At 40.1% G+C, this 57,671-nt stretch carries 49 protein-coding genes and 2 pseudogenes (2 of these 51 running past the window's edge); 31 read left to right on the top strand and 20 right to left on the bottom strand.

The genetic code is table 11. The features are described 5' to 3' along the window. The 4 genes in view from QUB80_RS18340 to QUB80_RS18325 are tightly spaced (at most 60 nt apart) and all read left to right on the top strand, a layout consistent with a single transcriptional unit that may run on beyond the window. On the top strand, positions 1 to 737 hold the 3' end of the coding sequence (locus tag QUB80_RS18340) for a TonB-dependent siderophore receptor (RefSeq protein ID WP_289790945.1). Its footprint begins 1,897 nt before the window's first position; 737 of the gene's 2,634 nt are visible here — the last part of the coding sequence; the start codon falls outside the window, past its left edge; its stop codon occupies positions 735 to 737. A 15-nt stretch (positions 738 to 752) separates the two neighbouring features. Continuing rightward, complete coding sequence (locus QUB80_RS18335; protein ID WP_289790944.1) at positions 753 to 1,796, top strand: ABC transporter substrate-binding protein; 1,044 nt, start codon at positions 753 to 755, stop codon at positions 1,794 to 1,796. A gap of 60 nt (positions 1,797 to 1,856) precedes the next feature. Next, positions 1,857 to 2,798 (top strand): iron-siderophore ABC transporter substrate-binding protein, encoded by a 942-nt coding sequence (locus QUB80_RS18330; protein ID WP_289790943.1) that lies wholly within the window; start codon positions 1,857 to 1,859, stop codon positions 2,796 to 2,798. Beyond that, the gene (locus QUB80_RS18325; RefSeq protein WP_289790942.1) at positions 2,791 to 3,171 is read left to right on the top strand and encodes a DUF1636 family protein; all 381 of its coding nucleotides are present in this window, start codon (positions 2,791 to 2,793) and stop codon (positions 3,169 to 3,171) included. Before QUB80_RS18330 ends, QUB80_RS18325 begins: the two co-directional genes overlap by 8 nt. Before the next feature lie 25 nt (positions 3,172 to 3,196). Here the strand turns inward: QUB80_RS18325 and QUB80_RS18320 are convergent, their stop codons facing one another. Both QUB80_RS18320 and QUB80_RS18315 read right to left on the bottom strand, forming a co-directional pair. After that, positions 3,197 to 4,411 (bottom strand): DUF790 family protein, encoded by a 1,215-nt coding sequence (locus QUB80_RS18320; protein WP_289790941.1) that lies wholly within the window; start codon positions 4,409 to 4,411, stop codon positions 3,197 to 3,199. A gap of 60 nt (positions 4,412 to 4,471) precedes the next feature. Further along, the gene (locus QUB80_RS18315; protein ID WP_289790940.1) at positions 4,472 to 6,013 is read right to left on the bottom strand and encodes a DEAD/DEAH box helicase family protein; all 1,542 of its coding nucleotides are present in this window, start codon (positions 6,011 to 6,013) and stop codon (positions 4,472 to 4,474) included. A gap of 882 nt (positions 6,014 to 6,895) precedes the next feature. Here QUB80_RS18315 and QUB80_RS18310 point away from each other — a divergent pair. Beyond that, positions 6,896 to 8,965 (top strand): ATP-binding response regulator, encoded by a 2,070-nt coding sequence (locus QUB80_RS18310; RefSeq protein WP_289790939.1) that lies wholly within the window; start codon positions 6,896 to 6,898, stop codon positions 8,963 to 8,965. Between the two features lie 153 nt (positions 8,966 to 9,118). Beyond that, positions 9,119 to 10,966, top strand: a complete 1,848-nt coding sequence (locus QUB80_RS18305) for a tetratricopeptide repeat protein (protein WP_289790938.1) — start codon at positions 9,119 to 9,121, stop codon at positions 10,964 to 10,966. Positions 10,967 to 11,160: 194 nt separating this feature from the next. Here the strand turns inward: QUB80_RS18305 and QUB80_RS18300 are convergent, their stop codons facing one another. Both QUB80_RS18300 and msrB read right to left on the bottom strand, forming a co-directional pair. Then, complete coding sequence (locus QUB80_RS18300; protein ID WP_289790937.1) at positions 11,161 to 11,829, bottom strand: hypothetical protein; 669 nt, start codon at positions 11,827 to 11,829, stop codon at positions 11,161 to 11,163. 537 nt (positions 11,830 to 12,366) lie between these two features. Further along, complete coding sequence (msrB, locus tag QUB80_RS18295; RefSeq protein WP_289790936.1) at positions 12,367 to 12,867, bottom strand: peptide-methionine (R)-S-oxide reductase MsrB; 501 nt, start codon at positions 12,865 to 12,867, stop codon at positions 12,367 to 12,369. Positions 12,868 to 13,531: 664 nt separating this feature from the next. Between msrB and QUB80_RS18290 the strand changes: the two genes are divergently transcribed. The 4 genes from QUB80_RS18290 to QUB80_RS18275 all read left to right on the top strand — a co-directional run bounded on the left by QUB80_RS18290 (position 13,532) and on the right by QUB80_RS18275 (position 16,883). Then, positions 13,532 to 14,278 (top strand): ATP-binding cassette domain-containing protein, encoded by a 747-nt coding sequence (locus QUB80_RS18290; RefSeq protein WP_289790935.1) that lies wholly within the window; start codon positions 13,532 to 13,534, stop codon positions 14,276 to 14,278. After that, positions 14,275 to 14,913 (top strand): ABC transporter permease, encoded by a 639-nt coding sequence (locus QUB80_RS18285; RefSeq protein ID WP_289790934.1) that lies wholly within the window; start codon positions 14,275 to 14,277, stop codon positions 14,911 to 14,913. Before QUB80_RS18290 ends, QUB80_RS18285 begins: the two co-directional genes overlap by 4 nt. A 212-nt stretch (positions 14,914 to 15,125) precedes the next feature. Then, positions 15,126 to 16,025, top strand: a complete 900-nt coding sequence (locus QUB80_RS18280; protein ID WP_289790933.1) for a glycine betaine ABC transporter substrate-binding protein — start codon at positions 15,126 to 15,128, stop codon at positions 16,023 to 16,025. Positions 16,026 to 16,145: 120 nt separating this feature from the next. Next, positions 16,146 to 16,883: a phytochelatin synthase family protein gene (locus QUB80_RS18275; protein WP_289790932.1), complete on the top strand. Its 738-nt coding sequence runs from the start codon at positions 16,146 to 16,148 to the stop codon at positions 16,881 to 16,883. 36 nt (positions 16,884 to 16,919) lie between these two features. Here QUB80_RS18275 and QUB80_RS18270 read toward each other — a convergent pair whose 3' ends face one another. From QUB80_RS18270 to QUB80_RS18240, 7 genes are all read right to left on the bottom strand, one after another. After that, a complete protein-coding gene (locus QUB80_RS18270) occupies positions 16,920 to 18,317 on the bottom strand; it encodes a pyridoxal phosphate-dependent decarboxylase family protein (RefSeq protein WP_289790931.1) in 1,398 nt (465 codons plus the stop codon). A 60-nt stretch (positions 18,318 to 18,377) separates the two neighbouring features. Next, on the bottom strand, positions 18,378 to 18,839 hold the full coding sequence (locus QUB80_RS18265; protein WP_289790930.1) for an SET domain-containing protein-lysine N-methyltransferase: 462 nt from the start codon (positions 18,837 to 18,839) through the stop codon (positions 18,378 to 18,380). Positions 18,840 to 18,928: 89 nt separating this feature from the next. Beyond that, a complete protein-coding gene (locus QUB80_RS18260; protein ID WP_289790929.1) occupies positions 18,929 to 19,888 on the bottom strand; it encodes a fatty acid desaturase in 960 nt (319 codons plus the stop codon). Positions 19,889 to 20,793: 905 nt separating this feature from the next. Further along, entirely contained in the window at positions 20,794 to 21,435 is a 642-nt protein-coding gene (locus QUB80_RS18255; protein WP_289790928.1) for a Uma2 family endonuclease, read from the bottom strand. A 287-nt stretch (positions 21,436 to 21,722) separates the two neighbouring features. Beyond that, positions 21,723 to 24,377 (bottom strand): family 10 glycosylhydrolase, encoded by a 2,655-nt coding sequence (locus tag QUB80_RS18250; protein WP_289790927.1) that lies wholly within the window; start codon positions 24,375 to 24,377, stop codon positions 21,723 to 21,725. Positions 24,378 to 24,513: 136 nt separating this feature from the next. Next, positions 24,514 to 25,848: a TIGR03279 family radical SAM protein gene (locus QUB80_RS18245; RefSeq protein WP_289790926.1), complete on the bottom strand. Its 1,335-nt coding sequence runs from the start codon at positions 25,846 to 25,848 to the stop codon at positions 24,514 to 24,516. Positions 25,849 to 25,959: 111 nt separating this feature from the next. Then, positions 25,960 to 26,910, bottom strand: coding sequence for an undecaprenyl-diphosphate phosphatase (locus QUB80_RS18240; protein WP_289790925.1), 951 nt, complete (start codon positions 26,908 to 26,910; stop codon positions 25,960 to 25,962). A gap of 424 nt (positions 26,911 to 27,334) precedes the next feature. Here QUB80_RS18240 and QUB80_RS18235 point away from each other — a divergent pair, with 424 nt between their 5' ends. Next, the gene (locus QUB80_RS18235; protein ID WP_289790924.1) at positions 27,335 to 28,105 is read left to right on the top strand and encodes a DUF3120 domain-containing protein; all 771 of its coding nucleotides are present in this window, start codon (positions 27,335 to 27,337) and stop codon (positions 28,103 to 28,105) included. Between the two features lie 21 nt (positions 28,106 to 28,126). On the opposite strand, the gene QUB80_RS18230 is transcribed toward QUB80_RS18235, so the two are convergent. Continuing rightward, positions 28,127 to 28,828 carry a DUF4336 domain-containing protein gene (locus QUB80_RS18230; protein ID WP_289790923.1) on the bottom strand — a complete coding sequence of 234 codons (702 nt, stop codon included), beginning with the start codon at positions 28,826 to 28,828 and terminating at the stop codon, positions 28,127 to 28,129. Positions 28,829 to 29,104: 276 nt separating this feature from the next. Here QUB80_RS18230 and QUB80_RS18225 point away from each other — a divergent pair, with 276 nt between their 5' ends. Continuing rightward, complete coding sequence (locus QUB80_RS18225) at positions 29,105 to 30,004, top strand: phosphotransferase family protein (RefSeq protein WP_289790922.1); 900 nt, start codon at positions 29,105 to 29,107, stop codon at positions 30,002 to 30,004. On the opposite strand, the gene fahA is transcribed toward QUB80_RS18225, so the two are convergent. The 3 genes from fahA to QUB80_RS18210 form a co-directional block, all read right to left on the bottom strand. Continuing rightward, positions 29,993 to 31,309: a fumarylacetoacetase gene (fahA, locus tag QUB80_RS18220; RefSeq protein ID WP_289790921.1), complete on the bottom strand. Its 1,317-nt coding sequence runs from the start codon at positions 31,307 to 31,309 to the stop codon at positions 29,993 to 29,995. The two genes, QUB80_RS18225 and fahA, sit on opposite strands and share 12 nt — an antisense overlap. 30 nt (positions 31,310 to 31,339) lie before the next feature. Continuing rightward, positions 31,340 to 32,215: a hypothetical protein gene (locus QUB80_RS18215; RefSeq protein WP_289790920.1), complete on the bottom strand. Its 876-nt coding sequence runs from the start codon at positions 32,213 to 32,215 to the stop codon at positions 31,340 to 31,342. A gap of 180 nt (positions 32,216 to 32,395) precedes the next feature. Beyond that, complete coding sequence (locus QUB80_RS18210) at positions 32,396 to 32,617, bottom strand: hypothetical protein (RefSeq protein ID WP_289790919.1); 222 nt, start codon at positions 32,615 to 32,617, stop codon at positions 32,396 to 32,398. 214 nt (positions 32,618 to 32,831) lie between these two features. On the opposite strand from QUB80_RS18210, the gene QUB80_RS18205 reads away from it, so the two are divergent. From QUB80_RS18205 to QUB80_RS18195, 3 genes are all read left to right on the top strand, one after another. Then, the gene (locus QUB80_RS18205; RefSeq protein WP_289790918.1) at positions 32,832 to 33,785 is read left to right on the top strand and encodes an SGNH/GDSL hydrolase family protein; all 954 of its coding nucleotides are present in this window, start codon (positions 32,832 to 32,834) and stop codon (positions 33,783 to 33,785) included. 549 nt (positions 33,786 to 34,334) lie between these two features. Then, positions 34,335 to 34,661, top strand: coding sequence for a hypothetical protein (locus QUB80_RS18200; protein ID WP_289790917.1), 327 nt, complete (start codon positions 34,335 to 34,337; stop codon positions 34,659 to 34,661). Between the two features lie 465 nt (positions 34,662 to 35,126). Then, positions 35,127 to 35,549, top strand: coding sequence for a hypothetical protein (locus QUB80_RS18195; RefSeq protein ID WP_289790916.1), 423 nt, complete (start codon positions 35,127 to 35,129; stop codon positions 35,547 to 35,549). Between the two features lie 215 nt (positions 35,550 to 35,764). Here the strand turns inward: QUB80_RS18195 and QUB80_RS18190 are convergent, their stop codons facing one another. Next, positions 35,765 to 37,087: a TonB family protein gene (locus QUB80_RS18190; RefSeq protein WP_289790915.1), complete on the bottom strand. Its 1,323-nt coding sequence runs from the start codon at positions 37,085 to 37,087 to the stop codon at positions 35,765 to 35,767. 465 nt (positions 37,088 to 37,552) lie between these two features. On the opposite strand from QUB80_RS18190, the gene QUB80_RS18185 reads away from it, so the two are divergent. Continuing rightward, the gene (locus QUB80_RS18185) at positions 37,553 to 38,176 is read left to right on the top strand and encodes a Uma2 family endonuclease (protein WP_289790914.1); all 624 of its coding nucleotides are present in this window, start codon (positions 37,553 to 37,555) and stop codon (positions 38,174 to 38,176) included. A 37-nt stretch (positions 38,177 to 38,213) separates the two neighbouring features. Here QUB80_RS18185 and QUB80_RS18180 read toward each other — a convergent pair whose 3' ends face one another. Then, positions 38,214 to 39,536: a proton extrusion protein PcxA gene (locus tag QUB80_RS18180; RefSeq protein ID WP_289790913.1), complete on the bottom strand. Its 1,323-nt coding sequence runs from the start codon at positions 39,534 to 39,536 to the stop codon at positions 38,214 to 38,216. A gap of 86 nt (positions 39,537 to 39,622) precedes the next feature. Here QUB80_RS18180 and QUB80_RS18175 point away from each other — a divergent pair, with 86 nt between their 5' ends. Together QUB80_RS18175 and QUB80_RS18170 are read left to right on the top strand one after the other, a co-directional pair. Then, complete coding sequence (locus QUB80_RS18175) at positions 39,623 to 41,923, top strand: PD-(D/E)XK nuclease family protein (RefSeq protein ID WP_289790912.1); 2,301 nt, start codon at positions 39,623 to 39,625, stop codon at positions 41,921 to 41,923. 14 nt (positions 41,924 to 41,937) lie between these two features. Further along, on the top strand, positions 41,938 to 42,153 hold the full coding sequence (locus tag QUB80_RS18170) for a hypothetical protein (protein ID WP_289790911.1): 216 nt from the start codon (positions 41,938 to 41,940) through the stop codon (positions 42,151 to 42,153). On the opposite strand, the gene QUB80_RS18165 is transcribed toward QUB80_RS18170, so the two are convergent. Beyond that, positions 42,145 to 42,996, bottom strand: coding sequence for a hypothetical protein (locus QUB80_RS18165; RefSeq protein ID WP_289790910.1), 852 nt, complete (start codon positions 42,994 to 42,996; stop codon positions 42,145 to 42,147). The genes QUB80_RS18170 and QUB80_RS18165 overlap by 9 nt on opposite strands. Positions 42,997 to 43,726: 730 nt before the next feature. Here QUB80_RS18165 and QUB80_RS18160 point away from each other — a divergent pair. The 4 genes from QUB80_RS18160 to QUB80_RS18145 all read left to right on the top strand — a co-directional run bounded on the left by QUB80_RS18160 (position 43,727) and on the right by QUB80_RS18145 (position 49,392). Next, positions 43,727 to 44,596, top strand: coding sequence for a zinc metalloprotease HtpX (locus QUB80_RS18160; RefSeq protein ID WP_289790909.1), 870 nt, complete (start codon positions 43,727 to 43,729; stop codon positions 44,594 to 44,596). Positions 44,597 to 44,702: 106 nt separating this feature from the next. Further along, positions 44,703 to 45,122: a hypothetical protein gene (locus QUB80_RS18155; protein WP_289790908.1), complete on the top strand. Its 420-nt coding sequence runs from the start codon at positions 44,703 to 44,705 to the stop codon at positions 45,120 to 45,122. A gap of 208 nt (positions 45,123 to 45,330) precedes the next feature. Further along, positions 45,331 to 47,115 (top strand): aspartate--tRNA ligase, encoded by a 1,785-nt coding sequence (gene aspS / locus QUB80_RS18150; RefSeq protein WP_289790907.1) that lies wholly within the window; start codon positions 45,331 to 45,333, stop codon positions 47,113 to 47,115. A gap of 570 nt (positions 47,116 to 47,685) precedes the next feature. Then, entirely contained in the window at positions 47,686 to 49,392 is a 1,707-nt protein-coding gene (locus QUB80_RS18145; protein WP_289790906.1) for a serine/threonine protein kinase, read from the top strand. A 49-nt stretch (positions 49,393 to 49,441) separates the two neighbouring features. Here the strand turns inward: QUB80_RS18145 and QUB80_RS18140 are convergent, their stop codons facing one another. Further along, positions 49,442 to 49,615 carry a hypothetical protein gene (locus tag QUB80_RS18140; RefSeq protein WP_289790905.1) on the bottom strand — a complete coding sequence of 58 codons (174 nt, stop codon included), beginning with the start codon at positions 49,613 to 49,615 and terminating at the stop codon, positions 49,442 to 49,444. Between the two features lie 63 nt (positions 49,616 to 49,678). On the opposite strand from QUB80_RS18140, the gene QUB80_RS18135 reads away from it, so the two are divergent. The 9 genes and pseudogenes from QUB80_RS18135 to QUB80_RS18095 form a co-directional block, all read left to right on the top strand. Beyond that, positions 49,679 to 51,472 carry a bifunctional serine/threonine-protein kinase/formylglycine-generating enzyme family protein gene (locus QUB80_RS18135; protein ID WP_289790904.1) on the top strand — a complete coding sequence of 598 codons (1,794 nt, stop codon included), beginning with the start codon at positions 49,679 to 49,681 and terminating at the stop codon, positions 51,470 to 51,472. A 170-nt stretch (positions 51,473 to 51,642) separates the two neighbouring features. Next, complete coding sequence (locus tag QUB80_RS18130; RefSeq protein WP_289790903.1) at positions 51,643 to 53,184, top strand: M48 family metallopeptidase; 1,542 nt, start codon at positions 51,643 to 51,645, stop codon at positions 53,182 to 53,184. Positions 53,185 to 53,253: 69 nt separating this feature from the next. Then, positions 53,254 to 54,063, top strand: coding sequence for a COP23 domain-containing protein (locus QUB80_RS18125; RefSeq protein WP_289790902.1), 810 nt, complete (start codon positions 53,254 to 53,256; stop codon positions 54,061 to 54,063). Between the two features lie 239 nt (positions 54,064 to 54,302). Further along, positions 54,303 to 54,884 (top strand): YdeI/OmpD-associated family protein, encoded by a 582-nt coding sequence (locus tag QUB80_RS18120; protein WP_289790901.1) that lies wholly within the window; start codon positions 54,303 to 54,305, stop codon positions 54,882 to 54,884. Between the two features lie 15 nt (positions 54,885 to 54,899). Beyond that, entirely contained in the window at positions 54,900 to 55,274 is a 375-nt protein-coding gene (locus QUB80_RS18115; RefSeq protein ID WP_289790900.1) for a hypothetical protein, read from the top strand. A 273-nt stretch (positions 55,275 to 55,547) separates the two neighbouring features. Next, positions 55,548 to 56,410: pseudogene (locus QUB80_RS18110) on the top strand (Rpn family recombination-promoting nuclease/putative transposase). Between the two features lie 231 nt (positions 56,411 to 56,641). Beyond that, positions 56,642 to 56,941 carry a hypothetical protein gene (locus tag QUB80_RS18105; protein WP_289790899.1) on the top strand — a complete coding sequence of 100 codons (300 nt, stop codon included), beginning with the start codon at positions 56,642 to 56,644 and terminating at the stop codon, positions 56,939 to 56,941. Beyond that, entirely contained in the window at positions 56,938 to 57,366 is a 429-nt protein-coding gene (locus QUB80_RS18100) for a type II toxin-antitoxin system VapC family toxin (RefSeq protein WP_289790898.1), read from the top strand. Before QUB80_RS18105 ends, QUB80_RS18100 begins: the two co-directional genes overlap by 4 nt. A gap of 32 nt (positions 57,367 to 57,398) precedes the next feature. Then, positions 57,399 to 57,527, top strand: a pseudogene (locus tag QUB80_RS18095) (DUF4351 domain-containing protein); the annotation flags it as partial. Between the two features lie 46 nt (positions 57,528 to 57,573). Here QUB80_RS18095 and QUB80_RS18090 read toward each other — a convergent pair. Then, positions 57,574 to 57,671: the 3' end of an iron-siderophore ABC transporter substrate-binding protein gene (locus QUB80_RS18090; RefSeq protein WP_289790897.1), read on the bottom strand. 805 nt of this gene lie beyond the right edge of the window; only the last 98 of its 903 coding nucleotides appear in the window; its start codon lies off the right edge, out of view; its stop codon occupies positions 57,574 to 57,576.

The raw sequence follows: 57,671 nt of genomic DNA, 5'->3' as shown, positions 1-57,671 counted from the left end.
CCGACACAAAAACAAGTCAATCAGGTAACGCCTTTAGTCCCCGTTTGGGAATTGTATATCAGCCAATCGCGCCTATTTCTCTCTATGCCAACTACAGTCGCTCGTTCCAGCCAGCGATTGGTAGAGCCTTTGATGGCAGCGTCTTTGAGCCAACAAGGGGTACCCAATATGAAGTTGGGGTGAAAGCAGATTTGAATGACAGGCTTTCGACTACACTGGCTTTCTACGATATTACCCAATCTAACGTCCTAACCGACGATCCAGATAATATAGGCTTTTCTGTGCAAACTGGAGAACAGCGCAGTCAAGGAATTGAACTTAGTTTTGTAGGTGAAATTTTACCGGGATGGAATATCTTTGCCAGTTATGCCTACAACGATGCCCGTGTCACTAAAGATAATTCGATTCCAGAAGGCAACCGCGTGCAACGAACTACTCCTCATGCTGCCAGCTTATGGACAACCTATGAAATTCAACGAGGAAACTTGCAAGGTTTGGGGTTTGGTTTGGGACTTTTTTATGTAGGCGATCGCGCCGGAGATGCAGCCAATACATTTGAGGTACCAAGCTATTTAACAACAGATGCTACTATCTTCTACAAGCGAAATGGTTTCCGTGCTGCTCTCAATATCAAAAACCTCTTCGATGTGGACTATTTTGAAAATGCTTTCAGTCGATTGCGAGTTTCTCCTGGTGCGCCATTTACAGTGCAAGGAACTGTTTCTTGGACGTTTTGAAAAGTCAGTGTTTTCATGAAGAGGTTTCTACACCGTTTTATCTACCTGCTATGTCTGGGAATTGTGGCATTTATGCTTGTTTGTGCCTGTAGCCAAAGTAGCGAGCAAGATGTCACATCTCCAGCATCTTCAGCAGAAAACTGTCGAATCGTACAGCATACAATGGGGGAAACCTGCGTTCCACTCAATCCTCAACGAATTGTAGCTTTAGATATCCTCACTCTTGGCGACACCGTTGCTTTAGGTATCAAGCCGATCGCAGCAGGAATATGGTCTCCTATAGAAGGTACCATAGACGCCACTCCTCATTTAGCAGACAAAATCAAAGGAATTGCTTTACATAGGTTTACTAACCAGCCTGATTTAGAGAAAATTCTGCTACTTAAACCCGACTTAATTATCAGTGCTTCAGATCCCTCATTTCGAGGAATTTACAAGCAGTTGTCACAAATTGCTCCTACTGTATTGATTCCTTGGGCGGAAATTTCACGGGATTGGAAACAACATCTAAAAGAAACAGCCAAGGTTTTTGACAAAACAGAGGTAGCTACTCAACTGTTAAATGGCTATTACCAAAGGGTTGAAGAACTAAAGCAAGTATTAGAAACTTTGCAAAAAAATTCACAAAACAATCATATTCAGCCATTTTATGCATCATTTGCTTTTGTTAGTAATGGATTATATCTTGCCCAGCGAAACTCTTTTGCTGGCACAATTTTGAATGATCTCGGATTGCTTTCTCCTAAATTGTTGAACAATCTAGCCTTGCCAATTTCGGATGAAAGTTTGCCCATAATTGATAGCGATGTCCTTTTTGTTGGCTCTTACCAACAAAGCGATCGCTCTACTCTAGAGCGCCTTCAGCGTAAACCCCTATGGTCTAAAATTAAGGCTGTTCAGCAGAATCAAGTATATTTTGTCGATTTCCAAACTTGGTACGGCTTTGATTTTCTAGCGGCTCATGCTGTACTGGATGACATTGAGAAGTACTTAGTTAACACACCTAAAACTAATAGAAGGAAATCAGTGAGTATTGCAAAGATTGCGATAGTGAGGTAAGGGGGTAAACTTGTGAAAATACCTTTACATCGCTTTATTTCCCTATTTTTATTGGGAATTTTGATATTTACACTTGTTTTGGCTTGTAGCAATAGTTTTACTCAAAAGGTTACAAACTCAAACTCTAAAGTGCAAAGCACAGAGTGCCGAGTAGTACAGCATGCAAGAGGAGAAAGTTGTATTCCCCTCAATCCCAAACGAATTGTCACCTTGGATTTTAATAGCTTTGCAACTGTTCTTGCTTTAGGTATCAAACCGATCGCAACGTGGGTAACAACTGAAATAGAAGATGACTTTCGTTACTTTCAAAGTAAAGTAGATGGAATAGAAATTTTACGTAGTTCAAGTGGTCAAATTAATTTAGAAAAACTTGTATTACTTCATCCTGACTTAATTATTGTTATTTCCCATCCATTCTTTGAAGGAGTTTATAAATATGCTTCACAAATTGCGCCGACAGTAGTTCTGCCTTGGATAGAGCATAGAGGAAATTGGAAACAACACATCCAAGATGCGGCAAAAGTTCTTGAAAGAACCGAGATGGCTACTCAAATTATGAATGATTATAATCGCCGTGTTCAAGAGGTAAAGCAGTTACTGGTTAATAAAAAAAGGTCTCTTCGCATATCATTTGCTTATGTTGCTTCTGGACAATTAGTTATCACTCGTAAAAAATCTTTTGCTGGTGGAATATTGGACGATATTGGATTATTGAATCCAATTTTTGAAGAATCTCGTGATAAACATTTAGCGGATTTATTGATTTCTGAAGAACTCCTACCCAAAATTGATAGCGATATCCTTTTTGTTGCACCACTACGAAAAGGCGATCGCTCTATTATAAAACGACTTCAACAAAAACCTTTATGGAATAAGCTCAAGGCAGTGCAGCAAGAGCAAGTGTATCTAGTAGATTTTTCTGTCTGGCGTGGACTTAATATTCTTGCGGCTCACGAGATGCTCAACGATTTGTCTAAATATCTAGTAAGAACATATGCCTAAACACACGTTATTCGTCTGCAAATCCTGTCACCATTCTTCTGAAGAACGACCAGAAAATCCTCCATTCGATGGCACATTTTTACTTGACCAACTAAACACTTTATGCAGTGAAAAATTCCCAGATGATGAAGTGGAGATTCAAGCCGTCGGATGTTTATGGGCGTGCAGTCAGGGGTGTGTAGTAGCTGTATCTAATCCAGATAAACCTACCTATCTGTTTGTCAATCTTCTCCCAGAAGAAAGTACTGTAGCTTTACTAGAATTTATGCAACTGTATATCAAAAGTCGCAAAGGTAATGTAGCTTGGAATCAACTTCCTGAACTGTTGCAATCTGCCGTTTTTGCTCAAATTCCACAACCAAATGATACGTAATTTAATAACTTAAACAGGCATGATGTTATTCCATTACAGATAACACTGACTTTGGCAACAATTTATCTTTAAACCAAACGATTCTAGCTGGAACATCATTTATTTTGACGCCAGCTTTATCCAAATTTAAACGTTCGGAAATAGCCAAAATTAAATTATGACATTGAGCGCGTCTAACTTGAGCAAACTTTTTTTGTAAATATTCTGGTCGCCAATAACCGACAATTTCTAATAAGAAGCTACGCCCATCAGGATGTACTAACCGAAAATCGGGGATCATTACACTACCAGGAATAGGAATTAAATCAACTTCTCGCTCTAAAACCCATTCAGTTTTCAATAAATCCCACTTATCAGCAAAAGATGCTTCTAACATACTATCGTAAGGTTTTCCTGGAGGATAGTGAGATACTAAACCACAATCAGAATTGAGAGTAAAACGTCCTGTTTTCCAAGTTTCTGTATAAAAATCACGAACTTGTAGTGTAGCGGCAAGGCTCCATTTTGTGACGTGAAGTAAAGCAGGAATTAATTTAGCTATTGCCAAACCATAACGAGTACTTGGAGAGAATAAACTTGTCGGCCCATCAATTGTAATTGTAAATCCGTGGTCGGCATCTCCCTCAATATATGCCATCAATTGAAACAACTTGAGATAGCGGAATAAAAGCTTATATTCGCCAGGAACATTACGATGAGCATTTAACACTAACTGACTGGCTTTATAAAACACACCTTGCACTTGGGATAAATTGTAGCGATGTAATAATTTTGTTGCTGTAGGTGCATCAAAAGCAGTCAAAATTTTATTTTCTGCCAAATCAGCATATAATCCACTACTAACTTGTTCTGGTAAAACTTCACGCTCCAATTGTTGACTTAATTCATCAGCAATTTTACTTAAAGTAACTTTTGTTAACTCCTTGCTAGGAACAGACTTAGCTGCAAGTGCAAACACCCTTTCTCTTAACATCTGAGGTTCAAGTGGACTCACCACTTCAAACGTGCAGAAACTGCTTTTGAGAATATAAGCCAAACCCCGCTTCATACGATAATCAGGAGTGTCACCTTCTAATTCCAGTAACAAACGTTCAAGCGCACCTTGAGTTTTCCCTACCGCCTCTTGAAAAGAAGTAATAATTTCATTTGCTAACTCTAAATGTTTGTTGTCAATTTTCAATCTTTTTGGGATAATTTCCTCACCATTTTGACGGTGACTTAGTAAATCTGTTGGTAGCATCTAGAATTTTTTATAAACCACAAAGGACACAAAGAACACGAAGAGTAAGAAATCTTTCGTTCATTCCTCTAACTTATCTTTGTTTTGAGTTTTTTTATTTTCAGTAAAATAATTAAATTCTAACTGTTCCGCAGCACGATAACTTTTTTGCGGATTGCTTCCATAAACAACCTGCAAATTCCCTCTCTTCTCTTTCTTTTCTTCGCGCTCTCTGCGTCTTTGCGGTTCATTATTCTTTACCCCTCGCCTTCTTGCCGAAGTATTTTCCTCAGCTGTATCCTCAGCCACCACTTCATACAAAATCGCCTGCTTATTGTTATCTTTCCCCTTTCTTAACACTCTTCCCAACCTTTGAATATATTCCCTTGCCGATCCTGTCCCAGATAAAATAATTGCTACACTAGCGGCTGGCACATCAACTCCTTCATTCAAGACGTGAGAAGCAATCAAAGTTTTATATTCTCCTTCCCGAAATTTTGTTAATATCTCATGGCGTTCCTTGACAGGAGTTTGATGGGTAATCGCCGGAATTAAAAACTCACTAGAAATACGGTAAACAGTAGCGTTATCAGCAGTAAAAATCAAAACTCGTTCTGGATAATGTTTAGCAAGTAAATTTGCCAGAATTCTTAATTTGCCATCTGTACCTAAGGCAATTTCTTTTGCTTCTCTGTGCGCTAACATTGCTCTACGTCCACTTTGCGATCGCGCACTCATTTGGACAAATTTTTGCCAGCCTTGAATGCTTCCCAAAGAAATCTTGGCTTGCTGCAAAAAATCATTACGAATTTGAATTAATTGATTGTATTTTTGACGCTCGTGTTGTGATAATTTCACCTTTATTTGCACTACTTCATGCTCTGCCAGTGCCTTTCCCGCTAGTTCCTCAGCCCTTTTGCGGTATACTTCTGGGCCGATCAGAATATTTAAATCAGTGTGTTTACCATCACTGCGTTCTGGTGTAGCAGAAAGCCCCAAGCGGTAGGGCGCGATCGCATATTCTGCAATTACCCGATTAAAGTCTGTTGGCAAATGATGGCATTCATCAAAGATTATTAATGCATATTGATTTCCCAGCGCTTCTGCGTTGATTGCTGCACTATCGTAAGTTGCCACTAGTATTGGCGTTTTGTCGCGTGAACCACCACCTAGCAATCCCACTTCTGCATCAGGAAATGCCGCTACTAGATGTGCATACCATTGATGCATTAAATCTAGAGTTGGTACCACGATTAGCGTTGTGCGTGGCGTTACTTCCATCGCCATCTGCGCTAAATAAGTCTTTCCCGCAGCCGTGGGAAGCACTACAACTCCCTGCCTTCCCGCCAGTTTCCAGGCTCCTAAAGCCTCTGTTTGATGGGGATAGGGTTCCATTTGCATACTGGAAGTCAATTCCAGAGAAAAAAACGCCTTAGCTTCGTCAAGGAAATTGGTATTTTCTGCTTGCAGTGTTTCTACTAAAGCACGGTATTTCACTGCTGGAATGCGAAATTTTTCAACTCTATCATCCCATGTAGCATAATCCATCCAGCCTTTGCCGCGTGGTGGTGGATGCAAAATTAATGTACCGCGATCAAAAGTTAATGTGGGGGTGCGAGCCATTTTTCGCCTTTTCTAATCCTTTTCGGAATTAGGGATTAGGAATTGGGTACTGGGTATTAGGTATTGCCTTATGCCCATTCCTAAACATAGCTTAAAAAGTGATGATTAATTAAGGTAAACTGACATCTACATAGTTAAAATTTTTGGAGTCAAGTAGAGAACAAAGGGACAGGAGTCGCGTTCAAATACAGAACACAGATATATGTTAAGAGACTTTTCTTTGGTGAACGTGGTATCTTGAGACTTTGATTTTTAATTATTGATAACTGTTGATTTTTGACTTGATACATTGCAGTAATACTGCTTTATTTACAGAAATTTTGCAGGTAATAATAAAATTTAGGTTTTTTTGAACACAAACTTGCTCTTTAATTAAATTGAAATTTTTTTAATAAAAAGAAAATATAGATCCTTGATTTCTCCCCAGATTTAGGGGATCTATTGTCCTACAATCTTTTTTCTAGAACCTTGTAAAATAAGTTACAAATATGATAAGACTATTTAATCGGAGAACAGTGAGGTAAAATAAAGTTTTATTTATATCAAAAGTACTAGCAAAAAGTAAATCATAAATATTTTAGAATGCAATCAATCAGAAATAATTATGATAATCTTTTATATTGGATGTAAAAAAAAGAAATTTTTATGATTTGAGTTATTTTCTACCACTTTTGATAGATTTGTATATTCTATCTGTAGATAGATATAAACGTTTAATAATTCTTGCATACTCTATCTAAAGGAATAGATACAGCTACTTGCTGCACAGACAACTGACTTTATAAAATAAATATGTATAAAATACTATTTGTTACAGACTTTATCAGTAAAAACAAGTATATATTGCAAAATAGGTGTGTAGCGATCGCATTCTTTGACTAGATGAATTTGGCAATTGTTTTTTCAGCCATCTGCATCAAAGGAGAATCCGTTTTGAAAGGAGAAGCCTCCCGTTTTGCACCATATGCCCTGACGGTTTTGACTGTTGGTAGTACCTTACTACTAACGCTATTAATACAATCACTGCTAACGCCAAATGTTTTTCCATTATTTTTCGCAGCTGTGGCAATCAGTGTGTGTTATGGGGGTACTATGTCTGGGCTGCTAGCAATAGCTTTGTCTGTGTTCTCTTTTAGTTTTCTCGAACCAGTTTATTCGCTTTGGGGTTTTGGTGTAGAGAACGTCTTATATTTGAGTGTATTTGTCTTGGAAACCACACTGATTGGGCTGCTAAACTCTAAATTATGTACTGCCAAACAATACTTAGAAACAAGTTTGCAGCAGTTTCAAACCAGCGAGGCAAAATTTAGAAGTAGCGAAGAACGCTACCGCGCTTTTTTAGAGCAAAGTACAGAAGGTATTTGGTGCTTTGAACTAGAGCAACCGATTTCGTCAGACTGTTCTGAAGACGAGCAGATTCAGCATTTTTACCAATATGGTTATCTCAGAGATTGTAACGATGTGACAGCAAAAATGTATGGCTTTTGTTATGCTGAAGAAATTATTGGAGCTAAGTTAAAAGATTTTCTCATTGCTTCTGAACCGCAGAATATTGAATATTTGCGTAATTTTATCCGTTCTGGCTACCGCCTGATTGATGCCGAATCTTATGAGGTGGATCAGTATGGTAATTGCAAGTATTTTTTAAATAATCTTGTGGGAATTTTAGAAAATGGCATTTTAGTAAGAGCTTGGGGAACTCAACGAGATATAACAGAACGCAAGCAAGTAGAACAAGAGCGGGAAAAGTTACTAGCAAGTGAAAAAGCTGCACGTACCGAAGCGGAAACTGCTAATCGCATGAAGGATGAGTTTTTAGCAACACTCTCCCACGAACTCCGCACGCCCCTCAATGCTATGCTTGGTTGGACGCAATTACTTAGGAGTCGTAAGTTTGATGAGGCTACCACAGCAAGGGCGCTGGAAACAATTGATCGTAATACCAAATCTCTAACAATTTTGATTGAAGATGTTTTGAATGTATCGCGAATTATCAGGGGTACACTTTATCTTAATCTCCAGCCGATAGAATTAGTATCGATTGTTAAAGCTGCACTAGATGTAGTCAGCCCAGCCGCCACCGCAAAAAAAATTCAGATCGAATCTGAATTAGATCCGGCAGTCGGGGTAGTAATCGGCGATGCCAATCGCTTACAACAAGTAGTATGGAATTTGCTCGCTAATGCTGTGAAATTTACACCCCAAGCGGGAAAGGTGAATGTGCAAGTAAAACGCACAGATGATAGTGTGCAGATTTGGGTTCAAGATACAGGAGAGGGTATTTCTGCTGAGTTTTTGCCCTACGTGTTTGATCGCTTTCGTCAAGGCGATAGTTCCAATACGCGATCGCATGGCGGACTAGGATTAGGATTAGCAATTGTCAGGCATTTGGTAGAATTACACGGTGGCGTAGTCTCTGCTCATAGCCCAGGAATTGGACAGGGAGCGACGTTTATTGTTCATCTGCCGATGTCAGTTGTTGATGTGAAGGTAAATTCATCACAGTTGCTTTCACAAACTAAAGGGGAGCAAATCAGTCAAGAGCGTGTCCCTTTTTTGAAAGGCTTACGGGTACTGGTAGTAGATGATGAGGCAGATACTCGTGAGTTGCTGTTAGCTATTTTGGAGGAGTATCGAGCAGAAGTGGTGGCAGTTGCTTCTTCTGTTGAGGCTTTAGATACACTGCCATATTTTCAGCCAGATGTGATCGTCAGTGATATTGGGATGCCTCAAGAAGATGGTTACACACTGATTCAAAAAGTGCGATCGCTTCCTCAAAAGCAGTGGCGAAGCACTCCTGCGGTGGCATTAACAGCTCATGCAACAGCAGAAGACAGAGCAAAAGCATTGTTGGCAGGCTTTCAGTTTCACGTTCCTAAACCAGTAAATCCGACTGAATTAGCTGTGGTAATCGCCAACCTTGCCGGGCGTACAGAAAAAATTGAAAATTAGAAATGCTAAAAAAGTGATTTATTTTCTCTGCCTTAGCGATCACTTATCGTCTGCGTAGAGAAAAGTCCCCAGATATGCGATGTCTACAACCTCACCTGCCTTATTGTTCAAGACACGAATTAAAATGAACATAGCGTGTTCTTGGTTTGGAAAGTGTCTGAGTCGTCTGTTTCCCTTCGCGATCGCTATCTTGCCCTCATCGATGAAATTGTCGAAACTACCCTCAAAGGTAAGATTAGTTCTGTCGAACAAGTGTATCAAATGCTGCTCAAAAGTGTAACGGTGGGGACGGGAGAAATTTTTGAGTTGGCGTTGAGCGATCGCCTAAATGCTATTCAGCAGCAAGTAGATACAGAAAAAGACGAACTTAAAAAAGCAAAAGCCACCCGTACTCTAAGAGCAATTAAGACAATCCAAAGTCAATGGCAACGTGCTGAAGAACAAAATAAAGCTACAGAAGCTACAGCTACTGCCATTAAGGAGATTACTACAGTTCCAACAGGAGAGCGCCTCGCTGCCTTTTTGCGCGTTACCGATTCCAACCGCAAGCATCCCCTGACTTTACAACAAATTCAACAGTTGTCAAAATCTTTACAACAATTTGCTCAAGCAGATGAGGATTTTCAGTACATCGCCGATGGCATCACTCGTGGTATGACTGCTTGGCAACGACTCCAAGAACATCTCGTCAGTTGGATGTACGAACAGAGCCAGGATTCCTTAGGATTTGGTGGCATACCAGGAGAAAGCGGGCCTTGGGCAACTTGGGCAAAGCAAACCAATAGTGAGTTACCCAAGGCACTACTTCGCACTTTAGCAATGGAGGAATCTATCATTGCATTTGCCGAACGGCAGCGCAATATCAACCTCAGTGACTGGGTAGAAATAACATTAATATTACAATTTTTGCAACGGGGATTAGTTCACTGGTTTGACCAACAACCATACAACGTTAAAGCTGGATCGAAACTATCTATTTCCACTTTTTTAACTTTTGCTGTGATTTGGAGTCAACTGGCAGATGGTTTTGGTTTAAGTACAATTTATGGTAACGCCGCTTCTCAGGTAATGTTGCAAATTTTGCGAACATTTTCTCAACGGCAGTATTTTCCTTTGTATGGCGGTATTTTTGCCTCCTTTGCTGGTAGCTACTTGCGGGATGCGCTAAATTATCTGGACGAGCCTTTACGTCGAGTCGAGGGAACGCAAGAAAAAGCGCGGATTTTGACACTTTTAGGCTATTCGCAACGGGCATTGGGGCAATATGATCGCTCGATTAATTTTCATCAGCAAGCGTTGGAGATGGCACGCAATGCAGGCGATCGTCCTTGTGAAATTGCCAATCTCAACCATCTGAGCCGTACTTGCGTTGCTCAACAAAACTACTCTGAAGCCATAGATTACAGTCAAAGAGCATTAATTCTGAGTAGACAAACAGGCAACAGAACCGGAGAAGCTTATGCCTTGGTTAACTTGGGTTACAGCGAGGTTATGCAGGCACAGCAGTTGCAAGAGTTAGAACCAGAAACTTATGAAATGGCAATTAACTATTTGCAACAAGGTTTAAGGTTATCAGAGCAATTAGGTGATGTGCAAAGTAAAGCTTTATGTTTGAGTAGTTTAGGCATTGCATATTTAGTCATTAAACAACCAGAAAATGCTATTAAAAATTTAGAAGAAGGTTTTAGAACAGCACAACTTGCTGGTGATTTATATCTACAGGGATTAAATTTAGCAACTTTAGGTGAAGCAAATTACAATCTCGCAAGTTTTGAAAGAGCAATTTACACTGGCTGTTTGGGGATGTATTTGTTAAACCAAATAGCTTCCCAGGAGTGGCTTAAACCTGCGGGATTACTGACAATTTTGCAAGGACAATTGGGTACAGAAGCTTTTCAAAATACTTTGCAACAAAATCGCCAGAGAATTATTTCTGTGATTGGTGTAGATGGATATGATTACATTCCGCAATTGTTAGAAGAATATAAGCGGGAAATGTAGGGATAGATTTTTCTGCCGAGAATTAATTTGAAGTTGAAAGAAGTTTGGTAGCGAAGTATTGTATTTATATTGAAATATCAAAAATCCTCCTTTAATTAACGCACTAAACCATCAAGAATGGTGCGTCACGAACTCTGTTCCAACGCACCCTACAAATTCTACTGTTGTTCAACAATCAATATAGTAATCCTATATTACGGAGATGATGAATTATCTTGATTGCTGTTCTCAGTAGGAGAAGAATTACTATTAGGTGTTAACTCTGGAGAAGGTGTAGCTGTAGTACCAGCCTCTGTATTGGAATTTGATGGTGATGTTGGAGTTGTTTGTCTAGCCGCAGGTGGTTCGGGTGGAACGGTAATATTGATATTAGGTGGAGTGGGAGCGGTTGTAGATGAATTATTTTGTCCGGGAACAGGAACTAGAACCGGAACTTCTCTAGTTCTTTCCACAGGAACAGGAACTTCTGTGGTTCTTTCAATAATTGTAGTTTGGGGTTGAGGTGTAGCTGTTGTTGGTGTCACAGTCACAGTTGGTGTGGCAGTATCATTAACTGCTTCATCGCGTTGGATGAAATACCAAATGCCAATGCCTGTCAACCCTGCTAGTAAGGCAAGCAACAAGCCCAAGAATAAACCACGAGCAGTATTGTCATCATCTCGTTGTGCTAATCTCTCTTGTTGGTAATCACGCTCAGATACACGCCCGTGGACATAACCGCTTTGGTAGGAGTTAGAATTTACTCCTGTATTGTCAACTGTTTCAGTAGTTCGCGTTACATTGGTGTGAAGATTTCCGTGAGTGTCAGTGTAACTATCTTGCTGAACTTCACGGTAGCTTTTGTGATCGTTTGGATTAGTCATAGGTGTTGTTTTAAATTCCTAAGTCAAGTAAGAAATGTAGAGCTAAATAGCATTAAAGGTTTTCTAAGTAAAAACCCAGTGATTGTATTCCCTGGTGTTATTTAAAACTTTTATCTGATGTATGTTTAGAATAACTTTTAGAATTGTATGAACGTTTCTATCTAAAGAAGTGATATCTACTTCCCCCAAAAGAAAGATTGTCGATTGTAATTTAATTAATATAAGAATCTGGTTTGATTTTGAAATTATGTATGCGTGTTAACGTCAGCGTCAGGCAATATTATCAAGGGTTTGTGCGTTCCCAACTCCGTTCTAACGCACCCTACAAATTCTAATTTTTCAACAATCAAGTATTAATCATATATCAGGATATTAAGCGTCAAACAATCACAGTTAAAGTACTAAGATAAAGTTTGTTACCTAATTTTTTAAAGCTAAGATAAATTTGGAGTGATTAAGTCAAATAATAAGAAGCGATCGCCTCTTTTGTGCAACCAAGAATCAGGCGATCGCTTTTCGGTTTAAGACACTTAAAAATTACGCTTGAGAAGTAAATTCCATTGCTACACCATTCATGCAGTAGCGCTTTCCAGTCGGTGCAGGGCCATCATTAAACACATGACCAAGATGTCCTCCACAACGGCTACAATGAACTTCAACCCTAGTCATAAAAAATGACTTGTCTACGGATGTGGCAATAGCCCCTTCAATGGGTGCATAAAAACTTGGCCAACCAGTACCGCTATTAAATTTGGTTTCTGCCGTAAACAATGGCTGTCCGCAACCAGCACAGACGTAAGTACCTTTGGCATAATTTTTATCTAGTGGACTAGTGCCAGCCCGTTCTGTACCGTGTTTCCGTAAAACACGGAACTGTTCTGGTGTCAATGTTTGACGCCATTCTTCCTCAGTTTTGTTAACTTCAAACTTCTCAGGATTAGAAGTTGTCATAACTCGCGCTCTCCTAGTTAAATAACTTGATAACCACACTGCACTCACTGTGGCAGCAGCAGTTACTAAAAGATTTCTTCTTTTCATCTTCCATTATTTATTAAGTTTTATAAAGTTAACAATTAAGCAAGCCGTATAACTTTGATAGGGATTGCCTCACTTAGTCAATATAATGAATGCTGAAGCTAACTCTAGGCTGAGAGTTGCATTAAAATTGGCTAAGATTACGCGATCGCACCCCAGGTATTCTCCACAACTGAGTGTAAACTGATTTGGGTTAGAACTTTTGCATTTATATATGCCAAGTTTAAACTAAGACAGCCATTACCCTGATCGCATGAGATTTTAGGTGATTAAAGCCCATAACTTAATTTATATGTCTTACTATTTTAAGTTGGATTGCTAATAGTTATCAGCAACTCACTGTTGCATTAAGTCCACCTGTGAAACACAAGCAAGTAATAACTTCCTCACTCAAGCAAAAGAAAGTGTCAAATTAACTATTTCGTATTGTCCAAAATGGGAAGTATGGCTTGATTGAGAAAACTGGGAAATATTTATTTGGAATCAAACAAATTAGACAATTTAGCGACCATAGGAATTATCTCATACTCAATAGTGAAAGCATATAGATAGCGCGGTAGATAGGGCGATCGCATAGAGTAAAAAATTATTTTCCCGCGTATTCTTTAAATTATTAACAAAATTAGCACATAATTACATAAAACCAACCTCCACGGAAACTTAACTTATGCCCCAGGAGATTGCTGTCGAATTTCGTAATGTCGCCTTTAGCCGCAACCATCGCCCCCTAGTATCAAATCTCAATTTCAGTATTAGTCGAGGAGAAGCGCTGGTATTGTTAGGACGTAGTGGTAGCGGTAAAACCACGACAATGAAGTTAATCAATCGCCTGTTTACACCAACCCAAGGTGAAGTTGTATTTGATGGCATTCCGACAACTCAGTGGAATGAAATTCAATTGCGGCGCAAAATTGGTTATGTCATTCAAGAAACTGGTTTATTTCCCCATTTCACAGTTGAACGCAACGTCGGTTTAGTTCCCTCTTTGGAAGGTTGGAAACCTAATCAAATTAAAAGCCGGGTATACGAACTTCTGCATTTGGTTGGTTTAGAGCCAGCAAAATTTGCCCAAAGATATCCTCACGAACTTTCAGGAGGGCAAAAGCAACGAGTTGGTGTCGCAAGAGCGCTAGCCGCAGATCCACCTGTATTATTGATGGATGAACCTTTCGGCGCACTCGATCCGATTACACGGTTAGAATTGCAACAAGAATTTTTAAGGTTACAACAAGAATTAGGCAAGACAGTTGTTTTTGTGACTCACGATATTCAAGAAGCGTTTATTTTAGCTTCGAGAATTGGTTTAATGCATGGAGGAGAATTAGTGGTGTTGGGGACACCAGAAGAATTTATGCGATCGCGAAATCCAGAAGCTCTTGCTTTTGTGCAATGCTTAAAATCTTTCGCCCTATGAATATCAGTAATTTTTTCTTAATCAAATATGCCCCAGAAATTCTTGCACGCACATTAGAACACTTGCTGCTAGTTATAATTGCTATTGACATCGCTATTTTGATAGGCATACCATTAGGTGTATTAATTACCCGCCAAAAATCTTTGCGTCAACCGATTTTGGGGATTGCTAATATTTTTCAAACTATTCCTAGTTTGGCGCTGTTTGGCTTACTTATTCCCGTGCCTATAATTGGTGGTATTGGTGCTACTCCCGCAATTGTTGCCCTGGCTCTATATTCTTTATTACCTATAATTCGCAACACTTACACTGGTATTGCGGGTGTAGATCCGGCGATTCGAGAAGCTGGGCGCGGTATGGGGATGACGGATCGACAATTACTCTTACAAGTAGAAATTCCTTTGGCGATGGGAGTAATTTTAGCGGGAGTGCGAGTGGCAACAGTGATAGCGATCGGTGTTGCAACTATTGCTGCTGCTATTGGTGCGGGTGGTTTAGGGGAGTTAATTTTTCGTGGCATATCCACAGTGAATGATCAATTAATATTAGCTGGTGCGATTCCAGCAGCAGTGATTGCTTTAGTCGCTGATTTAGGAATTAGTTGGATAGAAAAACAATTGAAAATTAAAAATTAGGGTGCGTTACACTACGTTAACGCACATTCATAATTTTAAGAAGTGACAAACCACAAAGGACACATTAGAAGCGGAGCGGCTACTTACCCTACGGGAAGCCGGGCAAAGCCCGTCTACAGAAGCCACTACTCTACCTTGAAGCCGGACTACGTCCGTCTACGTGTCTACCCGTAAGGGTAGGACACAAAGAATAGAGATATTAATAGAGATCAATGAAAAAAATTTTTATATTTTTCCTTTTAACTTTTACTTTAGTATTTGCAATTGCTAGCTGTCAAACCAGTAACAATAGTGGAGGTAGTGGTAATATTGTTGTTGCTTCTAAGGGTTTTACCGAACAAGATATTTTAAGCGAACTTTTAGCACAGCAAATCGAGGGAACAACTAATTTAAAAGTTGGGCGTCGCCGCTTTACTAGTGCCTTAGTTACTCATCAAGCTCTTGTTGCTGGCAAAATTGATGCCTATGTAGAATACACAGGTACAGCTCTTGTTGGGATTTTGAAACAACAAGGAGTTAAAGATCCAAAAGTTGTTTACGAACAATTAAAACAAGCTTATGCTCAGAAGTTTAATTTAGAAGTGATGGCACCTTTGGGTTTTGAAAATACATTTGCCATGATAATACGTGGTGATGATGCAAGGCGCTATCAACTTCAAACTCTTTCTGAAGCTGCTCAATATACGCCCCAGTGGCGTGGTGGTTTTGGTTATGAATTTATGGAACGAGAAGATGGTTTTCCAGGATTAGCTAAAACTTATGATTTACGCTTTGCCAAATCTCCCCGCCTCATGGATTTAGGGTTAATATACCGAGCGCTACTGCAAAAACAAGTAGATATGATCAACGGTAATTCCACTGATGGGCAAATTTCCCGCTTAGATTTGGTCATATTAAAAGATAATAAACAGTACTTTCCCCCTTATCAAGCAGTACCAATTGTGCGTCAACAAACATTACAAAAGTACCCTGAATTAAGGAAAGCCATATCTCAACTTGAAGAACGTGTTACCGCTCAAGAAATGCAAAGACTAAATTATTTAGTAGAAGGAGAATTACGTGATATTAAAGAAGTTGTATTGGAGTTTCGTAAATCTAAAGGTTTAGTATGATACGTAGAAGACAGATGGCAGAAGGTAAAAAGCTGTTTCACCCATTTTCTAGGAGTTATTATTTTACATTTAATTTCTTTTTATCTATTTATATTAATAATATTTAAATGGAAATAATATATGAAAAAACATTTACGAAATCCAATTAAATTGCCTACAAAAATTATTGTTTTAGGCATTTTTTTTGCTGGAAATAATATCTATGCTCAGACGATACCTGTATCATCAGACTTGATTGATTTCACGTCTTCTCAAGGTGAAAAGCTATTAATTGAAAGTCGTTCGCGACAAGATTTCTTTCCTCTCAGTACGCAATTTTTGACACAAAACAATCAAGCATATTGTGGAGTTGCTAGTAGTGTGATGGTGTTAAATGCATTGGGAATACCGTCACCAGAAGCTCCCGAATATAAGCCTTATCGCATATTTACTCAAGAAAACTTCTTTAACAACGAAGCAACTCGAAAAGTCATAGCTCCTCAAGTTGTCGCTCGTATGGGAATGACATTAGAACAGTTAGGTAAATTATTAGCAAGCCATCAGGTAAAAACACAGGTTTATCATGCTGGTGATACTACTATAGAAGAGTTTCGCAAACGCGCTGCCAAAAATTTAAAACAACCAGGAAACTTTATTGTAGTTAACTATTTACGTAAAGAAATTGGACAAGAAAAAGGTGGCCACATATCACCAATAGCAGCTTACAATGAGCAGACAGATAGATTTTTAATTTTGGATGTTTCTCGTTATAAGTATCCACCTGTTTGGGTAAAAACAGCAGATTTATGGAGGGCAATGAACACTTTTGATTTAGTATCTGGTAAAACACGTGGATTTGTAGTTGTCAGCAAAAATTAAACAATAAGTTAATTTACTTGTGCCATCTGCCTTTTCTTAACTAATACGGCAATATTTCTCAGCAATTCGTAGTATAACTTCTAAACTTCGTTCGACATCGACATCAGTAGTTGACCAACACGAAACACTAATTCGCATGGCGGTTTGCCCTTGCCAAACTGTGCTACCGCACCAACAAGTCCCCTCGGCTTGAAGCTCGGCGATGATCTGATGGGTTGTTTGTGAGCTTCCAAAAGATACCAAAACTTGATTTAACACCACATCGTTGAGAATTTCATATCCGGCAGCTTTCAATTCCTTGGCAAATCTTCTAGCATGGCAACAGGTTCGCTCAATTAAATCTGCTAATCCAGAACGTCCGAGCGATCGCAACGCAGCCCATACTTCTACACCGCGAGCGCGCCTAGATAATTCAGGTGTGTAATCTGAGGGATTGCGCTGATCGGTGACAGTAGGCAGAAAATCGGCAGTAATCGCCATCGCTGCTCGCAAAGCTTTAGCATCACGAACAAACGCCAATCCACTGTCATAGGGTACATTCAACCACTTGTGGGCATCTGTCGCCCAAGAGTCTGCATTTTCTACTCCTGTAGTGAGGTGCGCCAACGATGGAGCTGCACCCGCCCAGAGTCCAAACGCGCCATCTACATGCACCCAGGCTCCCAATTCTCGCGCACGTTCGCAAATCGCTGCCACTGGATCGCACGCGCCCGTATTCACATTTCCGACTTGGGTACAGATAATTGCAGGACGAGATAAGCTGGGAATGGCTTCCGGACGCATCCGCCCTTGAGCATCTACGGGAACTTTCACAACTCGGCTTCGACCTAGCCCCAATAATCCCAACGGTTTCAATACACTTGGGTGTATCTCCTCACTGACGGCAACCGTTATGGGTGGCGCACCAAACAAGCCATCTGCATCTACATTCCAACCCTCTTGTTTGAGTACGGCATGGCGAGCCGCAGCTAAGGCTGTAAAGCTAGCAACGGTTGCACCTGTGACGAAGGCACCACCACATTCTGGGGGTAAATGCAGTATATCTAAAAGCCAACGTAGAGCCACTTGCTCTAAAAAGGAAGTAGCAGGAGTGATTCGATAAAGTCCACAATCTTGATCCCATGCTGTTGCTAGCCAATTAGCTGCTATAGTTACAGGCAGAGAACCACCATTGACAAACCCAAAAAAACGAGGCCCTGCTATTGCCATTGTTGCAGGTGGAACGATTTGATCGAGCTTTTGTAAGACGAGTTCAGGATCGACAGGCTCATTGGAAAGGGGTTCATCTAACTGAATGAGGTTGGCGATCGCATCTTTTGTAGGAGCAACTTGACGAGTGTCTAAGCCTTCAAGATAGCGAATAGCGTATTCAGTCGCTGTTTGCAGGATTTTTCTGATGTCTTGGTTCTTGCCCGTATCGAGATCAACAATCATTATGCTACTCCACTATTAATTGAGTTAGTGCGATCGCAGTTGCGGTAGTTTCATCCTTTGTTATGCAGAGATATTTAGTGTTTTGAGGATGCTTTGTTTAATGTGCGAATTAATTCTGTAGTTCTTTAGCAAGCTGATTGGCAAATCTTCTGCTCCGGATATTGTAGTGATACACTTTGGAGAACCGCACCTACACTGAAATGGCCTAACCATCCTCCATTCTGTAGAAGGATAGAAAAATGTTATTTCCTCTCCCACAGCAATATCACGTTCTGCAATAATTTGCTTGTTGGTAAGGTCTACAAAGGAAGTTGGCGAACAAGAGTGATTCATAGCCGCCAACAATTCGTCTAAAATATGTTGGTTGAAATCAACTTGAACAGTTAAAAAATTTTGAAGACTAAAAACAAAGTTTATATTTTTGATGACTTGACCTTTCTTGATCGCAACGTTAGCAACTGTCTTGCGATCACAATCTTGATTGCCAACAAATTTGTAATATTCTAGTATTTGCTGAACCATAATTCTTGAAAAATACTGGTAAAAAAATGGTGTATAAAGATAGAAAGATAGAAAGTTTTAACTAGTAATTTAATTTTTACTCTCCTGTATTATTTAGTCTCTATCTGAGCTTTTTCAGGTAACCATGCTTCTGGAATAAAAACTTGTTCACGGAAAATATTCCGTATAAACTTCGTATAAAACGACAAGTAAGAGGAATCTAAATATCGAATCTTTGGCTTTATATAACTGTGTAGTTCCGCCAGTCTATCACCAGGTATATTAGGAAGCCAATGATGCTCAACATGATAATTATTGCCATCTGTAAACCACACTGCTAATTTACTAGCTGTAATAGTTCGTGTATTTACAGCAACATCTGCCACACTTCGCTCACATCCTATATGTTCGGGCAGTTCAATCAAAGCATAAGTTGGAGAGGCAAATATTAATGGTATTAGCCAGATTTTCAAAAAAATTGTTGTTTGAAATCCTATTGTAATAGCTAAAATTGAAAATAGAAAAAGAGTCATTAAGCGGTATTCATCTCGAATTTTTACTTCTGCGTTCGATATTGTGTTAAAAACTTCTAAATCTTCTCCTTTGATTGTTTTATATAACCTTACAGCTACATGACGATAGTGAGGTAATAGCAGAAGAGGGATTAAGATTTTTGGCGACTTTAGTGAGCCGCAGTCATAATTAAAAAATTCCTTATCTTCTGAACTTCCAAGTAATTTATGATGCCTGAGATGACTATCTTGATAGTCAGAAAAGGATACTAACATAGGTAAACCTAATAAGAATCCTATAATTCGATTCCATTGTTTACTATGAAAAGCCGTATTATGAACGCACCGATGCTCTAATACTGCCGCATGAGTATACATCAGTCCTAAAAAGAACATTGCACTCAATGAAATTATGTCTTTAAAACTTAGAATTAGAGTTACTGAGACAGCACTCAGACAAGTAAATACTAAAATTTTTACTAAGAACAAATCTTGTCTTATCTCTGTCAATTGACTTAAGTTAATGTCGGTGAACTCACCTATTTTTAGTGTAGTCATAATCTCTTTTAATCAAATTTGGCGTTAGAAGTTAAACAATTAAAAATCAACTAAATTGAATAATTTACAATACTTGTGACTGAAAATTTTACAAATAATGACCTTAAATAGTTAACTTTGATTGTCATAGTCTACTTATTTATGATTTGAGTTATGAAATATATTGTGTAATTATTTATAGAATATTGAATAAATTATTGCTTGATATTTTCTTGTTTGTCTTCTGTAAAATTACAGACATGATTTTTATTTTTAGCAAGAATAAAAAGTTTAAAACTGAAAGCAAATCTACTGGAGAATCTACTTTGTTTTTTGGTTATATAGACTTAACTGATACCAGAAAGTAAATATTTTGATGTCTCTTGACTTAGTAGTGCTAATTCAAGAGTGACTAAAATTTGTAATAGTGAAAAGACAAATTTTTACTTTGGTTAAGCTAACTGAACAATAACCATGGAATTTATACTTATAAGGTTTAATTCAGAAATACCAATATTTTTTGCAAATACTAGGTAAATTTTCTCCTAATGTTTTAGCATTTGACTTAATTAAAATCAAACAGAATAAACTCTTAAATTTCTATATCATAAAATTTCTAGTAAATATACTGGATTCACGCCAATATTCAAATTAACTTGTATCCAATTAATTGTTTTAATTAATATCTAAGCAGAAAGAGCCAAAAATAGTGCCATCACCTACTCTAAACTTTTTGTACTCATTCTATTCTCAAACAAATCAACCACAATAGACACCGATAAACACTGATAAAATCTTTGTCCATCTGTGTTTATCTGTGTTTGATATTAACCTAGCTCCTAATTTTTGCAAGAAATTCCTTGAACACTTTTCCATCGAACTTAAAATTAGAGATAAATATTTTTCGTTAAACTAAAATTTTGTCATTATTTTTCTGACTGACGTAGCAAGGTTCTAAGTTCTCGCAACATTTGACTGGTTCCATCGTCAATGGCTTTTTGTACCAGTCGGGGAATAAGTTCTGTTATGAGTAAATCGGGAAAAGTGGGACTAAAAGCAGATTCTACGTAGTTGCTAGCTTGGAGGATGTAAATGGTTAGCTGATGCTTGTTGTAAATCCACACTTCAGGAACGCCCAGGGCTATGTATGCGTTGAGGGTGGTTTTTGAAGTAACATCAGATTCAATGGCCAAGTCTGGAGGAGGACAAACGTTCAAGTCCATTTGGGTACATCCTTTTACCTGGCTGGTGTTTTGGATATAAAAGCAGGTATCTGGTTCTACGCCAGCAATTTCTGGGCGTTTAAAGGTAGTCGAGCCAAAATCTTCCCAGTTGCGTCCTTGGATTTCTAGTATTGTGGTGATGTAAGCAATGATGCGATGAAGACGCTCATGTAATGCTAACGGGGATATGATTTCTAGGGTGCCTCGGTAGTATGCGATGCGAGTGTGACGTTTTTCTCCTAAGTCAGCGAGAATTTGCTCAAAGTCTTGCCAGGATAGGTTATGAATGGCGATTTGGCTACCGGGAGCCAGTTCTATGGCTTGGATGGGTATAGTTACCGTCATTCTGTTATCAACCTTAGCTGCGCTGCTATTTTTTCAATTTTGACGCGCCATTCTCGTGCGAGGAGTTTTTCTGTTTTAGCGATCGCCTAATGTTCTCTCCAGTTAACAATCGCTCCCCCGTATTGTTCTTTACGCACGAGTCATGGAAGAATAAAACCACTCCAGGCACAGCGAGCACGGAAGAATAAGTATGAGAGGTTATAGAACCCCGACTTTTTCAAAAATTCGGGGTTCTGAACGCTAACTACTGGCTTTATATTCCCTTCTGCCCTCTGCCTCCTACCTTCTTACCTTCCCGCAGTTCGCTCGCCATAATGCAGCAGTCTTTCGATAGTTGCAAGACGATTTTCCCAAACTTTGACTTGATAGGGATTATCTAAGGCTTGTAGGCGCATCCATATCCGAAATTGAGACTGGAAGCGAGCAATAGAGGCTTTTGCTGCTTGCAATTTACTAGCATTTGGCTTGGCAGCGAGTTGATTTAAAGCATCTTGTAAAACTTCTGCTTGGGTGTTAAATTCCGAAATGATCGTGGCTGGTAATCGCAGTTGGCGATTTTGCCTGACAAAGTTCCATTCAGCCAGCAAAACTGCGTAACGAGCGGCAGCAGTTTGAAAAGGCTGGCGCAGAGGAGTCGGTTCTTTTGGTGTAACTTTTTCTCTGCCTTGGGTGCGACTAAAAACTTTTTGTAAGTCGTTGTGAAAATTTTCTGCTGCAAATAGAGCATAACCGCTAATTGGCAAGTCTCTAACCAATTGAATTTGATCAAATGCTCCAATAGTGGGTAAAGAAAGCAGACGAATTCCTGGTACTAACAGAGCAGAGCCTAATTTTGATGAAGCAATCCAAGGCTGTGCTAGTCGCTCAAAGCTAAAGGTATCTTGAGCATAAGTCATGGGAATGATTAAATCTACATCACCACGCCTTGCCCAAACTTCCCAATGCTGCTGAATTTTTTGAATCCGCTCTTGTTCTTTGAGGGGAAATACTGCTGCCGACAAAATTAAGTGCGATCGCTTGGAGCGCAATTGCTGTGATACTTGAGCAACAAAGCTATTGACTTGCTCGGTACGAAATTGAGTCCACTTTTGCCAAAGTTCTTTTTGGCTGGGAGAAATATTGACTGGATCTACACCTGTCAGTTGCTGAAATTGCTTCCTAGCTGCTTGCCCATAACCGTAAGTTCTTCCGGCTGCCTCGTCTTGGAAGGGGTAACGAATGTAGTCTAAATGCAAGCCATCGACTTTGTAGCGGGTGACAATTTCCTCATATAACCGAAGTAAATATTGTCGTACCTGGGGATTGGCTGGATCTAAGAAAGGTTTGCCCTGCCCTAGTGGTATAGTTTGCCCACGTTGATCGTAGCCAGCCCAATCAGGAAAAGCAGCTAGGATTGGCCCTGGGTAATCTGGTTTAATATTGAGAATTTGATTGTGACGTTGATTGCCAGCCGCAAAAGTCCAAACCCAAGCATGTAATTCCATGTTTCGCTCATGGGCTAACTTCACTGCTGCTGCCAGTGGATCCCAACCGCGAATTAAAGGATTTTGCTGTGGTGCAACGTGACTAGGATAAATGGTGTAACCAGCGTTGACTGTTTCAAAAAATACTGTATTGATTCCTGCTTGTGCCAAGCGATCAAAAATTTGGGCGAGCCCTTGCTCACTTCTAGCACGGACAATTGTACCTCGATCTAGCCAAATCGCCCTGATTTCTGGTTGAGCGATTCTCCGATCTAGGGGAAACAATTGCCACAAGGTAGCTTTTGCTTGCACCCAGGATGAGCGGGCTTGAGCATATTTTTTATCTGCTATTAGCTGTGGTAAGTTTTTTGCTATTTCTCGTACTTGGGTAAGACTTTGGTTGATATCGGAAAGCGCAATATTAGTTTTAGTGGAGGCTAACTGTACCTGCCGTTCCTTGGCAGCTTGGAAGTTATCATTGTAGGCAGCAGCAGCTAAATTGGCGCTTTCGACTCGATTGATCAGATTTTCTAACTGTTGCTGGAGAGCGATCGCCTCAGTGCGACTAATGGGTGCATTCGAGTTGGGTTCGACTTTTAAATTTAGTCCTTGTTGAAGTTGATCGATAGCTTCATCAGCAGGTTGTAAGGCATTGGCAGAAGCAATGGTAGTGCTGACTCTCTCCTTAGAGGCTGCCTCTACGGAGGTATAACAATTTGGAGAACCTCCTGGTACTCTACCAATGTAACCAGAAGATACATCTGCATGACGGTTGAGAGCAGCTTGTAACCAAGCAGTATCTGTCTTAGATGACGAAACAGCATCTACTCCCCAACGCCATCCCAACAGGGTAGAACGTTCTGTCGTTAGTACTGCTGCCGGGCGCTCTTTGGCATCCCAAACAGCAACTGCTTGGGCAGCTACGGTATTGGGAATCACAACACCACCGTGTACTTTACCAATGAGGCTATTTCGACTTACCCATGCTTGTGTCTTGGCTGGTGCTAGTTGCAGGTTTTGAGGAGAGTCAAGGCTAAATCCCCAATAACCTCCTAACAGTGTTTGCAGTAATTGCCGCACTCCCGGCGTAGACAAACTTCCTACTGCCCCACTGGCAATTAAGCGCCCACCCTTACTCATCCATTCTTCTAGAGCGATCGCAACTGTTGGTGTTAAATTTTCGACATTGGGCAAAAACACCACTGGGCGATCGCCTAAATCTGCCGCGCTTTTAATGTTCTCTAGAGAAATTACGCAATACTTCACTCCTGTTGCTTGCAAACGATTGGTAATTGCTGTCCACTGATTGGCGTTTGCTTGCGTATAGACTATGCTTAATACAGGTTCAGAAGTCGTGGCTTTTACAGGCAAAATTTTTAATGAACAATACAATAATAATTTAACTTGTAAAATCAATAATCCTATTTTTTTTAGCTTGTTTAATTTGCTCTTTTTGGTAGATTTACCTTGATGTTTCACTCTTTGCTCCTCACACAATTAGTCATTAGTCATTAGTCATTAGTTTGGAAATATCAACTTTTGACTATTGACTACAGAACTCACACAATTAGTTATTGGTCAATTGACTTTTGCCTATTGACTATGTGATTTAATTTCAGCACAAAGGCTGAATACACGTCTTGATTAATTCTTCTACTCCCGCCACAGGAAAGATTTTTGTCTTTAATTGGCGAGCGACTTCTTCAATACTTATATCATCTAAGAATACAGATTCGCCATGTTTTAACATGACTGTTGGCAACAAAATTCCTGCTCCTAAATCTTGTTTTTGTAAATTTAATAGTAAATCATGACCTGTTAACAAGCCAGTGACAGTAATATTTTGTCCCCAATAATCGCTATTTAAAGCATGCATTTTAATTTCTAATCCTTCAGTCGAATTTAAGCGCTGGAGGATAGGTTGAAAAGCTTTTTCCACCGCGTTACCAACAACCCAATGTAATCTGCGCTGAGGTTTTACTTTTGGCGGTAATAATTTGTCAGCAGCTTGGGCAAATTTTTTTAGAAATAAGCGAATTGAACCAACTCCATTGTCTATTTGCGGATAATCTTCATATTCAGATTCAGATGGTAAATCTTCGCCTGCAATTAAAAACCATTCATCTGCTAACCAGGCAAATGTCGAATCGAATTTTTGACGAAACTCCTGCTGGAGCGATCGCACTTGCTTAATTACTTCTGTTGCTTTTTCTTTTGTCACGGGTGTAAGTTCGTCTTGCTCTGGACGAAACTTTGTTAACCCTACTGGCACTACTGCCACCGAAGCCACTGCTGACACATCCCCAGTATGGAATAATGCTAACTCGCGCAGAGTTTGTTCTAAATGTACGCCATCATTTATACCAGGACACACTACAACCTGAGCATGAATTTGCAGCCGTCTTTGTTGGAACCACTTGATTTGCTGCAAAATTTGTCCGGCACGGGGATTTTTTAACAGTTTAATTCTAACTTCAGGTTCAGTGGCATGAACAGAAACATACAAAGGAGACAACCGCATTGCCTCAATTCGCTGCCATTCTCGTTCAGTCAAATTAGTTAAGGTAAGGTAGGAACCGTACAAAAAGCTCAAACGATAATCATCATCTTTGAGGTACAAGCTTGAGCGTTTACCTGGTGGCTGTTGATCGATAAAGCAAAATGGACAGCGATTATTGCATTGAATTAGATTATCAAATAATGCCGTTTCAAACTCTAGCCCCAGGTCTTGATCGTAATCTTTTTCGATTTCAATATTATGGATTTTTCCAGCAGCGTCTAAGACTTCTAGTTCTAGCACTTCATCAGCGCACAAAAACTGATAATCAATTAAGTCGCGGGGACGTGTACCGTTAATACTGACGATCGCATCCCCAGTTTCAAATCCAATTTCTGCTGCAATGGAATCAGGTAGTACTTTGGTAATTAGAGCTGGACGAATAGTAGTCATTGCTAAAGAGTTATTAGTCAATAGTCATGAATCATTGGTCATTAGTCAATTGTGAATAGTCAATAATCTATAACCAAGCACAAAAGACAAAGGACAAATGACAAAGGACTATTAACTATTGTTCAACACTCCAGCCCCAATTGCCGCCAGTATTACTACGCCAAATATGAGCCGATACCAAATAAACACCCAGCTACTATGGGTTTTGAGAAAGCGCAGCAACCCAGCGATCGCTAAATAAGAAAATACCGCCGATGAAATTAAACCAACTACTAAGGACACAATTCCTGTGTCTCCTGCCAAAATATCCTTTAACTCGACTAATCCAGCTATAGTGATGGCAGGAATACCCAATAAGAAAGAAAATCGCGCCGCAGTAGCCCTTTGTAATCCTAAAAATAATCCTGCGGTGAGGGTGGAGCCAGAACGAGAAACACCAGGAATTAAAGCCAATGCTTGGGCTAGCCCCATAAATAGCCCATCTTGCATCTTCAAATTTTCAAAATCGCGTTGCCGCTTGCCAACAAATTCTGCTATTCCCAGCAAGATAGACATCACAATCGAAGAAAATGCAATGGCTCCCACACTCCGCACAGGAGAATTATCATAATCTGGGACTAATATCTTAATCAATATCCCGAAAAATACAATTGGCACTGTTCCTAACACAATTCCTAAGCTCAGGCGGAAATCGTAATTGTTGTAGTCTTTGTGTGCAAGAGCTTTTACGGCTCCCTGAAAAAGTCGTGCTAAATCCCCCCAAAAATACCAAATTACTGCTGCAACACTCCCCAGTTGAATTACGGCGGTAAATGCCACCCCCGGATCGCCCCAACCAAGTGCTACTGGTATGACTTTTAGATGTGCTGTACTACTAATGGGTAGAAATTCTGTTACTCCTTGTACAAAACCTAAAAAAAATGATTGAAAGATATTCATTTGTTGCACCCCAGTTATGGGCTGAGGCTGAGTACCAAGAACTTGGATCGGGAATATCGCCACTGACATCAAAGCAGATATGATACTTAAAATTAAAAACGATTGACGTTTTGATAGAGTCATTAGTATACCTGCGTCACTTTAATTACAAACAGATGCTCAGTAAAGTTTTTCAGAAATAAGTGCCAAGAAACTTTGTCGCGCGGTGACAACCATTCGTAAATTAATTCACTACTGACTACTTATGAGAACCTACTATGTTTCAACAATGACCGATGATAGGTCAATTGCTTCAAATCATTCGTAAAGAATTTATGAAGTATGGCGTTTGTCAATAGGAAATATTGCTTACTAATTACATTTGTCGCCACACTTTAAACTCTTACATCGCTTGCGTAATTTTATCTAAATTTTTTCTTTTAAGCAGGTAATATAGTTTGTCTTTCTTGGTCTAAAGAAATTCTGGTACAATTAATATGCCCCTGGGGGGGATATATGTTGTGATATCTTAAATAAGATGAAGTTAAGTAAACTATATTAAAAAACTTTGGTTAACAATACATTATCCTCTTACACTGCTTCTACCCCTGCTCCTATGGACACGGAGACACGGAGACACCCAGACACGGAGAAAGTTTTTGATAATTTCTCCGCGTCAACTCCTCTTCTATGGTTCACATCTGTTCGCCAAAATTGGCAGGTATTTGCGGCGGCAGTCTTTTTGGTATCCGTGCCAGTATTTATCGAAGCGCCCTTAGTACGATCGCTACCGTGGCTGAGTTTATCTCTCACAGGCGGCTGGGTGTGGCTGAGTTTCTTATTAATGTCACGTCCTGTAACATATCTATGGGGCGATTTAATTTACGGATTTAGTTGGAGTTGGTTAGCTGGTTCAATTTACTGGGGCTGGTTGCGTTGGGAACCACTATGGCATTTACCTGTAGAATCTATTGGTTTGCCATTTGCGATCTGGTGTCTGCGGCGCAATTGGGGCAAGGTGGGTAACTGGTTTTACTTGGGTTCCTTGCTTGGTACGGTTTTGACTGATGTGTATTTTTATTTGGTAGATTTAATGCCTTACTGGCGGCAAATCATGCAGGCAGAACCAGAACAGATATCACAAATTTTACGAAATGCTGTGGTGCAAATCCAAACTCCTTGGGGGCAAACTTGGGCGATCGCTCTTGCCTTAGTTCTGATGACGGTGGGAATTTTACCTTTACGTAAAAGACAGTGGCACTGGTATGCCTTTAGTGGAGCAGTGTTGAGTACGATTTTGGTGGATAGTTTATTTTTGCTAGCTGCCGTTTTGGGATAGCGATCGCGTGGCGTTTATCGATTAACCCAAAAATTGCTCGTATCCTTGCTTGAACTTCTCCTTTCCGTTCTTTTCGACAATACTGCCGTGAGCCATAATTACCCGCTCAAAATCCCAGGCTAAAACTCTTTGCACCGCTTGTCTTACCTTTTCTTTTTCTCGTGTTGCAACTCGTTCCAACAACGATGGGCTTAAGCTTTTATATCCACCAAGTACCCTTGTCGCAAACTGCGTGACTAAGGGAAAGCTCTCATCGAAATTAAAAGCCGTATCTGTAAGTATCAACGTTCGACTTTCTGCATGGAAGAAAACACATTCATTAAGTGGAGCAAAACCGTTCAAACTTAACGTTCTGAAGCCATCGAACAGTAAACACTCAATTCCGCTTAAAAAATTTCTTTTGTTAGTGTTGATGACTTGATTGATGGAAAGTTCTGGTTTCTTAATGTCTAACCCAGGAGTTGCCCAGAGTATAGCGCTTGGATAGAGCGCCTTGAAATTTGCTGTGAACAAATAATGGTAGAGATTCGGTGCAATGATATGACTAACATTGCCAAGCTCGTTAAGTTGATGAGTGGTGGCATCATCGACTTGAATGGGAGAAATAACGACTAACTCGCCAGTTACTAAGCGGATTACCGTCATTCTTGTACCAACACTGAGTCCGAAATATTTAAACGGTTGTTCGGCAACCCAAATACTTCTGTCAATCTCTCTGAGCATTGCCAACTGCCACTTATCGACTCAATTAGATTAACTCACTTCGCTTTCAAAACCCAGTACCCTACAGGCTGCAAGTCTGGGGCTACGCGGCTATATAAAAAAAGAGTCGAACAATCAGATTTAGTATTACACTTATTTCTAACGATATTCTAAGGGAGTTTTATAACAGTGTTGCGTTGGTAGAACAAACACCCAAATCAGTTACATCGCTTCAGTCGGGCAAAATGTCCGAATAATTCTGATTGTCTGTTTGCTGTCATCGCCTTAGGAGTTGCTGTGAATAATATTCCTTCGTCTTATCTGGATAAAATTCGTGCTGTTTACAATAATATTTCCTTTGACCATCTGGATTTCATTCAAGATGGTATGGTTAATGATGTGGTAGTGGTTAACCATGAGCTAGTCTGTCGCTTTGTTAAAGAAGATTGGGGAAAAGAAATCCTTTCCCATGAAGCTAAAGTCTTAGAAGTGGTGCAACGCTATATTGATTTACCCGTTCCCCGCTTTGAACACTTGGAAGCAGACTTTGTTACTTATCGATATCTCAAAGGTGAACCGCTTTCACGCAATGCTCTGCTCAAGTTAAGCGAAACTGTACAAGCCCGCGTTATTTCTCAACTTGCAACATATCATCAACAATTGCACAGCATCCCAACTCAAGTTTTAGCCACAGCTGGAGTATCTTACTCTGGTGCAGCGCGATCGCGTGAAGATTGGTTGCAGTTGTACACAGAAGTTCAAGAAACTCTGTTTCCTTACCTTTGGCTTCACCAACAGACTTCGATACATGAACTGTTTGCACCTGTGGTATCAGGCGAACTCGATCTAAGTTACACACCTGCACTTATTCACGGCGATTTGTCTGTGTATCACATCCTCTTTGATCCTGAATCACAAAATATTAGCGGCATTCTTGATTTCGGTGTTGCTGGCTTGGGCGATCCAGCTTGCGATATCGCCACCCAACTGGGCAATTACGGTGAAAATATCGTGCGGCGTATGGCAAGTGATTATCCAATGTTACGGCATCTAATTGACCGCGCACGTTTTTGGGTGGGAACTCTTGAACTTCAATGGGCATTAATGGGGGTAAAGTACAATGATGTCTCGCTGTCGCTGGCACATATTGGTTGTGCGAGAGAAGTTCAACCTGTGGGAACAGTATTAGGCGGGTAAAATCGTACCTCGACATTCCCCAAAACCCACTCTGGCATAACCTTCTTTTTGACAGTATCCCCGCAGGATCACCTCGTCTCCATCAGCCAAAAAACTTCTCGATTCACCTGTTGGTAGCATCACAGGCTTGGAACCACGCTGGGTGATTTCGAGTAAACAACCTTGTGAACTTTCCTCTGCACCAGAGACTGTACCACTAGCGATTAAATCCCCAGAACGCAAATTACAACCATTACTAGAGTGGTGAGTAAGCATTTGTGCTAATGTCCAGTACATCTGCCCAAAAGAACCACGGCTTAAGCTAAAGGGGTGCATCTTGGCTTCCCGCATCTGGGCTGAGATAACGCACACTTCGAGCGTAATGTCAATACCACCCAAACTTGCATCCAGTGGTGACGAGAGATAGGGTAGCGGCTGGGGATCTGCTTCGCTACGCACAAAAGCCGGACAGCGAAAAGGCGCTAAAGCCTCTAATGTTACTACCCAAGGAGAAATTGTCGTCGCGAAGCTCTTGGATAAAAAAGGGCCAAGAGGCTGATATTCCCACGCTTGGATATCTCGTCCTGACCAATCATTTACCAAACATAGCCCAAATATATGTTCTTCTGCCTTATCTATAGGTATAGGCTGTCCGAGTTCATTTCCCACACCTACAAAAAATCCGACTTCTAATTCGTAGTCTAGCATGATAGAGGGGCTGAAGCTGGGAGCAGAATCTTCAGGTTTCTTTCTCTGTCCTTGGGGACGCTTGATGGAAGTGCCACTAGATACAATTGAGGAGGTACGTCCATGATAGCCGATGGGTACGTACTTATAGTTGGGAAGTAAGGGATTATCTGGTCTAAATAACTTACCTACGTTTGTGGCGTGAAAAATTGAGGCATAAAAGTCAGTATAATCACCAATATTAACTGGTAGTAATAGTTCAGCGCTAGACATGGGTATGAGAATTTCTGTTGCTGAGGCAGGCTGTTGTTTGTCAGCCCGCAATAACTCGCTCAAATGACGACGCAAAATCAATCTAGCTCCACTCCCCATTGCCATCAATAAATTTAAGTTAGAGGCTGTAGCTGCTACTTGTAGTTGTTCAGGCAATTCTTGAAGTAGCCCTGCTTGGTAACACTTAGATAAATCTAGAATTTGCTCTCCAATTGCAACTCCAATGCGTGCGCTTTCGGCACTACCTAAAGCGCGAAACACACCAAAAGGCAAATTTTGAATGGGAAAATCCGTATCTTTTTGATTTGCTGATTCTACCCAGCTACGTAAATTGGGATCGTGGGTGGCGTCAGTGGTATAAGTCATAATTTCATGGGTAAAAAGCAGCAGGGCTGATTAACTTAATAGTTTAATTTTATTGAGAGCATCTATTGGTTCATCAAATGAGCAAGAACCGAAGGAACGGAAGAATTTCTGTCTAGTTTGTTCTATTTCTGCTAAGTTTAGTTGGTAATCTCGCCACGAAATACTGTCTGCTGTAATTTTTAAAGCTTCAGGGGATGATTCTCTTAGTAATTCTAGTGCTTCTGCTTGCGTTATTTTTTGTTGATAAATGAGTGCTGCCACGAGGGTAACGTTCAAAAAGCCATGCATTTGTGCGATGAGACTGTCTGGTTCATTGGTTAAAGAGTGTTTGCCTGATAATGGATGGTGCAATCCTGCGGTTGCTTTAAATGGGATTTGAGCTTTAGCAAATGCAAGGATGCACTCATACAGTTGAGTGACGCTGGGAAAAGCATCAATTGTGAAGCCGCCAGTACGAATTTTTGCTGATGCACCAGTATGACGTAGAACGGCTATATATGTCTCTATCTCACTGTGTAGAGGAATTTCAAAGTATGAATCCACTCCCTCAGGAAGATGAGAAAGTACTTTTATGATTTCTGTTGGTGGTAGTGGAGGAATTTCTAACGATGTAACAGTGATCGCATTGTTGTTGAGCGATCGCACTTTTTTGATATCTAGCTCTATATCCTGTGAGAGAATTACACTCAGCGTCCATTGCTGTTGAGTTGGAAATTTTGGTAGCAGTTCTGTAAATTCTTTAAAGCGAGATGCTGGTAAGACAAAGCGTCCTAACATCCAAGCATAGGCAGTTGTTTGGTAGCAAGCATAGTTTGCCATTGCTTGCTGTAAATCAAGCTTGGCTGGCGGAAAAAGCCCAGCATAGTCCACAACTGACAAAAGAAGCGTTTTTATTGATGCAAGCATTGGACTCACCTGCTGTACTTAATTTAATGGTAAAGGGGACTGGGGATTAGTGACTGTGGACTAGGAAGAGATGAGGGAGATAGGGAAGATGGGGAAGTATTTACGCTTATTACTCCCTCACCTTCCTCAACTCCTTGTCCCCTTCCACATCCTCTTTGCCAAATTTCCAATATCCTGTACCTAGTAACCACCAGTCGCCGACTCCCGTTCAGCTAATGCCAGAATCAGCGCCAAGTAATCAAGTTTGTTTGGAACATTATCAAGTGTTAAACGTTGGTAGTAAATACCTACTGGTTGTACTGCCTGTACTAAAGCCGATATTGTGGCAAACAAATCCAGAGCTAAAAGCAGCACAAAGGCGATCACTACCAATTCTATGGTACAAGTGAGAATCGATTGCATTGTTCTAGATGTAAAAAATTTTATATTATCAAGACTAAAAGCGATCGTATAGTTTGGAACGGAATTTTATAGGCGTCTTTGTCATCCGATTTTGGATTGACCCTAAGGATAAATCGGGGGGCTTGAAGATTTTGGATGTCAGAAGAATCCCCAGTACCTAATTAGAGAGATTGTTGTTAAAATCGGCTCCGACAGTAATTGGGGTTGGGTGCTGGTGAAAGAAGACTTGGTAATAATTTTGGCAGTGGTTGTGGGATTATTTATTGTCATTGAAGTAGCCTTGCGATCGCTTTTTGGTTTCGGCAATCCTTTGATTTACATTGCTGATGAAAAAATTGGTTACTTGTTAGCGCCTAACCAGCAGACTCGTCGCTATGGCAATCGCATTGAGATTAATCAATATTCGATGCGTGGTGAAGCAATACAGGAGCTTTCTGTACCTGCCACCCTGCGAGTATTGTTGTTGGGAGATTCTATTGCTAATGGCGGTTGGTGGACAGATCAAAATAATACGATTTCTAGTTTGCTACAACATTCCCTAGCATTAACTTATACTCGTAATTTCAACCAAATTCAAGTACTAAATGCTTCAGCCAATTCTTGGGGGCCAAGAAATGAATTAGCTTATTTACAAAAATTTGGTAGTTTTAATGCTCAAGTAGTGATATTGCTAATTAATACCGATGATTTATTCGCTACTGCTCCTACCTCTTTACCAGTTGGACGCGATCGCAACTATCCAGATCGCAAACCTCCTTTGGCATTGGTGGAAGTGTTTGAGCGTTACATCAAAAAGCCAAAGCTAATCCCAGAATTAGAAGCAGTGCAGAAAGAATCAGGCGATCGTGTGGGCGTAAATTTGGAAGCTATTAGCAAAATCCAAGCACTGACGCGTGCCAGTAACAGCCATTTCTTACTTGTCATAACTCCCTTACTGCGAGAAGTTAGCCCATTAGAACCCCGCGATTATGAAATTAAAGCACGCCAGCACCTAAGTGAATTCACACAGAATTACCAAATTAGCTATATAGATTTTCTACCTATATTTAACTCTAGCAAGAACCCAAAAACCCTTTATCATGACCATATTCACCTAAATTTACAAGGCAATCAATTGGTGAATGAGGTAATTGAGCAAAAACTGAGAGAGTTATTAGCGTTAGGATAATTACGCCTATTTATACCATTTCTCTAAGTTGAAAGAGGGGTGTAAAGGTGTGGAGAAAAGAACTCTTTAAAGAAAAGGGCCGTTTTCTTTACTTCTGGAATTAAATTATAAATTATTTTTATTCTTCTTTTTCCGTAATTGTCTTTGAATCTCCTGAGTAAACATTTAACTACTAGTAAGTAAGGAGCTTACATCTCTGGGTAAAGCTTGTGTATTAGTCTGAGACTAGTGTCCTTAATAAGCTTAGTACAGGCTGGATTAATCAAATCTCATACCGTGAAATTATTACATTTTATATATCAATAATCTAGTAACTTAAACAAATCATTTAGAAATTTGATGCTATTATTTTGCATTTTATTAAAATTACTTCAAGTTAGAAATATTGTTCTAAAAGTAATCTGATTCAAGATAATAATTAAAGTCTAAATGAGTATAGAGTTACTTTTATTGCGTTGGTTGAATAGTTGCTGATGTTAAATGCAGCAATCTGCAATGCTAAATGTCAAAATTTTTCAATGGATATTTAGGTAAATAGGAGTTTTTACTGTGTCATTTTTACAATCTTTACCTGCTGTTATTGCCCTGAATATATCGAAGATTGTTCAACAGAGGAAACAAGAGGAAGAGCAAAGAAGATTACAAATGGAAAAAGCTAGAGCTTTAGAGCTTCAAAAAGCAAAAGAAGAAGCAGAAAAACTTCGCCATCAAGTTCAAAGTGGTCAAACTTTTAGTAGAGTCTTTTTAGTTTTAGGGATTGGTATGTTGTTGCTTGCTGGAGGAGATTTGCTTGTAGAAGGTCATTTACCAATTATGCAATTAAGTTTAGGTGGACTTTCTTTAACAATTGGCGCCTTGGCTTCTAATGGCAGTTAAGTGCTTGTTCTTGATAGAAATTTACGATTTAAGTAGAACAGGGTAAATAAATTAAAGGTTTGGAGTGTAGACAAAGCAAGGTAAGAGCGGCTTCCCGTAGTAAGAACTTTAGCCCTCGAATAAGGACTAAAGTCCTTACTACGAACTGGATAGCAATATTTGCACATTACTTCACATAGTTTGGTTTTTTCAAGTCGTTCTACTTATTAGCAATACTGTAAGTTAACCTTGTCTAGTTAAAAGGCTATACTTTGCCCTGCCAATCGTGCCTGCCCGCGCAGTATTTGAAACGGTATCAATACAATCAGGTCTAAAAGTCGATTCCAGTCACATACTTTCTACGTACCTGTTAACTCTATGAAAACATATTCTAAGGCTAATCTACCAAAGTTATTCCTAATCCTGCTATTCTTTAGTAGTTTTTCAGTCGCGTACACTTTCAAATTTTCTTTTCAAGAATTAAGTGTGAAGTTTCAGGCTGAGGAATCAGCGTATGCGCGTCCACAGTGGGGGAAAATAACAAAGAACGCTTTGAAATTTCTGGGTTTAGAGATTATCAGGGGAACTTTAAATGTTGGCGTAGAAAGTGTTCTTGCTCCAAAAAGCCAAGCTACTGAGCCAACAAACCTAACTACAAGACACTCAAATCCATCATCCTACGTTGGCAGTTTCTTCCAATGTTCGTTTGGATGTAAATATTATTGGAGTGAAGCTACAGGCTGGAAAATTTTTAATTCACAAGCGGAAGAATGGCAAAATATTGCATATCCGCAAAGGACTGTTGTACGTACTCGCAACATTTACGTAAACAATCTAAGGGGATTTTTTATACGACCTGTTGCGCATGGATATGGATTTGATCCGCAGTATGGATGGGTATATTTTTAATCTTGTAAGATTTGCATACTTACAAGTTCTGAGTTATTAAAGACTAGAGTTGAGATAAACTTCATTTATCTCTGCAACAGTAATAGCAACTTTATATGCTGCCGTTTTAGCATAGTAGCTGTTCATAAAGGCATATAGCCGATGTCCCCGGTTCAATGCCTTTTTTATGCTTGGTGATGAATTTTATTCATAGCGACTGCTCTCTGCCTTCTTAATTATCCGCCGTCTCCTGATAAATCTAGCTCTCCGTAGACATTGATAGAAAATGTAAATTGAATATTAATGTAGTCACTTGAAAATCCTGAGGGCAAAGGTGCAAAGGGTGCTGCTAGCCTTACAGCGTTTAGTGCTGCTTCATCAGTTACATCAACTCCAGAGGTACGGGCAACTTGGATATTGCTTACTTGACCAGAACGGTTAATAGTAAAGTTAAGCACAGTTCGCCGGGAAGATTGACTAAGTCCGGGTATCCAATACTGTCTCACTTTTTGCCGCATTTGTTCTAAGTAGGCACTGATATCTGCATCTATACGACGTGCATCTATGCTTTGAGATCCTTCGTTGGAGCGGTTGGAATTAGGTAGAGCAGCTAGATCCTCTGCTTTAAAATTATCACGAGATACACTGAGCGGCCCACCTAATTTGCTTGCTGCCCCCGGAATTCGAGATGGCGTTTGCCCTGATTGTTCAGGTTTAGATACAGTTGGAGTAGTTGGCGCGATCGCTGTTTGTGTAGGCTTTGGTTGCGTTGGTGTAGTGTTGGGTGCTACTACAACTTTTTCAGGCTTTGGTGGTGGAGGTGTACTCACACTTGGCAGAGGCTTTGGCGTGGGAGAAGCGATCGCACTTGGTAGAGGCTTGGGTGTAGGTGTAATCGCAGTTGGCAGAGGCTTTGGCGTGGGAGAAGCGATCGCAGTTGGTAAAGGCTTGGGTGTAGGTGTAATCGTAGTTGGTAAAGGCTTTGGCGTAGGAGAGGCAATTACACTAGGTAAAGGTTCAGGTTGTGGGGAAGCGATCGCAGTTGGCAGAGGCTTTGGCGTGGGAGAAGTGATCGCACTTGGTAGAGGCTTGGGTGTAGGTGTAATCGCAGTTGGTAGAGGTTTTGGCGTGGGAGAAGCGATCGCAGTTGGTAAAGGCTTGGGTGTAGGTGTAATCGCAGTTGGTAGAGGCTTTGGCGTGGGAGAAGTAATCGCAGTTGGTAAAGGTGTAGGTGTTGGGGAAGCGATCGCACTTGGTAGAGGTTTAGGTTGTGGTTTTTGAGGAGATAAATTTGATGCTCCGCGTGTAGGCTGTGTTTTTGCTGACTGTAGTAGCTCTGCTGACTCAGAAGATCCAGATGTTGAAGCAGACTCTCTAGGTACAGATGGTGACGCAGACTTAGCAACAGAAATAGGTTTTTCAAGTTTTGCTTTTCCGCCAGCAACAGAATCCTTATTAGCTCGTTGTGAAGTTTTTGGAGGTATCTGTGTTTTCTCAGGAGGAACTTCTATATACTCAATTGGAATTTCTTGGGAAAGCTCTTGCTGCTGCTCAGGCACAAAAGCTCGAAGCCAATAGTTGCTTCCTATAAACAAAATAGAGTGCAAGAAAATGGAAATAAGCAAATCAACAAGCAGATCTCGTGGGTGAGCGCTTCTATCGTCTTGGAAGTTATCAGGCTTAACCATGTGATAGTGCTTTTTTACTAGCAGCTTCAACAGTCTATTTATAAGGACTTACGCACGAGTTATGGAATAATGAACCGTAGAGAACACAGAGGAGGATACGGAGATAAAGAGGATTTGAGAGAGATTTTGCGTAAGTCTTATTATTAAAGTGTATACAGTACAGCTAAAAATGCTCATTAGGGAATTAAATACAAAAGGTTCAATTCTCGCTATCAGCCTTAATAGTATATAAATTTAGCGATCGCCTTTAAAACTTTTAACCTATTACCTGGGGGGAAGTTTCTCAACATCTTGGTAGCATTGAGTCAAGTACCCGTCAGCAATGGAGTGAGGGCGATGTACGCAAGCGTCACAAAACCACTGACTTTTGAAGAGTTTCTTGCCTGGGATGATGGATCAAGCAGAGAGTTTGAACTGTTGGATGGGATTCCTGTGCCATTATCAGAACCAAATGCAAATCATGAGGATTTGATCGAGCGACTTTGTACCTACCTAGAAAATCACTGCCAAGAAAATGATCTGCCTTACGTGTCACGCCAGTCTAAGCAGGTTCGGCTCAAGACAGCATCACCAGAAAAAGAAAAAAGCCGAAAAGCCGATATTGTCATATTTGCTAGAGAAGAATGGCAGCGAATGAAAACTAGCTCTAGTTCTGCTGCTGCATACATTCCACCACCTGGAATCATTGAGGTTGTTAGTAACAACTGGAAGGATGACTATCTGACAAAATTGGCTGAAGATGAGGACTTAGGCGTTTTTGAGTACATCATCATAGACTATGCGGCTTTTGGTGGTATTCGATTCATTGGCTCTCCTAAGCAACCAACCATTATGATCTACCAACTTGAAGATGGAGAGTATTTACCCGCAAAAGTGTTTCAAGGACAGGATCGAATTGATTCTAGATTATTTCCGAACATTCCCTTAACGGCTGAACAAATTTTTGCAATGAGTCGCTGATTAGCAAAGATTTCATCGGAACTGCCTTTTTCAAAGCTTACTCATTCATATTCCGATATGTAGCCACTGCTGATGGCGATATCCGATTTAAGTAGCGGAAAATCCAGTATTTAAAGATGGTATCTAAAATCACAGGAAAAGTTGCAATAAACAAAAAGATAAAATCGTGATTTGCCGGTAAGCCCCAATGGCGCGATACGCCTTCTAGTATTACTTCCCAGCCATGAGGAGAATGGAATCCTACAAAGATATCAGTGAACAAAATGATGATAAATGCCTTGGCACTATCACTTAATCCATAGACTACGTGATCTAAGAAATCTTTGAGAACGGCAATTTCTTTCTTACTCAGTAGTAAAAACCAAATAACAGCAATTACAGATAAGATATCTGCAAAAACATTTTTGATAGCGTTGGCACTGATCAGGCGATATTCTTCAGCAATTTCTAGTGCTTTTTCTCTCACCTGAATTTCTATTTTTCCTTCTGGCGGTGTAACATTTCTAAGAAGATTCTGAAACTTGATTTTTTCTTCAAATCTTTGTAATTCTAATAAAGCTTGTTCTTCCATCTCATAGTTGATAAAAATTGCTGCTTCATCAGAAGTTTGAAAATGGTTTATAATTGGGCCGACAATAAATGCTTTTGAGAGTTGATGAGTGAGAATAGGCACAATAATTAACAATAATAAAAACCTGACAGATATTATTGTTCTTCTTTGAGCTTTACGAAAGTTTTGAACAACATCCTGTTCAGATTTAGGATCTAATTCAACTTGTAAACGATTTATTGTATTGAAAATTGAACGAGGTAATACACCTGTTGTATTAGTTTTACCTTTTTGTTGAATCCGTTGTCCGTTATCTAAGTTTTTTCTGATAATATTTGACTGTTTCGGCTCAATGACTAAAGATTTAACTGTTGATTCTGGAGCTTGCTCAATTGTTTCTCTGAATGTAATTTCTTCATCAAAAGTTGTATATTTTGCTGTTACTTCATCTATGAATCTAAGCTTTTCCAAAACTATGGAAGGATTGAGATGCTCGATACCTAGTTTTTTGATTGATTTTTGATTAGATTCGTTGACAAAAAAACGGCTAGCTTTAAACTCTGTTAGCCTCATCCTGATGATTCTTAACTGTTTTTTCAGGTTTGACTCAAAATAATCCATAACACTGCTACTATGCGGTGCTAAGTCAGAGCCTATTTTGTTACCATTAAAATACTCGTTTTCTAGCTTCTGAATTTCAAGAGCAGCATTGTAAGCTTCATCTAAAGAACGCTCTGGTGTTCGCAAGTACCATTTGTAGGTAGCTAGTAAGTAAGAGTATATTTTGTGACCTAAACCCGAATTGTTCATCGTGGGCAAGCATCCAGCCTGTATTGATGGCTTATATCCTTAATTCAATGTACGAGGTATCTTAACAAATTCCTAAGGAGACGGTTGTGTTTTCTCATTCTATTTGGATTGTTGGCCCTAGTCGCTCTGGTAAAACTGCTCGCTTAGTTCAACAGTTTGCCAGTTGGATGCAAGATGACAATTATCACTATGAGTCATTTTATAAAAAAAATACTAAACAAAAAAATAGCGATCGCATTACCAAAAGCCTACATCTTAATCAAACCGAACCATCTGTTTTAGTTCTGGCTGCCAATGACGAAAATCGTCGAGAATTAGCAGACAAAATTGTTACCACAACTGCGGGAAAATATCCAGTGCGTTGTAAGACTCCTTTAGGTTTTTTTCAAGATGAAATAATTTTATTTTGGCCCTTACTTATTCAATCATTAAATTTAAAAGCACAATTCCCGGTAAGGCTGCGTCCAGAAACTGAACAAGAATTAGCAACTAAGCTTTGGCGCCCTCACTTAGATGAAGAAATTTTGCAGCGTGTGGGCGTGAATGAGTACCGCTTGGTACGTCGTATTCTTGACTTACTACAATTAGCAGCTTATGGTGGCACACCCACAGAAGAAATTAGCAGTGTTTTGGCAACAGCATTAGCAGAGCAAGATAATACCAAATTAGAACCAGAATTATTGGCTTTTTTGCTGCTAAATTGGCGCAATTGGTGTTTAGAGCGAGGATTGCTTACCTACGGAATTATTACAGAACTCTACAGCCAGCATTTATTGACTAATCCTGACTATCAACAACGGTTAAAAAAACGTTATCAAGGAGTTTTGGCAGATGATGTGCAAGATTACCCCGCCGTAGTGTGCAGCCTGTTCGAGTTTTTATTAGACGGTGGTGCAGTGGGAGCGTTTAGTTATAATCCTGATGGAGTGGTGCGTTTAGGATTGGGAGCAGATCCCGGCTATATAGAAGCAAAATTAGCAGCACGCACTCAAGTAAAAACTTTAACTGCGTCACCCCTAAATAGTCTTGCAGATACGCTCACAGAGCCGATGATGGAATTACTCACAGAACCTATGGCGCTATTGAGCTTACCAGAGGCAGTGCAGTCAATTCAAACCACTTCTCGTGCGCAACTGTTGCGGCAAACAGCAGAGGCGATCGCCAATGCAATTAAAGCAAAACAAGTAGAGCCAGAACAAGTGGCAGTGATTGCACCCGGTTTGGATGCGATCGCTCGCTACACATTGATAGAAATCCTCACCAAGCAAGGCATTGCAGTACAATCACTCAACGATCAACGTCCACTTATTAGTTTCCCTATTGTCCGTGCTTTACTGACGTTGCTGGCGTTAGTTTATCCGGGATTAGGGCGCTTGCTAGATCGAGATGCGGTGGCGGAGATGCTAGTAGTTTTGAGTAGGGGAAATGTTATAAATGACACGGTAATGCCCAGACAACCAGACGCGGAGAATGAAAATATCTCCATGTCCCCGCGTTCGATTATCCCCGCATCTTACCCAAGAATAGATCCAGTACGTGCTGGTTTGATTGCAGATTACTGTTTTCAACCCCATCCTGATCGCCCTAACTTGTTGCCCGTCACAACATTTGATCGTTGGGATCGGCTTGGTTACGCAGCGACTACAGCTTATAGCGAGATATTACAGTGGTTAGAGGAGCAGCGATCGCAACAAGAGTTACGCCTCATTCCTAGTCCTATTTCCTTCTTAGATAGAGCAATTCAGCGCTTTTTGTGGAACGGCAGCAATCTTCCATACGATCAGCTAGCAGCACTGCGAGAGTTATTAGAAACTGCTCAACACTACTGGGAAATTGATAGTAGACTGCGGCAAATCTCCCCAGCAGTTGATACGGAGAACAAGGGACAGGTGACAGGTGACAGGGAACAGGAGAATTTTCTCTTTGCGTCTCCCACTCTTCCCCTCCCAATTTCATCTCCTCAAGAAGCGATCGCCGATTTTATTCAACTATTGCGGCGTGGCACTATCACTGCTAATCCCTATCCTATACGCCCGATTGGCCCTGCCGCTAAAGCTGTGACTTTTGCTACTATCTTTCAGTATCGTTCTAGTCGGCGTTCTCACCGTTGGCATTTCTGGCTAGATGCAGGATCACCACTGTGGGCGAAAGGTGGTGCAGCGACATTATTCGGTGCGCCTTTTTTCCTTCAAGAAAGATTAGGGGAGCCTTGGACAGCAGAAGATGAAAAATTGGCAGAAGAACAACGATTAAGAAGGATTTTGGCAGATTTGCTTTCTCGTGTATCAGAAAGAGTATATTTGTGTCACAGTGACTTAGCCATGAATGGACAAGAACAATTAGGCCCTTTGTTGCCTTTAGTTCACCAAATCAACTTGATAGAGTAAATTTATTAAGTATTATGAAATATAAATTTTTTGATCAGCGTGTTCAAGAATGTCATGTTGCCATGATTCAAGCGCTGCAAAATCTCGCAACTGAGTTAGAACAAGAGTGTTGCCAAGAAAGCAGACTTTTGGAAAAGGCTGTCAATGAATTACTGAAAGTAAAGACTCGCGATCGCCAAGCAGTTGCTGCGATCGAAAGAGAAATCAAAGATGCTCTCGATTCAGAGTGAAATGGCAAGCAAATAGTCGATTAAGTAGCTAAAGTATCCCCTTAATTCTTCAGCTGCTTGACTTGATACTTGAGATGACAATTCCCAATTACTGATGCGATTCTGAAGTAGCCGAAATGCTCTTAAATAAATCTCTATTGGTGGGTGTTGATGAGTGATAACTTTTTTATAGAGCAGACGGGGTTCAATCTCATTTTTCATGCAGGTACCTAACAATTTTAAGTATCTACAAAGATTCTGGCGAAACTCTTCTTGATGAGGATGCTCTTGACATAGAAATTCATTGGCTAATGTTTGCGCCAATTCTATTCTCTGAGATAATAGCCACTGTCCGCCTTCTATACAGGCAGTTTTTTGCGCTTCCAACTCAAAAACAGATGCAGTGATTTCCTCAATATGTGCTAAAGAATGACGAAGTCTATCCTGTCTAGTTTGAATTTCTGTAAAGCAGATATTTGCTTTGACAAGCTGCTTTTTAGTCTCTAGCTCAGACATTACATCTTCAACTGCTGGTTTAATAATTTCTTGGATAATATATGCCTGTTCTTTTAGTATTTCTAGCACTTGCTGACGCAGTTCGTAGTTAATAATATTCTCTAGGCGATAGTTTGTACCTGCTTGGAGAAAGTCTATTTGCCATTGTAAGTCACGCATTACTAAATCTTGAGATTCTAACTTATTTTGTATTCCTTGGTGGATACTTTTTTCTAAATATTCAACTCGTTCTTCTAAAGGTTTGATATTTCCTGCATTCAGCCAAGGACTGATGATATACCCTGCAAATTCGTGCAGAGTTTTTCCAACTTTTTGCAAAACTCCAATATTGTTAGTATTCTCTATCATTGTGTTGATCCTTTGAGATGACCACTGGTTTGAGTAAATTTGGTTTAACAGGGAACAGGGGACAGGGGAATTTTCTCTTTGTGTCTTCTTCGTTTACCCAATCCCTCAATGATTTAAGAATGTGAGCGAGACGTGTTCTGAAGTAGATACAAAAATCACCCATAACTAGCTTGAAAAAGGATGTGGAGCGTAGAGTGAAAACCTTTTTCATTAATTTTGGTCTCAGCAGTTCATGACCGACTAATTGACTTGAAGAAGAATTTTGACATCAATGTGACATCGACATCAAACTGTTGTGTGAAGTCGTTTTTTGATAATTAATAAAAATATTGATGTTTATAATAATTCTACCGAACAGTATTTATAAAACGCAATTACAAACAACATAAATTAGCGATCGCACTCCTAATATCAAGCTTTTGAATGTTACTGCTTGTCTAAAATTCTAAAATTTCCTACCTAAGATGGATGTAATTTTTTTAAGTTTTTTGTGTATTAAAGTTTTGATGATAAATACAGGTTACAATTTCAAAAAAGTATCATAAATAACTAAATTTAGGTATTTAAAAATATAGTTTTAAACCTGATGTGAGAAAACCGTACACAACATGGAGCAAAATTTCTACCTTATAAATATGTGTTAAGGTCGATAAAATCAAGGTGCGGCTTAAGTAATGCTGTTAATCGCAACTAATTTCACACTTACAACAGCATTATTAGGAGAGCAAATATGAGAAATCAATTGAAAACTGCCGCTTTACTAGCTTTACTAAGTGGCATTTTAATTTCTATTAGTTACTGGGTAATTGGCGGTAGCACTGGTGTAATTGTGGGTATTGTCTTAGCTGCTGTAACCAATTTATTTTCTTGGTATCAGTCAGATAAAATTGCCCTGGCAGCTTATCGTGCTCAACCAGTATCACCGCAGCAAGCACCGGAACTCTATCAAATGCTAGAGAGATTATGCCAACGAGCTAATCTGCCCGTGCCAAGACTATACATAGTTCCGACTCAAGCCCCTAACGCTTTTGCCACAGGGCGCGATCCAGAACACGCTGCTGTCGCCGTTACCGAAGGCATTGTAAATTTACTACCAGAAGACGAATTAGAAGGCGTGATTGCCCACGAACTCACACACGTTGCTAATCGCGATACTCTCACCCAAGCTGTCGCAGCCACGATCGCAGGAGCAATCTCATTCTTAGCTCAAATCGTCAGCTATAGTCTTTGGTATACACCATCCTCACGCGATCGCAATGGCCCCAATCCTTTAGGTTTACTACTAACAGTGATATTAGCGCCGATCGCGGCAACAATTATTCAACTAGCTATTTCACGCACACGAGAATTTTCAGCCGATGCAGGTGCTGCCAAATTAACAGGCAATCCTCGCGCCTTAGCCCGTGCGCTCCAACGTTTAGAACTGACAGCACGGCAAATGCCCTTACAAGCAAATCCAGCTTTTGAGCCGTTGTTAATTACAAATCCAATCTCTGGGCAGTTTCTCGGTAACTTGTTCTCCAGCCACCCGCCCACAGAAGCGCGAGTTGAGGCACTACTGAGATTAGAGCAGCAACTGCCGACAATGGAAAGAGTTTAGGGATAGGTGACAGGGGACAGGGGACAGGGATTAGGAAGAAATTTTAATACCCAATCCCCGATCCCTAATCCCCAATTTTTCAACTAGCACAACAGGAGGTTTAACTATGACTTACAATCCCAATAATGAAGAAAATTTTGTTGTTGAAGAAAGCGTAGTAGTCGTTCAAGTCAGTCCTCAAACCAATGAAATGGTAGAAACTGAGATGGCTGGCGAAACTGATGAAATTAAACATGAAACCAAAGAACTGATTGAAGCACTCAAAAGACGTGCTCAAGCTGAGGCAGAATCAGCAGGAACACTCACTCGTGAAACTTATTTAAATGCGGTACGTCGGGCGCGCCAAGCGATTGAAGGCGAAAAACTAATTGAGCGCGATCGCATTGAAAATTCCTGGCTCTCATTGCAGCAAGAAGCCGAGAAAAACTGGCACTTGTTGATGAAAGAACTCACAGAATTCGGCGATCGCGCTCAAGATGCCGCGAAAGCCGCTTGGGAAGCATTCAACGCTCCTCGCCCACAATAAATGGGCATTGGGGATTGGGCATTGGGCATTGGGGATTGGGCATTGGGCATTGGGGATTGGGTATTAAGGCTTCTTTATTCCTAGCCCCTATCCCCTATCCCTAATTTTTATTTAACTGGAATTACTAGAATTGCAAATGATGCTAGATAATTAGAAAGTTTGACATTTACTGAACTTTCTCTAGCCTTGTAACTCAGAACTAACAACTATGCGAACTGACTATTGCGGCGAACTCCGAAAAGAACACATTGGAGCAACTGTCACCTTGTACGGATGGGTAGACCGTCGCCGCGATCATGGGGGTGTGATATTTTTAGATTTACGCGATCGCTCTGGTATTGTCCAAATTGTCAGCGATCCGCAACGCACTCCGGATTCGTACAATGAAGCAAATACCCTGCGCAATGAATACGTAATCAAAGTAACAGGTAGGGTATCACAACGTCCCGAAGAATCCCTCAACCCCCGCATACCTACAGGCGAAGTCGAAATTTACGCGGAGCAAATTGACTTGCTTAACGCTGTTCGCAAGCAATTACCTTTCCAAGTTTCTACTGCTGAGACAGATCCAGTACGGGAAGATTTACGATTGAAGTATCGTTATCTGGATTTGCGGCGCGAGCGCATGGCGCAGAATTTGCTACTACGCCATCAAGTAGTGAAAGCTATGCGTCGTTACCTAGAAGATGTAGAAAATTTTGTTGAAGTCGAAACTCCCGTTCTTACCCGTTCTACTCCCGAAGGTGCGCGAGATTACTTGGTTCCTAGCCGCGTCAACCCTGGTGAGTGGTTTGCTTTGCCGCAATCTCCTCAGCTATTTAAACAACTGCTGATGGTATCCGGTTTTGACAGATACTATCAAATTGCCCGTTGTTTCCGTGACGAAGATTTACGCGCCGACAGACAACCGGAATTTACTCAATTAGACATGGAAATGAGCTTCATGTCCCAAGAGCAAATTATCGAACTGAACGAAAAGCTAGTTGGCTATATCTTCAAAACAGTTAAAGGGATTGAGTTACAGTTTCCCTTTCCTCACCTTACCTATGCAGAAGCGATGGAACGCTACGGGAGTGATAAACCTGATACACGCTATGGCTTAGAACTAGTTAATGTTTCGGATATAGTCAAAGACTGTGGTTTTAAAGTTTTTCGCGATGCAGTTGGTAGTGGGGGAATTGTTAAAATTTTGCCTATTCCCGATGGTGATGTAATTTCTAATGTTCGTATCAAGCCAGGCGGCGATATTTTTAAAGAAGCTAATGAAGCTGGTGCTAAAGGTTTAGCTTACATCCGCGTTAGGGATGATGGAGAAATTGACACTATTGGTGCAATTAAAGATAATTTGAGCGCAGAACAAAAGCAAGAAATTCTGCGTCGCACGGATGCTAAACCAGGCTATTTGTTATTATTTGGTGCTGGAGATGCCGCTACTGTCAATAAGACTTTAGACAGATTACGTCAGTTTACAGCTAGAGAGTTTAAGTTAATCGATCCAGACAAGATTAACTTGCTTTGGATTAAGGATTTTCCGATGTTTGAGTGGAATGCAGACGAAAAGCGTCTAGAAGCGCTGCATCACCCATTTACTGCACCTCATCCTGATGATTTGAACGATTTAAAGACTGCCCGCGCCCAAGCTTACGATTTGGTATTTAATGGCTTTGAAGTTGGTGGTGGTAGTTTGCGGATTTATCAACGGGAAATTCAAGAGCAAGTATTTGAAGCGATCGGGCTATCCCCAGAGGAGGCAAAGAATAAATTTGGTTTTCTCTTGGAAGCATTTGAATACGGTACTCCGCCTCATGGTGGCATTGCTTACGGCTTAGATCGATTGGTGATGTTGCTAGCTAACGAAGAATCGATTCGGGATGTAATTGCTTTTCCAAAGACACAACAAGCTCGTTGCTTGCTCACAGATGCGCCTTCGGGCGTAGATGCCAAGCAACTCAAAGAGTTGCACGTTACTTCAACATATAAGCCTAAATCCTAGTCACACCACTAGAATGGTGCGTTTCGCTACGGGACAACACACCCTACAACTCCATCACATTGATTTTGACAGGTCGCAGGTGTTCATATCCCCAACTTTTTTAAAAAAGTCGGGGATCCATAACCTTTCCCCCCATAATTTGCGTGGCGGACTACTAGGGTGGTGTGTTACGCTATGCGACAATGAATACACCCATATAAAGACAGGATTTTGCAACAAAACCCTGGGTTTATAAAGCAACCTTTAAATCTTATTGACTGTAAAAACTAAAACTAATCTTTACCGCCACTTAAATTGGCGCTGACTGCAAAAGTACGGTTTATTGTCAGAAAAACGTAAAATTCTGGGATAAATTTTAATTAAACTCTTAGAAAAAAATATCGTGTAATTACTGATTTACAAAGCTTTTAGAACAGCAAATTAGTACTATCCTAAATAATAATCTATTGTTATCCAAGAAAAATTTCAATGTTTTTCTGAAAGTAAAACTTCATTTCGGAGCATTTTTTGGCAAAATTAATAGAGTTCTCGCCTAACAGAGGGCATTCAATCTGCTGGCAGGTAAAGCTAATGCTCTTCGGCACAATTCTTCGCAACCGCTACAAAGTCCTTACTAAGTTAGGAACTGGTGGATTTAGTGACACCTATCTTGCTGAAGATATGGACTTACCCAGCTATCCCAAATGTGTTGTTAAACATTTGGTGACTCGAAACTCTAATCCAGAAATATTACAGATTGCTAAAAGGCTATTTAACCAGGAAGCAGAAGTTTTATATCGTCTAGGGAAGCACCACGACCAAATTCCCGAACTTTTAGCCCATTTTGAAGAAAATGGCGAATTTTATTTGGTGCAGGAATATGTTGATGGGCATGACTTAACCACCGAAATCACTACAGGCAGACAGCTAAGTGAAACAGAGGTGATTAAACTCCTACAGGAAATTTTGGAAGTTTTAGCAGTTGTCCACGAACACAATGTCATTCACCGGGATCTGAAGCTGCAAAACATCATGCGTCGTCAAGATGGCAGAATTGTACTGATTGATTTTGGTTCTGTCAAACAAATCAAAAGTTTAGCAACAAGCATTTATGGGGAAGTAACTTCCACTATCGTTATTGGTACCCCTGGCTACATACCAAATGAACAAGCCAATGGAAACCCCAGACTGTGTAGCGATATTTATGCAGTCGGAATCATCGCAATTCAAGCCTTGACAGGTGTGGTACCGCGTAAAATGCCAATCGATCCAACTACCGGAGAAGTGATTTGGCGTCCTTTGGTACATGTTAGTGATCAATTGGCGAACGTTTTAACTAGAATGGTGCGCTATAACTTTAGTCAGCGCTACCAAACGGCAACACAAGTTCTAGAAGCTCTACAATGGGCATTGCCACCAACAACAATCGGACGAACACCCCCGCCAAGACAAAAAGTATCGTATGAACCATCGTCTGATTTGCCCAATTCTCAAATTATTCCAATTCTGGGATTACTCAGTGTTATGGTGGTTGGATTAGGTGTCGCAATTTTTGGAGGACGTTTTTTTCAATTTAGTTTTAGAGGCAATAAACCAACTCAAACTACAAGCCCAACTGTTAAAGATGTCAAAATCAAGCCCATAACTCCATCATCAACACCAGCTAGTTACCGCAGAAAACCAAACTTTAATAGTGTGCCATCAACACCGTTGTTTCAGGAGCCATTGAACCAAACTCCAATTGAGTCATTCACTCCTGAAATTGAATATAAGACGAAGCCATCCCCATCCACTCCTGCAATTAAAACAAAGCCATCTACTCCTGCAATTGAAGAAAATACTAACAAGCCATCTACTCCCCTGAGCGAGGATAACACTCAGCCATCCACTCCCGCGATCGAAGACAACATTAAACCATGCACCCCTGCAATTGAGGACAATACCAATTCATCATGTTCCTCAGAATCAGAAAGTGAAAACACTAACAAGCCATCAGCTCCCGTATTTGAAGACAGCGTTAAGCCATGCACTCCTGCAATCGAAGATAATAGCAATTCATCATGCTCCTCTGAATCAGAAAATGAAGACAATACCAAACTATCCACACCTGCTGTTGAGGATAATCGTCAAATGATGATGGTATCACCCACACCTGTAACTGAGGAGAAAAATAATCAATTGATGGTGCCGTCTACACCTGTAATTGAGGAACAAAGTAAACAATTTATAGTGCCATCTAAACCTATAATTGAGAAAGATAATCAATTGATAGTGCCATCTACGCCTGTGAAAGAGTAACGTAGTTTATTTCAATTTCAATTAGTAACAGTGAATGTGTAGATTAACATCACCATCCATTGAAACCATCAGCTGATCGCTGGAGTGTAAATGCGATCGTCGAAACAGAAAAATGAATTAGGCTTTGCATCGATGCCAATTGATTTTGATGCTGGGAAGCTGTCGGATGCAGTGGTGCGTGACGAGAAGCAATAACCCACCCTATTTCAAATTTTTTAAACAAGTCTCTAAAAAATCAGTATATTCACGCTAATTTAAGGTTAGAAACCTGTAAAAGCCTAAGGTTATGCAAGTCTGCCAAAACCCCAATTGCTCAAATCCTTTTAACCCTGACGGAAACAGGTTTTGCATTAGTTGTGGTAGCAGTAACTTTGGTAATGTTCTCAGGAATCGCTTTCGGGTTCAGATAGTGATAGGGGAAGGTGGGTTTGGCAAAACTTATCTAGCAGAAGATATAGATAGATTAGATGCTGCTTGCGTAATTAAGCAATTTTTCCCACAAGTGCAAGGTACAGCAGCACGCACCAAAGCCGCAGAACTGTTTAAGGAAGAAGCAAAACGTCTGTTTGAACTGGGAGAAAATCATTCTCAAATACCCAGGTTACTTGCCTACTTTGAACAAGGTTCTAGTTTGTATTTGGTGCAAGAATTTATAGAAGGAGAAACTTTATTAACACAACTGAAGCATCAGGCATTTAGTGAAACACAAATTCGGGAAGTCTTAGCTGATTTATTGCCTGTTTTGCAATTTGTTCATGAGCATAATGTGATTCACAGGGATATTAAACCAGAAAATATTATTCGCAGAAAAAGTGATAACAAGTTGGTGTTAATTGACTTTGGCGGTGCGAAGCAGGTAACGCAAACTAGTTTAGCTAGGCAGGGGACGGGAATTTTTACAATTGGTTATGCACCCAGCGAACAAATGGCAGGATATGCCACTCCAGCGAGTGATTTATATGCTTTGGGTGCGACTTGTGTAAGACTTTTAACTCGATGTTTACCAGCCCAAGATGCTTATGGTAATCTTCACGATCCTCTTTATGATGTCGTAAATGCTAAGTGGTTGTGGCGAGAAATTTTAAATGAACAAGGGGTAAAAATTAGTGAAAATTTGGAGGCAATTCTAGATAAGTTGCTGAAACACTTTGTCAAGGAAAGATATCAATCAGCAGCAGAAGTATTAAGAGATTTGAATGCTACCACATCTTCTGTTGACCCAACCATTTTTGCAATTCCCCAACCTATTGAACCACAAGTACCCTCATCAAATCTCAAGTTACAAACATTTGACTTTGAGGTGGTGAAAGTAGACATGGGTGGTAGAGAAATTAGCCGTAACCGCAGTCAAGCACAATTTTTTGCTGAAAACTTGGGTAAAGGCGTAATTTTGGAAATGGTGCAGATACCAGGTGGTACTTTCATGATGGGTTCAACCCACGGAGAGGGTAAAAATTCTGAAAAACCACAACATAGAGTAAGCGTGAAACCTTTCTTTATGGGTAAATATCCCATCACCCAAGAACAATGGAAAGCTGTAATGGAAAATAATCCCTCACGCTTTAAAGGGGCAAAGCGTCCAGTAGAATCCGTATCTTGGAATGATGCTGTAACTTTCTGTAAGCGACTTTCACAAAAAACAGGCAAAACTTATAGACTACCCACTGAAGCAGAATGGGAATATGCTTGTCGCGCAGGCACAACTACACCTTTTCATTTTGGTGAAACCATTACCACTGAGTTAGCAAACTTCTACGGAAATCCGAAAGGAAACTATTGTAATGAAACAACACTCGTAGGCAGTTTCCCAGCCAATGCTTTTGGATTATACGATATGCATGGGAACGTTTGGGAATGGTGTCAAGATTACTGGCATGATAATTATCAAAATGCGCCTGCTGATGGCAGCGCCTGGTTAACTCAAAGTTTTTTTAGACGAATTTTTGCTGATTTTAACTTGTTACGGGGTGGCTCTTGGTACTGCGAAGCAAATAACTCCCGTAGCGCCACTCGCCTTAACAAAGTACCGAATTCTTGTTTCATCAGTGTTGGTTTTCGGGTAGTAGCAGTTATTGCATGAAAATTCACGATTTTAGATTTAGGCACAGTAGAACCAAAAGCATTGCGATCGCACGATCGCATAAAATTCCTCAATGTCAAAATGAAGATTAGTTAGGGAACTTGCTCTCATAATAGCGATCGCTCTGGGCTATACATTGATAAAAGAGCTTTTTCTAGAGGAAGCCACTCATGAAAAGACGCTGGAAGTCACTGTTTTTAGCCTTGATTTGGGTAATACTGGCAGTTGGGACATCTATTTTGATTATCCTGACACAACCCATAGCACCATCTCCCGCCCAAGAACCTCATCAAACAGCAGTAATACCCGCCCCCAATGAGAATGCCTCGCCAGAAGCCGCACTTAGTGCTGAAGAAATTGCTCGCCAACAAAAATTTATAGAAGCAGATAAGCTTTATTTGGCAGGAGACTATGTTGCAGCAGAGAAATTATATCGCGAACTAAAACAGCCTTTTACAAAAGCATCTCAAACACCACAAGCCAAAGCAGCGATCGCCGATTTAACCCAACTATCCCCTGCGGGTAAAGTCTATTGGCGAGAAGCCGAAGCCGGCATCGCTAATAAAATGCAAACTAGAACGTTAGTAGCGCTGCAACTGTTAACAGAGCAATATCCAGAATTTATTCCTGGGCAAATTAAATATGCGGAAGTTCTCAAAGAATACGGTGATCAGAAAAAAGCTTTAGAAATATTAGAGCGAGCGACAACACTTTACCCTAATCAAGCAGATTTAATTAAAACCAGAGTTGCAACCCTGGCAGAGACAAAAAAATGGATGGAAGCTTCTTTAGCGGCACGGCAGTTTGCGATTCTTAATCCCAACGATCCGCAAGCGCCTGAATTTAACAAACTGGCAGACAAACATCTTAAGCGTTATAAATCTCATATACGATCGGAAGTTCGGGGCAATACGATCGCTAACATTATTACTGGTGTTTTAGGATATGCTGTGACTGGTAGTTTAATCGGCCCTTTTTCTGCTCTTGACTCCACAATTATGCTCTTGCAAGGCGAAGAATCTGTAGGTGAGGCAGTCGCAAAACAGGCAAAAAAACAACTCAGTGTAGTCAAAGACGAAACGCTTTCAGTATATGTCAATGAAATCGGACAAAAACTAGCCAAAGTTGCTGGGCGAGATGAATTTAAATACGAGTTTTTTGTGATTCCCTACGAGGAACTAAACGCCTTCGCACTACCTGGAGGCAAAATCTTTATTAATGCAGGGGCGATCGCTAAAACCAACTCTGAGGCAGAATTGGCAGGATTACTCGGCCATGAATTATCTCACGTTGTTCTCTCCCACGGCTTTCAATTAGTCACCCAAGGAAACTTAATTGGTAATCTTACTCAGTATCTTCCCCTTGGTGGCACTATCGGTCAATTATTTGCTTTAAGTTACAGTCGCGACATGGAACGTCAGGCAGATACACTTGGCACACGCCTAATTGTTGCCAGTGGTTACGCCGCCGATGGTTTGCGTAACTTGATGGTGACATTAGACAAGCAACAAAAAAATGCTCCCCCTAGTTGGTTATCGTCTCATCCAGGTGGTGATGAGCGAGTACGCTACCTCGAAGAAATGATTATAACCAACAACTACAATCGCTATACTTACGAAGGCGTAGCACGCCACATTGAAATGCAAGCAAAGGCAAAACAAGTTATCAAAGACAAAAAAGAACAAGCAGAAAAAAAGAAACGCGATCGCTGAATCAAAATTACAAACTCTTCGTCACAAGAACTAACAACTCCCTACTGAATTCTTGTATCAGGATAGTTTATGAAATTACAGCCCCTAAAATTGGTTTTATTGAGTAGTCTTGGTTTATCCCTGGCTTTAAGTAATTCTACTGTTTTCGCCCAAAGAGCCGATGATGTTGTAGTACCAACAGTACCAGGCAACGGGACATCAACAACAACCAACACATCAACCACAACAACAATCAACAACTCCTCAACAACAATTGATCCTGGAACCCGGTTTAGCTGCCAGAATTATAACGGTCAATATACTGTTATGTACCAACCCGAAAGTCAATCAGGGCAATTCTTCGCTTGGGCAACTCCCCGCGCTTTGGGTGGTGGCTGGGATGCATATAAACGCTGTGCAACAATAGCTGAACGTTTGGAAACCTATCGTCCTGACGGCTTGACAGAACTCCGTACATCTACCTTAAATGGATATAACGTACTCTGTGTTACTACTGAGGCAAACCCAGCCTGCCGCCTTGTATTAACAGTACCTCCTGGATATGATGCCTACGCTGTACGTGATAGTGTATTCCAAAATCTCATTAGTGCTGACAGTGGACAAACAACCATAGGTGTAAACACATTTACCAGTCGTAGTAATGGTAACGGGGTTCAAGAAATATACAATATGGGTAGAACACTGTTGGGTAATGGCAGTAATAGCGTTAATAACAACCGCACTCGCGCATCTCGCGATCCGATTGACCTTAGACCTTTCCTAGATCGCAAAGATGGCGGTAACGGCAGCAAACTCAAAAATGGCGTAGCAATTCGCACTCAAGCTCCTACTCAAAACCCTTCATCTGCTAATCGTTTGAATCCGAACAGATTCCGCTAATTGATAATTTAATTTAGTTATTAATGACACAGATCTCCGACTCCTCAAAGAAGTCGGGGATCTTGTTTTTCATGAACAATTTAGGACTACTATGTAAGAGTGCCATACCACATAAATATTGATGCAATTTTAAACTTCTGAGTGGCTGAACAAATTAAACGTAAAATACCAACCTTTCAAACCTATTTAATAATGGCTTTGTACCTACTGCCATCTGCCTTTAATTATAACTTTATATTATGTCTAAATTTACTAATCAACTGTACACATTTTATGCCAAAAATCGTGAAGAATGGCGACAATGGTTAGAGAAAAACCATCAGATATCCAAAGGTATATGGCTTGTTTACTATAAAGTAAAAAGTGGAAAACCCAGCGTTAAATATAGTGAAGCAGTCAAAGAAGCCTTATGCTTTGGTTGGATTGACAGTAAAGTCAAATCATTAGATGAAGAATGTTATATGCAAATATTTACGCCACGCAAACCGAAAAGCGTATGGTCGAAATTAAATAAGCAATATATTGAAGAACTTATAGAACAAGGTTTGATGACTAAGGTAGGTTTAGAAAAAATTGAAGCAGCAAAAAAAGATGGTTCATGGAATAAGTTAGATGCGATAGAAGAGTTAATAATTCCGACAGATTTAAAGCAAGCATTAGAAGCAAACGAAACTGCCAAGATGCATTTTGAGGCATTTAGTAACTCATCTAAAAAGAATATTCTTTTTTGGATTGAAAGTGCTAAACGTCCACAAACAAGGTTGAAGAGAATTGAACAAACTATAATTTCGGCAACACAGAACAAAAATCCTTTAACATGATGATAACCAATATATATGAACAAGCGCGGAAAGATTAAACAAGACTTCAGAAACCTCCTAGAAATTATTGAAAAGCAACGACCTGGATATATTGCTAATCTAGGAGAAGGTTTATCAGCAGAAGAAATTCAAAAGTGCATCACAATTCATCCGATTCCTGAAGGTTTAATCGCTATATATTCGTGTATCAGTGGATTCTGCTTTAAACGTTATAAAGATTTTAACTACCCAACAGATTTGCTTCCTGGATATGTTTTAATCGAAATTGATAAAGTACAAAAAATAATCAATCTTTTGCAGGAAGTATATCATAAGTACCCAGATTCCTGGCATTGGCAACCAGATATGATTTCTTTTTATACGATGGTGCAGGAGATTATTACTGCGTAAGAACTTTACCAGATAACCAATCAGTTGTAAGGATTATGAGAGGAAACCCCGATATAACTATAATCTGTCAAAGTATTAAAGATTTTATCTTAATTATCACTGAATGCTACAAACAGAATGCATATTTTTTAGATGAAGACGGATATTCTGATCTTGATTATGATTTAGAAGAAAAAATTATAGTAGATTTCAATCCAAATTATTATTCTCAAAATAATTTAGAACCAAAAGAATTGTAAAAATATAAACTAGTTGAACGTTTCCTCATCCTCAATGTCCTTTGATAATCTCTGCAAATTACTATCGGAAAAATACCCCGTTAACTTTGCCAGTTGGGTTTTAGGTACACCACAAACCAACGTCAAAATTCTCAAAACCGAACTGAGTATTGAACCAATACGCGCTGATTACGTGACATTTTTACAGCTACAAGAACGGATTTTACACCTAGAATTTCAAACCAAACTGGAATCTACACCACCACTTCCTTTGCGAATGCTTGATTATTGGGTGAGGTTGTATCGGTTGTATCGTCTCCCAATCACTCAAGTTGTTGTCCTATTGCTTCCCCCAACCCCAGAAACAGTCATCGAAACATCCTTCAACAGAAACTACTCGTCATGAATATCGGGTAATGCGAATGTGGGAGGAAAACCTGGAAATATTTCTCAATGATGAAGCTTTGTTACCATTAGCACCATTAGCCGCCACCAACCAACCACAAGTTTTATTACAACGAGTTGTGGAACAAGTGAATCAAGTTGCTGTGAACAAACGAGGAGAAATATCTGCTTATACGCAAATCTTAGCGGAATTAAAATATAGGAAGGACTTAATCCAACAATTATTTCGGGAGGGTATGATGCGCTAGCAGTAATTTATTAGGAAATCCTTGAGGAAGGGGATTACAGGAGGAAGAAAAACGAGCAGTACAAACAGAAAGAGCGCTCATTTTGCGTCTATTAACCCGACGGGTAGGAGAATTATCTCAAGAAGTGCGTCAGTGTGTTGAAGCTCTCCGTTTGGAACAATTAGAAAATCTGGGCGTAGCGCTGTTAGATTTTCAGGAAATGGCTGACTTAGAAGCTTGGTTAATCAACAAGGTTTTTAGTTTGAGAGTGATATTTGTTGATTAATATAATTTTGTATGGCTACAGGTGGGATTTGTGTGGAAATCGCGAAATGTAAAAGTTCCGGAATCTGTTTCCAAACTACAGTTCCTTTGGGGTTTTCAATATATAGTTGCATAAATTTAGTAAGGCTGTTGTGCTTTTTTCTAGTGGTAAATTAACAAAAAAATAGGGGTATAAGTTCTGATAAAATGGAAGTATCAGCTAATTATATCAATGACATCCCAGAAAAATCTTATGGATAACTGGAGCATATTATTAGAAAGTACAACTGATGGTTTTACTGTAGCAACTGTCCTAGAAATCCCTGATTGCCAAATTAGAGACGAAACAAAAGAAGGGGCAGTTAAAAAAGTTCAACAACTATTACATAAACGTCTTGCTAAAGCCGAAATAATCAAGATTCCGGCACCAATACAGCTATCTAATCCAAAAAACTCTTTGATGAGATTTGCAGGTATCTTTAAAGACGATCCAGATTTTATGGAAATCATGAAAGAAATCAGAGCAGAGCGCGAACAAGACAGCGATATATGAGCTTCTGGATTCTCGATACTGATCATGTCTCACTGTTTTTAGCTGGGAATAAATCCATAATTGCCCAAGTAGAAAAGCATTATAATAACGTAGCGATTACTGTAGTTACTGTGCAAGAGCTATTCAACGGTTGGGTTGGTAGATTACATGACCCCGCACAAGCTAATAATCTTGCTAACCTTTATAAAAAGCTATGGAAAACCACAGAGTTTATCAAGGTAATAACTGTTTTAAATTTTGACTTCCATGCCGAAAATTGTTACCAAACTTTACGGCAAAACTCCAAAGCTCTAGCGAAAAAGAAAATTGAAAAAGACTTAATAATTACCTCCATTGCTCTCACTCAAAATGCAATAGTAGCAACACGCAATTATCAAGATTTTTCACAAATTCCTAACCTCAAAATAGAAAATTGGTCAGAGTGAATACAGATCAACTAACCTGACGGGTAGGAGAATTATCTCAAGAACTACGTCAGCGTGTTGAAGCTCTGCCTTTGGAAAAATTAGAAAATATGGGCATAGCGCTGTTAGATTTTCAGAGAATGGTTGATTTAGAAGCTTGGTTTAATCAACAAGGCTTTTAGTTTAGTGGCAGGATTTGCAAACGAATAAGATGTTTATAGCCATGATTTAGGGATTTTTGACGAGGTATTTATAGAGGTCATCAATAACTGCATCAGCAGCAAGTAAGTTAGATCCGACCCAAGTTAATTCATCTACAGAATATA

It is taken from the genome of Chlorogloeopsis sp. ULAP01, assembly GCF_030381805.1.
Lineage (GTDB): Bacteria > Cyanobacteriota > Cyanobacteriia > Cyanobacteriales > Nostocaceae > Chlorogloeopsis.
Note: the sequence above shows the minus strand (reverse complement) of the source record. Positions and strands in the feature narration are given on the sequence as shown.

Bases quoted from the DNA above. Each gene is read 5' to 3' on its own strand.
- QUB80_RS18335 (WP_289790944.1), top strand. From the start codon at position 753: ATGAAGAGGTTTCTACACCGTTTTATCTACCTGCTATGTCTGGGAATT.
- QUB80_RS18325 (WP_289790942.1), top strand. From the start codon at position 2,791: ATGCCTAAACACACGTTATTCGTCTGCAAATCCTGTCACCATTCTTCT.
- QUB80_RS18320 (WP_289790941.1), bottom strand. From the start codon at position 4,411: ATGCTACCAACAGATTTACTAAGTCACCGTCAAAATGGTGAGGAAATT.
- QUB80_RS18315 (WP_289790940.1), bottom strand. From the start codon at position 6,013: ATGGCTCGCACCCCCACATTAACTTTTGATCGCGGTACATTAATTTTG.
- QUB80_RS18310 (WP_289790939.1), top strand. From the start codon at position 6,896: ATGAATTTGGCAATTGTTTTTTCAGCCATCTGCATCAAAGGAGAATCC.
- QUB80_RS18300 (WP_289790937.1), bottom strand. From the start codon at position 11,829: ATGACTAATCCAAACGATCACAAAAGCTACCGTGAAGTTCAGCAAGAT.
- msrB (WP_289790936.1), bottom strand. From the start codon at position 12,867: ATGAAAAGAAGAAATCTTTTAGTAACTGCTGCTGCCACAGTGAGTGCA.
- QUB80_RS18290 (WP_289790935.1), top strand. From the start codon at position 13,532: ATGCCCCAGGAGATTGCTGTCGAATTTCGTAATGTCGCCTTTAGCCGC.
- QUB80_RS18285 (WP_289790934.1), top strand. From the start codon at position 14,275: ATGAATATCAGTAATTTTTTCTTAATCAAATATGCCCCAGAAATTCTT.
- QUB80_RS18280 (WP_289790933.1), top strand. From the start codon at position 15,126: ATGAAAAAAATTTTTATATTTTTCCTTTTAACTTTTACTTTAGTATTT.
- QUB80_RS18275 (WP_289790932.1), top strand. From the start codon at position 16,146: ATGAAAAAACATTTACGAAATCCAATTAAATTGCCTACAAAAATTATT.
- QUB80_RS18270 (WP_289790931.1), bottom strand. From the start codon at position 18,317: ATGATTGTTGATCTCGATACGGGCAAGAACCAAGACATCAGAAAAATC.
- QUB80_RS18265 (WP_289790930.1), bottom strand. From the start codon at position 18,839: ATGGTTCAGCAAATACTAGAATATTACAAATTTGTTGGCAATCAAGAT.
- QUB80_RS18260 (WP_289790929.1), bottom strand. From the start codon at position 19,888: ATGACTACACTAAAAATAGGTGAGTTCACCGACATTAACTTAAGTCAA.
- QUB80_RS18255 (WP_289790928.1), bottom strand. From the start codon at position 21,435: ATGACGGTAACTATACCCATCCAAGCCATAGAACTGGCTCCCGGTAGC.
- QUB80_RS18245 (WP_289790926.1), bottom strand. From the start codon at position 25,848: ATGACTACTATTCGTCCAGCTCTAATTACCAAAGTACTACCTGATTCC.
- QUB80_RS18240 (WP_289790925.1), bottom strand. From the start codon at position 26,910: ATGACTCTATCAAAACGTCAATCGTTTTTAATTTTAAGTATCATATCT.
- QUB80_RS18230 (WP_289790923.1), bottom strand. From the start codon at position 28,828: ATGCTCAGAGAGATTGACAGAAGTATTTGGGTTGCCGAACAACCGTTT.
- fahA (WP_289790921.1), bottom strand. From the start codon at position 31,309: ATGACTTATACCACTGACGCCACCCACGATCCCAATTTACGTAGCTGG.
- QUB80_RS18215 (WP_289790920.1), bottom strand. From the start codon at position 32,215: ATGCTTGCATCAATAAAAACGCTTCTTTTGTCAGTTGTGGACTATGCT.
- QUB80_RS18210 (WP_289790919.1), bottom strand. From the start codon at position 32,617: ATGCAATCGATTCTCACTTGTACCATAGAATTGGTAGTGATCGCCTTT.
- QUB80_RS18185 (WP_289790914.1), top strand. From the start codon at position 37,553: ATGTACGCAAGCGTCACAAAACCACTGACTTTTGAAGAGTTTCTTGCC.
- QUB80_RS18180 (WP_289790913.1), bottom strand. From the start codon at position 39,536: ATGAACAATTCGGGTTTAGGTCACAAAATATACTCTTACTTACTAGCT.
- QUB80_RS18170 (WP_289790911.1), top strand. From the start codon at position 41,938: ATGAAATATAAATTTTTTGATCAGCGTGTTCAAGAATGTCATGTTGCC.
- QUB80_RS18165 (WP_289790910.1), bottom strand. From the start codon at position 42,996: ATGATAGAGAATACTAACAATATTGGAGTTTTGCAAAAAGTTGGAAAA.
- QUB80_RS18160 (WP_289790909.1), top strand. From the start codon at position 43,727: ATGAGAAATCAATTGAAAACTGCCGCTTTACTAGCTTTACTAAGTGGC.
- QUB80_RS18155 (WP_289790908.1), top strand. From the start codon at position 44,703: ATGACTTACAATCCCAATAATGAAGAAAATTTTGTTGTTGAAGAAAGC.
- aspS (WP_289790907.1), top strand. From the start codon at position 45,331: ATGCGAACTGACTATTGCGGCGAACTCCGAAAAGAACACATTGGAGCA.
- QUB80_RS18145 (WP_289790906.1), top strand. From the start codon at position 47,686: ATGCTCTTCGGCACAATTCTTCGCAACCGCTACAAAGTCCTTACTAAG.
- QUB80_RS18135 (WP_289790904.1), top strand. From the start codon at position 49,679: ATGCAAGTCTGCCAAAACCCCAATTGCTCAAATCCTTTTAACCCTGAC.
- QUB80_RS18130 (WP_289790903.1), top strand. From the start codon at position 51,643: ATGAAAAGACGCTGGAAGTCACTGTTTTTAGCCTTGATTTGGGTAATA.
- QUB80_RS18125 (WP_289790902.1), top strand. From the start codon at position 53,254: ATGAAATTACAGCCCCTAAAATTGGTTTTATTGAGTAGTCTTGGTTTA.
- QUB80_RS18120 (WP_289790901.1), top strand. From the start codon at position 54,303: ATGTCTAAATTTACTAATCAACTGTACACATTTTATGCCAAAAATCGT.
- QUB80_RS18115 (WP_289790900.1), top strand. From the start codon at position 54,900: ATGAACAAGCGCGGAAAGATTAAACAAGACTTCAGAAACCTCCTAGAA.
- QUB80_RS18105 (WP_289790899.1), top strand. From the start codon at position 56,642: ATGGATAACTGGAGCATATTATTAGAAAGTACAACTGATGGTTTTACT.
- QUB80_RS18100 (WP_289790898.1), top strand. From the start codon at position 56,938: ATGAGCTTCTGGATTCTCGATACTGATCATGTCTCACTGTTTTTAGCT.